Annotated in this window: 66 protein-coding genes (1 of these 66 cut by a window edge); 17 read left to right on the top strand and 49 right to left on the bottom strand. The window is 52.7% G+C overall.

What is annotated here, in order from left to right; genetic code table 11:
• The 25 genes from BM373_RS04600 to BM373_RS04485 all read right to left on the bottom strand — a co-directional run.
• Positions 1-2924 carry the 5' portion of a TipJ family phage tail tip protein gene (locus tag BM373_RS04600; RefSeq protein WP_090459924.1) on the bottom strand. It extends 610 nt beyond the left edge of the window, so only the first 2924 of its 3534 coding nucleotides appear in the window; it begins with the start codon at positions 2922-2924; the stop codon falls past the left edge of the window.
• Between the two features lie 9 nt (positions 2925-2933).
• Positions 2934-3461, bottom strand: coding sequence for a tail assembly protein (locus BM373_RS04595; protein WP_090459922.1), 528 nt, complete (start codon positions 3459-3461; stop codon positions 2934-2936).
• Positions 3404-4123: a C40 family peptidase gene (locus BM373_RS04590; RefSeq protein ID WP_090459919.1), complete on the bottom strand. Its 720-nt coding sequence runs from the start codon at positions 4121-4123 to the stop codon at positions 3404-3406. The genes BM373_RS04595 and BM373_RS04590 overlap by 58 nt, the downstream gene beginning before the upstream one ends.
• A complete protein-coding gene (locus BM373_RS04585) occupies positions 4123-4827 on the bottom strand; it encodes a phage minor tail protein L (protein WP_090459917.1) in 705 nt (234 codons plus the stop codon). The genes BM373_RS04590 and BM373_RS04585 overlap by 1 nt, the downstream gene beginning before the upstream one ends.
• A 36-nt stretch (positions 4828-4863) precedes the next feature.
• Complete coding sequence (locus tag BM373_RS04580) at positions 4864-5211, bottom strand: phage tail protein (protein WP_090459915.1); 348 nt, start codon at positions 5209-5211, stop codon at positions 4864-4866.
• Positions 5211-8414, bottom strand: a complete 3204-nt coding sequence (locus tag BM373_RS04575; RefSeq protein ID WP_090459913.1) for a tape measure protein — start codon at positions 8412-8414, stop codon at positions 5211-5213. Before BM373_RS04575 ends, BM373_RS04580 begins: the two co-directional genes overlap by 1 nt.
• A gap of 63 nt (positions 8415-8477) precedes the next feature.
• Positions 8478-9005, bottom strand: a complete 528-nt coding sequence (locus tag BM373_RS04570; protein ID WP_090459911.1) for a hypothetical protein — start codon at positions 9003-9005, stop codon at positions 8478-8480.
• Between the two features lie 111 nt (positions 9006-9116).
• The gene (locus BM373_RS04565) at positions 9117-9305 is read right to left on the bottom strand and encodes a hypothetical protein (protein WP_090459909.1); all 189 of its coding nucleotides are present in this window, start codon (positions 9303-9305) and stop codon (positions 9117-9119) included.
• A gap of 11 nt (positions 9306-9316) precedes the next feature.
• Positions 9317-9880: a hypothetical protein gene (locus BM373_RS04560; RefSeq protein WP_090459907.1), complete on the bottom strand. Its 564-nt coding sequence runs from the start codon at positions 9878-9880 to the stop codon at positions 9317-9319.
• Between the two features lie 88 nt (positions 9881-9968).
• A complete protein-coding gene (locus BM373_RS04555) occupies positions 9969-10649 on the bottom strand; it encodes a DUF6246 family protein (RefSeq protein WP_090459904.1) in 681 nt (226 codons plus the stop codon).
• A gap of 30 nt (positions 10650-10679) precedes the next feature.
• Positions 10680-11414, bottom strand: coding sequence for a phage tail tube protein (locus BM373_RS04550; RefSeq protein WP_090459902.1), 735 nt, complete (start codon positions 11412-11414; stop codon positions 10680-10682).
• Positions 11415-11427: 13 nt separating this feature from the next.
• Positions 11428-11814: a phage tail termination protein gene (locus tag BM373_RS04545; RefSeq protein WP_090459897.1), complete on the bottom strand. Its 387-nt coding sequence runs from the start codon at positions 11812-11814 to the stop codon at positions 11428-11430.
• Positions 11811-12206 carry a hypothetical protein gene (locus BM373_RS04540; RefSeq protein ID WP_090459895.1) on the bottom strand — a complete coding sequence of 132 codons (396 nt, stop codon included), beginning with the start codon at positions 12204-12206 and terminating at the stop codon, positions 11811-11813. Before BM373_RS04540 ends, BM373_RS04545 begins: the two co-directional genes overlap by 4 nt.
• 16 nt (positions 12207-12222) lie before the next feature.
• Positions 12223-12609 carry a hypothetical protein gene (locus BM373_RS04535; RefSeq protein ID WP_090459893.1) on the bottom strand — a complete coding sequence of 129 codons (387 nt, stop codon included), beginning with the start codon at positions 12607-12609 and terminating at the stop codon, positions 12223-12225.
• Positions 12606-12779 (bottom strand): hypothetical protein, encoded by a 174-nt coding sequence (locus BM373_RS21585; RefSeq protein WP_177220110.1) that lies wholly within the window; start codon positions 12777-12779, stop codon positions 12606-12608. The genes BM373_RS04535 and BM373_RS21585 overlap by 4 nt, the downstream gene beginning before the upstream one ends.
• Positions 12779-13183 carry a DUF7370 family protein gene (locus BM373_RS04530; protein ID WP_090459890.1) on the bottom strand — a complete coding sequence of 135 codons (405 nt, stop codon included), beginning with the start codon at positions 13181-13183 and terminating at the stop codon, positions 12779-12781. The genes BM373_RS21585 and BM373_RS04530 overlap by 1 nt, the downstream gene beginning before the upstream one ends.
• A 66-nt stretch (positions 13184-13249) precedes the next feature.
• Positions 13250-13552 (bottom strand): hypothetical protein, encoded by a 303-nt coding sequence (locus BM373_RS04525; protein ID WP_090459888.1) that lies wholly within the window; start codon positions 13550-13552, stop codon positions 13250-13252.
• A gap of 9 nt (positions 13553-13561) precedes the next feature.
• Positions 13562-14665 carry a major capsid protein gene (locus tag BM373_RS04520; protein ID WP_090459885.1) on the bottom strand — a complete coding sequence of 368 codons (1104 nt, stop codon included), beginning with the start codon at positions 14663-14665 and terminating at the stop codon, positions 13562-13564.
• Between the two features lie 17 nt (positions 14666-14682).
• A complete protein-coding gene (locus BM373_RS04515) occupies positions 14683-15138 on the bottom strand; it encodes a gp53 minor capsid family protein (protein WP_090459882.1) in 456 nt (151 codons plus the stop codon).
• A 42-nt stretch (positions 15139-15180) separates the two neighbouring features.
• Positions 15181-16449, bottom strand: a complete 1269-nt coding sequence (locus BM373_RS04510) for a hypothetical protein (protein ID WP_090459880.1) — start codon at positions 16447-16449, stop codon at positions 15181-15183.
• 15 nt (positions 16450-16464) lie between these two features.
• The gene (locus BM373_RS04505) at positions 16465-17424 is read right to left on the bottom strand and encodes a phage minor head protein (RefSeq protein ID WP_090459878.1); all 960 of its coding nucleotides are present in this window, start codon (positions 17422-17424) and stop codon (positions 16465-16467) included.
• On the bottom strand, positions 17378-18727 hold the full coding sequence (locus BM373_RS04500) for an anti-CBASS protein Acb1 family protein (RefSeq protein ID WP_090459875.1): 1350 nt from the start codon (positions 18725-18727) through the stop codon (positions 17378-17380). Before BM373_RS04500 ends, BM373_RS04505 begins: the two co-directional genes overlap by 47 nt.
• A 22-nt stretch (positions 18728-18749) precedes the next feature.
• Positions 18750-20234: a phage terminase large subunit family protein gene (locus tag BM373_RS04495; protein ID WP_090459872.1), complete on the bottom strand. Its 1485-nt coding sequence runs from the start codon at positions 20232-20234 to the stop codon at positions 18750-18752.
• Positions 20221-20700, bottom strand: a complete 480-nt coding sequence (locus BM373_RS04490) for a DUF2280 domain-containing protein (protein ID WP_090459870.1) — start codon at positions 20698-20700, stop codon at positions 20221-20223. Before BM373_RS04490 ends, BM373_RS04495 begins: the two co-directional genes overlap by 14 nt.
• Before the next feature lie 31 nt (positions 20701-20731).
• Positions 20732-21379 (bottom strand): putative metallopeptidase, encoded by a 648-nt coding sequence (locus BM373_RS04485; protein ID WP_371261083.1) that lies wholly within the window; start codon positions 21377-21379, stop codon positions 20732-20734.
• Between the two features lie 305 nt (positions 21380-21684).
• On the opposite strand from BM373_RS04485, the gene BM373_RS04480 reads away from it, so the two are divergent.
• Positions 21685-22056, top strand: a complete 372-nt coding sequence (locus BM373_RS04480; RefSeq protein WP_090459866.1) for a hypothetical protein — start codon at positions 21685-21687, stop codon at positions 22054-22056.
• Between the two features lie 105 nt (positions 22057-22161).
• Here the strand turns inward: BM373_RS04480 and BM373_RS21780 are convergent, their stop codons facing one another.
• The 10 genes from BM373_RS21780 to BM373_RS04430 form a co-directional block, all read right to left on the bottom strand.
• Positions 22162-22617: a lysis protein gene (locus tag BM373_RS21780; RefSeq protein WP_090459864.1), complete on the bottom strand. Its 456-nt coding sequence runs from the start codon at positions 22615-22617 to the stop codon at positions 22162-22164.
• On the bottom strand, positions 22607-23104 hold the full coding sequence (locus BM373_RS04470; protein WP_177220117.1) for a lysozyme: 498 nt from the start codon (positions 23102-23104) through the stop codon (positions 22607-22609). Before BM373_RS04470 ends, BM373_RS21780 begins: the two co-directional genes overlap by 11 nt.
• Before the next feature lie 7 nt (positions 23105-23111).
• Positions 23112-23342, bottom strand: coding sequence for a class II holin family protein (locus tag BM373_RS04465; protein WP_256214555.1), 231 nt, complete (start codon positions 23340-23342; stop codon positions 23112-23114).
• 583 nt (positions 23343-23925) lie between these two features.
• Complete coding sequence (locus BM373_RS04460; RefSeq protein WP_256214554.1) at positions 23926-25284, bottom strand: ATP-binding protein; 1359 nt, start codon at positions 25282-25284, stop codon at positions 23926-23928.
• Positions 25285-25479: 195 nt separating this feature from the next.
• The gene (locus BM373_RS04455; RefSeq protein ID WP_090459860.1) at positions 25480-26037 is read right to left on the bottom strand and encodes a DUF1133 family protein; all 558 of its coding nucleotides are present in this window, start codon (positions 26035-26037) and stop codon (positions 25480-25482) included.
• Positions 26034-26402: a RusA family crossover junction endodeoxyribonuclease gene (locus BM373_RS04450; RefSeq protein WP_090459857.1), complete on the bottom strand. Its 369-nt coding sequence runs from the start codon at positions 26400-26402 to the stop codon at positions 26034-26036. The genes BM373_RS04455 and BM373_RS04450 overlap by 4 nt, the downstream gene beginning before the upstream one ends.
• On the bottom strand, positions 26399-26680 hold the full coding sequence (locus BM373_RS04445) for a hypothetical protein (RefSeq protein WP_090459855.1): 282 nt from the start codon (positions 26678-26680) through the stop codon (positions 26399-26401). Before BM373_RS04445 ends, BM373_RS04450 begins: the two co-directional genes overlap by 4 nt.
• 2 nt (positions 26681-26682) lie before the next feature.
• The gene (locus BM373_RS04440) at positions 26683-26883 is read right to left on the bottom strand and encodes a hypothetical protein (RefSeq protein WP_090459853.1); all 201 of its coding nucleotides are present in this window, start codon (positions 26881-26883) and stop codon (positions 26683-26685) included.
• Between the two features lie 4 nt (positions 26884-26887).
• Positions 26888-27487, bottom strand: a complete 600-nt coding sequence (locus BM373_RS04435; protein WP_090459851.1) for a DUF1367 family protein — start codon at positions 27485-27487, stop codon at positions 26888-26890.
• Positions 27488-27586: 99 nt separating this feature from the next.
• A complete protein-coding gene (locus BM373_RS04430) occupies positions 27587-27844 on the bottom strand; it encodes a bacteriocin immunity protein (RefSeq protein WP_090459849.1) in 258 nt (85 codons plus the stop codon).
• Between the two features lie 359 nt (positions 27845-28203).
• Here BM373_RS04430 and BM373_RS04425 point away from each other — a divergent pair, with 359 nt between their 5' ends.
• Entirely contained in the window at positions 28204-28497 is a 294-nt protein-coding gene (locus BM373_RS04425) for a hypothetical protein (RefSeq protein ID WP_090459848.1), read from the top strand.
• A 99-nt stretch (positions 28498-28596) separates the two neighbouring features.
• On the opposite strand, the gene BM373_RS04420 is transcribed toward BM373_RS04425, so the two are convergent.
• On the bottom strand, positions 28597-29385 hold the full coding sequence (locus tag BM373_RS04420) for a PD-(D/E)XK nuclease domain-containing protein (RefSeq protein WP_090459847.1): 789 nt from the start codon (positions 29383-29385) through the stop codon (positions 28597-28599).
• A gap of 849 nt (positions 29386-30234) precedes the next feature.
• Here BM373_RS04420 and kwaA point away from each other — a divergent pair.
• Together kwaA and BM373_RS04410 are read left to right on the top strand one after the other, a co-directional pair.
• Entirely contained in the window at positions 30235-30831 is a 597-nt protein-coding gene (gene kwaA, locus BM373_RS21575; protein ID WP_177220109.1) for an anti-phage protein KwaA, read from the top strand.
• A gap of 11 nt (positions 30832-30842) precedes the next feature.
• Entirely contained in the window at positions 30843-31820 is a 978-nt protein-coding gene (locus BM373_RS04410; protein ID WP_090459845.1) for a Kiwa anti-phage protein KwaB-like domain-containing protein, read from the top strand.
• A gap of 402 nt (positions 31821-32222) precedes the next feature.
• Here the strand turns inward: BM373_RS04410 and BM373_RS04400 are convergent, their stop codons facing one another.
• The 6 genes from BM373_RS04400 to BM373_RS04375 form a co-directional block, all read right to left on the bottom strand.
• Positions 32223-32714 carry a hypothetical protein gene (locus BM373_RS04400; protein ID WP_090459843.1) on the bottom strand — a complete coding sequence of 164 codons (492 nt, stop codon included), beginning with the start codon at positions 32712-32714 and terminating at the stop codon, positions 32223-32225.
• Positions 32711-33082 (bottom strand): hypothetical protein, encoded by a 372-nt coding sequence (locus BM373_RS04395; RefSeq protein ID WP_090459841.1) that lies wholly within the window; start codon positions 33080-33082, stop codon positions 32711-32713. Before BM373_RS04395 ends, BM373_RS04400 begins: the two co-directional genes overlap by 4 nt.
• A complete protein-coding gene (locus BM373_RS04390; protein WP_371261086.1) occupies positions 33079-33711 on the bottom strand; it encodes a replication protein P in 633 nt (210 codons plus the stop codon). Before BM373_RS04390 ends, BM373_RS04395 begins: the two co-directional genes overlap by 4 nt.
• 53 nt (positions 33712-33764) lie before the next feature.
• Positions 33765-34670, bottom strand: a complete 906-nt coding sequence (locus tag BM373_RS04385; protein ID WP_090459997.1) for a replication protein — start codon at positions 34668-34670, stop codon at positions 33765-33767.
• Positions 34671-34850: 180 nt separating this feature from the next.
• Positions 34851-35393 carry a toxin YdaT family protein gene (locus tag BM373_RS04380; RefSeq protein WP_090459836.1) on the bottom strand — a complete coding sequence of 181 codons (543 nt, stop codon included), beginning with the start codon at positions 35391-35393 and terminating at the stop codon, positions 34851-34853.
• Between the two features lie 38 nt (positions 35394-35431).
• Positions 35432-35668 (bottom strand): helix-turn-helix domain-containing protein, encoded by a 237-nt coding sequence (locus BM373_RS04375; protein WP_090459834.1) that lies wholly within the window; start codon positions 35666-35668, stop codon positions 35432-35434.
• Between the two features lie 99 nt (positions 35669-35767).
• Here BM373_RS04375 and BM373_RS04370 point away from each other — a divergent pair, with 99 nt between their 5' ends.
• The 10 genes from BM373_RS04370 to ttcA all read left to right on the top strand — a co-directional run bounded on the left by BM373_RS04370 (position 35768) and on the right by ttcA (position 44503).
• Positions 35768-36400, top strand: coding sequence for a LexA family protein (locus BM373_RS04370; RefSeq protein WP_090459832.1), 633 nt, complete (start codon positions 35768-35770; stop codon positions 36398-36400).
• 229 nt (positions 36401-36629) lie between these two features.
• Complete coding sequence (locus tag BM373_RS04365; protein WP_090459830.1) at positions 36630-36833, top strand: hypothetical protein; 204 nt, start codon at positions 36630-36632, stop codon at positions 36831-36833.
• Positions 36833-37030, top strand: a complete 198-nt coding sequence (locus tag BM373_RS04360) for a DUF1482 family protein (RefSeq protein WP_090459828.1) — start codon at positions 36833-36835, stop codon at positions 37028-37030. The genes BM373_RS04365 and BM373_RS04360 overlap by 1 nt, the downstream gene beginning before the upstream one ends.
• Positions 37031-37169: 139 nt before the next feature.
• Positions 37170-40487: a RecE family exodeoxyribonuclease gene (locus tag BM373_RS04355; protein WP_090459826.1), complete on the top strand. Its 3318-nt coding sequence runs from the start codon at positions 37170-37172 to the stop codon at positions 40485-40487.
• Between the two features lie 14 nt (positions 40488-40501).
• Positions 40502-41551: a RecT family recombinase gene (locus BM373_RS04350; RefSeq protein WP_090459995.1), complete on the top strand. Its 1050-nt coding sequence runs from the start codon at positions 40502-40504 to the stop codon at positions 41549-41551.
• A gap of 35 nt (positions 41552-41586) precedes the next feature.
• Positions 41587-41763 (top strand): hypothetical protein, encoded by a 177-nt coding sequence (locus BM373_RS21570; RefSeq protein WP_177220108.1) that lies wholly within the window; start codon positions 41587-41589, stop codon positions 41761-41763.
• Positions 41760-42002: a DUF4060 family protein gene (locus BM373_RS04345; protein ID WP_090459824.1), complete on the top strand. Its 243-nt coding sequence runs from the start codon at positions 41760-41762 to the stop codon at positions 42000-42002. Before BM373_RS21570 ends, BM373_RS04345 begins: the two co-directional genes overlap by 4 nt.
• A gap of 64 nt (positions 42003-42066) precedes the next feature.
• On the top strand, positions 42067-42279 hold the full coding sequence (xisR, locus tag BM373_RS04340; protein WP_090459822.1) for an excisionase family protein: 213 nt from the start codon (positions 42067-42069) through the stop codon (positions 42277-42279).
• The gene (locus BM373_RS04335) at positions 42280-43518 is read left to right on the top strand and encodes a site-specific integrase (RefSeq protein WP_090459820.1); all 1239 of its coding nucleotides are present in this window, start codon (positions 42280-42282) and stop codon (positions 43516-43518) included.
• Between the two features lie 49 nt (positions 43519-43567).
• On the top strand, positions 43568-44503 hold the full coding sequence (gene ttcA, locus BM373_RS04330) for a tRNA 2-thiocytidine(32) synthetase TtcA (RefSeq protein ID WP_090459818.1): 936 nt from the start codon (positions 43568-43570) through the stop codon (positions 44501-44503).
• A gap of 42 nt (positions 44504-44545) precedes the next feature.
• Here the strand turns inward: ttcA and dbpA are convergent, their stop codons facing one another.
• The 3 genes from dbpA to zntB form a co-directional block, all read right to left on the bottom strand.
• Positions 44546-45919: an ATP-dependent RNA helicase DbpA gene (gene dbpA, locus BM373_RS04325; RefSeq protein WP_090459816.1), complete on the bottom strand. Its 1374-nt coding sequence runs from the start codon at positions 45917-45919 to the stop codon at positions 44546-44548.
• Positions 45920-45982: 63 nt separating this feature from the next.
• Positions 45983-46132, bottom strand: a complete 150-nt coding sequence (locus BM373_RS21565; RefSeq protein ID WP_177220107.1) for a proline-rich small protein YnaL — start codon at positions 46130-46132, stop codon at positions 45983-45985.
• A 276-nt stretch (positions 46133-46408) separates the two neighbouring features.
• The gene (zntB, locus tag BM373_RS04320; protein WP_090459814.1) at positions 46409-47392 is read right to left on the bottom strand and encodes a zinc transporter ZntB; all 984 of its coding nucleotides are present in this window, start codon (positions 47390-47392) and stop codon (positions 46409-46411) included.
• A 256-nt stretch (positions 47393-47648) separates the two neighbouring features.
• On the opposite strand from zntB, the gene BM373_RS04315 reads away from it, so the two are divergent.
• Entirely contained in the window at positions 47649-47918 is a 270-nt protein-coding gene (locus tag BM373_RS04315; RefSeq protein ID WP_090459812.1) for a YceK/YidQ family lipoprotein, read from the top strand.
• A gap of 112 nt (positions 47919-48030) precedes the next feature.
• On the opposite strand, the gene BM373_RS04310 is transcribed toward BM373_RS04315, so the two are convergent.
• A complete protein-coding gene (locus BM373_RS04310; protein WP_090459810.1) occupies positions 48031-49197 on the bottom strand; it encodes a methyl-accepting chemotaxis protein in 1167 nt (388 codons plus the stop codon).
• A gap of 398 nt (positions 49198-49595) precedes the next feature.
• On the bottom strand, positions 49596-51212 hold the full coding sequence (locus BM373_RS04305; RefSeq protein ID WP_090459808.1) for a peptide ABC transporter substrate-binding protein: 1617 nt from the start codon (positions 51210-51212) through the stop codon (positions 49596-49598).
• A 161-nt stretch (positions 51213-51373) separates the two neighbouring features.
• Here BM373_RS04305 and mpaA point away from each other — a divergent pair, with 161 nt between their 5' ends.
• Positions 51374-52087, top strand: coding sequence for a murein tripeptide amidase MpaA (gene mpaA, locus BM373_RS04300; protein ID WP_090459807.1), 714 nt, complete (start codon positions 51374-51376; stop codon positions 52085-52087).
• On the opposite strand, the gene ycjG is transcribed toward mpaA, so the two are convergent.
• The gene (gene ycjG, locus BM373_RS04295; RefSeq protein WP_090459805.1) at positions 52078-53043 is read right to left on the bottom strand and encodes an L-Ala-D/L-Glu epimerase; all 966 of its coding nucleotides are present in this window, start codon (positions 53041-53043) and stop codon (positions 52078-52080) included. The genes mpaA and ycjG overlap by 10 nt on opposite strands.
• Positions 53044-53160: 117 nt before the next feature.
• Here ycjG and tpx point away from each other — a divergent pair, with 117 nt between their 5' ends.
• Positions 53161-53667, top strand: a complete 507-nt coding sequence (gene tpx, locus BM373_RS04290; protein ID WP_090459803.1) for a thiol peroxidase — start codon at positions 53161-53163, stop codon at positions 53665-53667.
• A 65-nt stretch (positions 53668-53732) separates the two neighbouring features.
• Here the strand turns inward: tpx and tyrR are convergent, their stop codons facing one another.
• The gene (gene tyrR / locus BM373_RS04285) at positions 53733-55274 is read right to left on the bottom strand and encodes a transcriptional regulator TyrR (protein WP_090459801.1); all 1542 of its coding nucleotides are present in this window, start codon (positions 55272-55274) and stop codon (positions 53733-53735) included.
• Between the last annotated feature and the right edge of the window lie 140 nt (positions 55275-55414).

Here is a 55414-nt window from a genome sequence, read left to right as displayed (position 1 = left end):
GAGACGTTACCGCCAGCGGCAGCATCGAGTACCACCAGCGCCTGTGCAACAGACTGGCTGGCATCAGCAATGGTGGTATCCACCCGATCGATACTGGCCGAGGTATTCACGTTCTTCGCCGTCTGTGCCCGGCGGGTTGTGACCTGCGCCAGATTGCCCTGAATGATGGCAATAGCGTTATTCTTCGTGCCTGCCGTCATGGAATCTGTAGTGACGTTTAGCGTATCGATGCGCTGAGCCAGCGCCGCGTCGGCGGTTGCCACGGTCTTCTCCAGGTTTGTCAGCGAGGAACTGAATCCATCCACGTCGGTATTCAACTCATTAACGTTCTGCCGGACCTGTCCGATCTGCTGGCCCTGCTCAGTGATCTGTTGCGCCTGCGCATCCAGACCGTCGGCGTTCGCCCTGATGTCGTCAGCCATGCCAGCAATCTTCTCGCTGGTTTCGACGGCGTTCTCGATCATGTCCTTAAAGAGTTCGGTCTCCTCCATTTCCTCCAGGATGGCATCGGTGATGTCGCTGAAATCATCGGTGGGTTTGCCTGACGCTTCCACAAAAGCGGACACGCCAAACGCATTTCGCGTGCGCACGTAGACGTAATAGGTGTGGTCGAATTTGAGGCGCTGGATTGTCCACTGATAGCCACGCCCCAGAAACTGGGTCAGGTTTTCAATGTCATCACTCAGCGGTACCGGCGTTTCTCCGGCATACCAGTATTCAAACGATGTATCAGTGGTGGCAGTGACTGACATAACCGGCACCAGCGTTGCCTGCAACGGCCCCGGTATCCACTGAACCGATGCTGGTGGACGTGGTGCACCGATGATCAGGCTGACCTGCGTTTCCGCACCCTTCATCCCGTTTTCATTGCGGCCACGCACGCCAAGCGAGTAGCTCCCGGCATTCAGTCCGTAAAAATCATAACGAAACTGTTCGGTTTCATACTTCGCCACGACAGCACCGTTTTCCGCGTACACGTAGAGCTCAAAAACCAGTTTTTTTGTGGTGGTGGCCGTTTCCCACGTTGCCGTCACCTGCACGGTTTCGCTGTTGGTGTTCAGGATCCGCAGATTCTCAATATTCGGCACGCGATACCCGTTGAGGGTATCGTTGGGGATTTCAAACACCGCACCTTCATCAACAACAGCCTGTTTATTCGGATCGTGCTGTGCTGCCGTAATGCTGTAAACCGAGTTATTTTCCGTTTCCGCGATGCTGAGGATGCGGAAGAGCCGTGTAGCCACTTCGCTGGTCGAAATAACAAATACGGTGCCAGCGCGGATCCATGCAGGAACCGTTTTTAGCGTGATGACTTTCCCGGAAGCACCAGTGATGGCGTATTTAACCAGCTTACCGTCGCGCCCCATCACAGAAATGGTGTCATCGCCGGATACTAGTCCGGAGACATCAGCATCAACGGTGATCATGCGCCCGGACCAGGCAACAATGCGCCCGCCCAGGCGCGTGGCCGCATAATCGTTATCCATCAGCTCAACGACATCACCCGGCGTGAACCCGATGGCATCGCGCGCCATCTGAAACGTAACCCGCTTCGTTTCCCGCTTTGCGGTTTCCAGCAGCCACTTCCCGGCGCGCCATGCCTGCCCGCGCGAGGTACAGCCGAACGCCTCCAGCGTGGTTTCGTTGTACTCATGCCGGGCAATCAGATCATCATCAGAGACGTACTCTTTGACCTGCTCCCAGCCATTGTCCGGGTCGGTCCAGGACACAATCACAGCGTTATAGCGTTCAGAGCGTTTTGCTGAGCTGTAGGCGAACCTGCCCTCGACTACGTTCGCATTGGTAATAGCGGCGATGGGATCCTGCGGCGCGTCAATCAGCACAGTCAGGCGCATACCATCCCACAGCGCGATGCCCCGGAACATTCCTGCGATTTTGTCGAGGATATCACGGGCGCTGGCCTGTTCGGTGATGTAGGCATTGAGCGTCAGACGCGGCTCTTTACCCCCATAGCCATCATCCACCAGCTGATCGCAATACTGCGAAAGAACATATAACGCACCATCATCAACATCGATATAACCGGCACGCCGGGCGAGACCGAAGCGGGTATTTTTCGCGATTTCACGAAAGAGCCAGGCAGGGTTATTCGTCCAGGCTTTTTTAAAGCCACCCACCCACAGCCCGGAGTACGTCCGGGTGAGCGGATTGTAGTTATCAGGCACATCAACAATCAGCCCGCGCAGATGATAGGTGCGCTCCGGCGTGTCGGTGTACTGGTCCCGGTCGATTACCGCCCCGACAATGGCTGAGAACGGATACGACAAATTATCGTCGGTAATTTCGCTGTAACTGTTCCAGATGGTGCCGTTGGACAGCAAATCACTGGCGCTGTCGGGGGTGATGCGGCGAACACGGATATCAAAGGGCTTAATATCCGGCGCATCGATCACATGTGCTTCGAGATATTCGCCGGAGATCTTCCCGCTAATGGTGACAGTCTTTGCGGGGCTCAACGCTCCGCCTGCCGCCCTTGTCTCGATAACCAGCGTCACAGAGGTGTTTTTCTGGTTGCCTTTGGTGTCCTGCTGCACAAGACCGGTGACACCGACGTTAAACCGCACGCGGGTAACATCCCGATCGGTGACGGTACGAACCAGCGGTGTATCGTAGGTCACTTCGGTATTAATAACCGTTGTTGCTTCGATTGCAGAGAAACCGTTAATCGGGCTCTGGAATTCCGAGCCGGGACGCCACGCCACACTGATCCCATTAACGCTGACGTTGCCGGAAGCATCAGTGATCGGCGTTTTATTCAGCATAAAAGACGACAGGTGCGACTGATCTACCGGACCGTAGACTGGACCCTCACTGATAAGGTCCAGTACGCGGTAGAACTGTTTTGATTTGAGATTATCGTCGAGGAGTTTAGGGGTGGATGCTTTACCGCCGCCTGAAGACATAACGCCACCTTAGCTTATTGTTTCTGTCCAGTCCTGGTTGTTCGAGGTGTCGATACCGAGGGAAATAACGTTGCTGCCCACCACCATCTCGCCCAGCAGTATGGGAACTGGCCGGCCCTGGCCCACCCGGTTCTCAGCGCTGGTGAATGAGTTATTGGTGATGGTATTGGTTTCCGCAGCCTCCGCAGAGGTTTTAGTTTTCATGTTGCGCGACATGTAGACGGAATAGGCAACGGAAGCTACTGAGACGGCGACAGCAATCCATGCCGCAGCGACGGCAGTGATTGCGCCGTCAATCTCAGGGACAAAGAGCACCGTGGAACCCTCATTCAGATGCCTGTCCAGATGCCAGCGCGCGTTATCTTCTGTAACGTCCTCACCCGCCACACGTATACGGATACGGGAATTCATGAAGTCTTTTTTGAAGTCCGGACACTGGGCCAGCAGCAGACGAAGCCCCTGCGCCGGCGTGTCTACATTCATTGAGATCTGGCGGAAATGTCGGCGTAAATGCCCCGCAAATCTAAAGATAAGCACTGTTCATGCCTCCAGAGGGAATGGGTTTGCTTCAGGTAGGCCATGCGGTAATCCTCGCGCCTGCTGAGATGTCCGGCGCAGTCGTGATGAAGCACCTTACCGCCTTCAAGCATGATCATGGCGTGGCAGGGGTCCGCGCCGGGAAATGGCTGGCGAATAATCACGTCACCAGGCTGCGCCTCACAGGCATCCACCTGATGGAAGCCGTTAGCTGCCATGTTCTTTAGGTAAAGATTCTCGCCGCGCAACCACCAGCCGTCTGTGCGTTCAAAATCAGGCAGATCAATGCCGCACAGGTGATAGGCGTCCCTGAAAAGCGTGTAGCAGTCAGTGACGGCATGCTGAAACCGGCGGCCCAGCAGGTGCGGCACCGGACGGAATTTATGCAACCGTCCGCCGCAGGCAAGCCACCAGGGCAGGCCTGTTAAAACCTGTGCCTTACGGTCAGCGCCTGACAGCACCGGAACGGGTGCGGGATGTGAATGGAAAATCGCGGTTATCTCGCCCTCCTCTTCCGCCGCCATCCAGTCGCTGTCGCTGATGCGGAAATAATGCGACGGGTCTGGGTGAACATTACGGCAGCGGAACAAGCGTGCACTGTCGATAATCAGCCCGCACACCTCACCCTGCGACGAGGCCGCATAATCCAGACATTCTTGCATCAGGAAACCTTCTGAGAGCCGGGGAAACTGCTGATTGGCAGCGCTTCGGGGCGGGGAAAACGCAGGCGGCAGCCGGAACGGCGGTGAGAGCATTTATCCAGTGATGGGTTACTGGTTGGGTTGTCCCGCTCATCCGCGACAGGTGGCCCGTCGTAATTGCACCCGGTACCGCGATAAACCCACTGGCAGACATCGGCCAGAATGGTGCGCGCCGGGACGATGGCGTTATCGCAGTCAATGGGCGTCGCCAGTGAGTATGTGACCTGTTCAAACGTCTCTTCGGTCATTTCCTCCACGACATAGCGCGATACGGCTTCTTTCGTCGGATCGGCGTCCGGGTTGCCACCGGGGAAGTTCACCGCGTCGAGGTATTTAACCGGCACCTGCCGCCGGGTGATCACCACGCCGAGCATGTCGTCAAAGTCATGGTTGATGCCGGTTATCAGGCCCGATACATTCGCGACCGCCATCATGGGCCGGGCATAAGTACCTTCATTTTTGCTCTCAAAGCCCTCCACGGCGATCGGGTATGCCGGGTAAGCCATTCCGCGCCAGATGACATCGCCGAAATAACCGTTGGTGCCGGAGTGGAAGCGGAGAATATCGCCGCCGAAAGGCTGCAAATCCGCTTCAAAGAGGTTAATGAAAGCGCCGACTCCGGCATCAACGCTTTCGATAATGAGTTCGGCTGGAATATCGCGCACGGGAAAACTCCAATAAAAAAGCCGCCCAGAGGCGGCTTATTGAGGTACCTGTTCAAATGTGGCCGTCAGTTCGTACAGCGGTCCGTTCTTCACCATATTCCAGGAGCGACAGACAAACAGTGCTCGCACTCCTGTCATGGATGGTGTCCAGTAGAACGACTCAACGGCCATTCGCGCTTTCAGAAAAGCCTCGGCCTGTTTCGCCGCATTAACGCGACACTTACCGTCCACACCCCGGAAAACCAGACTGTATTTATCCATCAGCGGGTTAATCCCTTTAACCTGGCGCTGTTCGTAACCGTCGCCGAGTTTGACGACAGCTACGTTCGGTGTGCGATCAACGCTGTAACTCCTTTGCGGCGTCCAGGTGAATGTTTCTGGCATTAGCGTTTAGTCCTCGGTTGCAGCATCCCGTTCGGTCGAGTGCTTTGGTCGCTCATGTGGAATAGCGCGACCCGTTTCATCATCCCTTCAATCTGTTTCATGGTTGCCTGATCGATGCCACCAGTGGTGTTTATTTCGAAGGTGATATGCTGCACCACCCCACCACCTCCACCCGCCTTATCAGCTGGAATTACCTTCCCTGATCGGTCCGGTATGAACACCTGCTGACCACCAGCCGCCTGGAATATCTCTGACTCACCGCTTTCATTAATCCGGTAGGCATTGCCGGCGGAGACGTTTCCACCGTAACGACGGCCTCCGTTGTAAGATATCCCACTAATTGCACTTACCATCTGCCCACCAGCCGCCACGGCCTGAGCAATGGCTGGAATGTTAGCTGGCCATGGCAAAGCCATTGCGTTACCTATCGCGGTTTGCATGTTCAGTGCTGCCTGCGCCACCGCAAAACCCTTGCTGACAGCAAACATTGCCTGATATGCCGCGCTTGATTTACCAGCTGCTTGACCTATCGCGTCAGCAACTGCCCCAAGAGAATCTGATGTTGCCCCAAGTAGCTGGCTCAGGTTTTGTTGGTAGGTTTTTTGCTCATCAATGGCAATTGCCATTCTCTGGTTAGCAGCCTGTTGCTGTATGGCTGTTTTGGCATCCTCATAAAGTTGTGTGTTTTGCTTATCGATCTCCTGATATTTGGCTAGCGCTGCAAGTTTCTGTTGCTCCTGAAGATCAATCTGAGCCAGTGGATCCCCTGCAATTCCTGTTGTTGCATCAGGCATAACTTTCTTCGCTACTAATTCCTGTTCTGCATACTTTTTACCTTGCTCAGCCTGCTGACGCTGCTTAACAGCATTAGCAGCATCCCATTCAGCAGCAGCGTATTTCCTTATTTCCTCAATTTGCGCGGCCGTAGCACTCTTATTGAGAGACTGCTCAGCTCTCAGCATGGCCTGTTCACGGGATAAATCCTGCGTTGCCCCGGCAGCAGTCTCTGCGCGTTGCTTATAATCAGCAATTTTCTGAGTGTTGGATTCCATCTGAGTGGCTGAGCTTTTTCCCTGCTGTTCACTCTGCTGCTGAGCTTTGCGCCTTGCTTCTTCCGCTTCCTGTAGATCGTAATTCTCAGCCGCCAGACGTTCAGCTGACGCGATCTGATTAGTGTTGTCAGTAACCTTAGACGCCGCCATTCTGGCTTTTGCGACTGCCCGCTGACGATCATCCTGTATTTTCAGAAGTTCGTTTTGCTCTTCAAGGTTGAGAATGATTTTGTCGCCATCAGCAGTCGGCGGAGAGATTTGTAGTGATTTGGGATTAAAGTTCTGCCCGGCTTGATTGGCCCGGTTGATTTCATCGGCGGTGTTACCGAAAGCTCTTGCAACAGCTCCTTGAACTTTCTCCAGGGTGGTGCCTTTTTCAATGAGCTGATCATGTACACCCATCGAGGTAAGTATGTTGTTATTGAGCGTGGACTCCATGTCATTTCGTGCCTGCGTGGTACGGGTTATTTTGTCCTGTATTTCAGCTCGGTCACGTTCTTTTTGGTTAATCAGATCGGTTAATTTAGCAGCTCTTTGAAGCAGGCCATTCCCTTGCTCAACTGTTGTGCCAAACTGTTTTCCCTTTTCGATATAGTCATCACGTTTAGCCGTTAATTCCTTAATTTCATCGGTTAGATCAGATATTACGTCTTGTTGGCCTTCAATTGCCGAATTAGCATCTGAGATGGCTCCACGAAGCTGCTTATTGCTCATCGATTTCATGGAGGCATTGAGCTTATCCAGCCCATCCGCAAAAGCAATCGCTTCCTGCCGGGCCTGCTGAGCTGTTTGCCACCAGTAAAGTAGTGCAGATGCAGCAATCATTGCTACCCCCGCCGGACCGCCAATCAGTGAAAGAGCACCACGGGCAAGGCCAAATCCAACCGATGCAGCCCGTGCCGCATTCGCAGCCCTGGCAGAAGCTGCAGCCTGGGCAGTTTCCGCTTCAACCAGCGCCAGTGAAGCAGCCCGAGCCCGTGATTTCGCAGCGCTCAGGTTCTCCAGTGCTGTCATTTCGGCGTTACTGCCGCGCGCGACATTCAGTTCTGCCTGAGCCAGCGCTACGGCTGAAAATGCAGCCTCTTTGTCGGCCAGGGTTTTTCTTTGCGCTGCGTTAGCCGCAATAAGCAGTGACTGGGCAGACTGGTTCTCTGCCGCTGTCTGCTGACGAGTAGCAGCAATTGATTGCAGTTTCCCGCTGAGAGCATCCTTGAGCGATCCGGCGTAACGGCCAGCCATTACCAGAGCGAATGCTTTGGCGGCCAGTGTTGCGCTGTCGATGTAGCCTGTCATGGCCTCGGAGTTCTCAGAGAAGCTCAGGATCGTATCGGCGGCGGTGATAATGCTGTTTGTGAAGCTCTGAATAACACCGGTCTGCCCTTCGACTGCCACCAGCATTGCCGTTACAGCGGTCCGCATCCTCACACTGGCATCAACAAGGTTGTTGGACATACCAGCCGCGGCAGCCGTATTTGCCTCAAGTGATTGCTTTAGGCCCTCGGTAAGATCCGAAGCTGTAAGTTTACCTGATGCGCCAAGGGCGCGGACTGCCGCAGCTGATTTGCCACTGGCCGCTGCAATATCGTTAATAACTGTCGGAATGGCAGTAGTGATAGATTCCCACTGATCTGCTGAGACCGTTCCGGTATTAATCGCTTTGGTGAAGGCACTAATGGCGGAATCAGCTCGCTCGGCAGAAGCGGCGTTCTTTACGAACGCGTAAGACATAGAGTCCTGAACATCGATCGCCTGTTCAGTTGAATAGCCCATACTACGCAGGCCATCCGCACTTCGAATGTAAAGTTCCTGCGCTTCAGCCAGTGAGCGATAAGTGCCATTGGCAGTATTAAGCAGGCGTTTCTGAACTCGCTCAAATTCATCCTGGCTGGAGGTGGCCATTTGAACGCGCTCTGCCATCTCCTGATAGCTTTGCACCATGCGAGCCATTTCACGCAATGCAGATACCGCTATAAATGCTTTCAGGGCAGACGCCAGCTTGCTAAGCCCGGTATTGAGTCCGTCGGCAGCATCATCCGCTCTCTCAAAACCGCGCTCCATATTATTCGTTATGTCTTCTACCTGCTTATCAGCCTGTAGCAGCGCATGAGTATCAGCTTTGATCTCGTAATAAATGCCGCCTACATTTTCCATCCACAATTCTCCAGGCAATAAAAAACCCCGCCGAAGCGAGGTTTTACTTAAAAATGAAAAAAATCATTTGGGTATGGCTTGAATAAATCTTTGCATCGCATAATAGGCTTTACTATCTCCTTGCGCGTCAACTATCGGATCTGAAAGCATTCCAGAACCAGTCTGAACAAACACCCAAGCCTTTTTTGCGCTGGTGATTTTTCTAATCACCTCAAGCGAAATTACATAGTCTTTTTTTGATTCACTATATGCCGGCATGTTTGAAAGGGGATGCTCATACCGTGTTAGATCCCCTCCATCCTTAAGTGCATAATGATTACCGTCTATTTCGAGATAAGCATTACGAATAAAATCTGATGTATTTATTAAAGATATAGTCAGAAGAGCTTTATCTTTCTCACTTTCGGTCCAGAATGCACCTAAAGCAATGCACTGCATTGATTGACAGTCTGCGCCATGAGGCTGAATCAAAACAGTCTTACTACCACTATATCGATCAGTTCCTAAAACAGGATTTAGCCCTTGGTTATTGGCGCACCCCGCCAGCGAAATTGATAACAAAACCGTAGCGGCTATTTTTTTCATATCCATGTCCCATCAATGAAAGATGAGGCTAATCCTATCAGGTGAGCACGACAGCGCAACGCCTGCCGCTGATTTGACGTTTTCAAGTAATGAAGAAACCCGCCGAAGCGGGTCTGGTTACTTCTTGGCAGGCTTATCATCACTCTCAAACAGCTTCTTGCTGGGTGGCACATCAGAATCAGTATCAAACTGACGCATTATATCTTGCTCAGAATCTTTGACGTAATCGCGTCGGCTAATTTTTGAATCTTTTGACCTCTGACAACCTTGATCTTTGCCGGTGGATTTTTTTTTGTTATCGCTCATCTCGTTTCCTTTTAGCAGACCTTGAGTATAGTCACCGAAATTATAAATATTACAAATAACCAACCTGCATACAATATCGACTCACAGGATTTTCTAATCAATGATGCCTTTTCTTGATGAATCGACTCTATACTCTCTGTAAGGGCACCATACTCTTTTGCGTACAAACTGAGCGTATTGTAGCGTGGTTTTTGAAGGTAAAAAGCGCAAAGTGCTTTAAAATCAATAGAAGGCCTGTCGAACTCTTTGAGTTGCATAGCACTAAATACAAAGCCCCAAGCAATGATGCAGGATGCCATAAATAAGCTCAGAGTACCCCAGATAATGACTTTCAGAGGCGTAACCCCCTCTCCAAAAAGGTCTGGCCACCAGTATCTTATAATAAGCAACATCACAGCTAAAAATGTACTCATGGAACCAAATATCTTACTTGCTTTGTCTTCCAAACGACGAACGCTAGCAAGCGCCATATCGTAGCGTTCCTTGAAATGCTTGAATAGCAATTCAGCCCTTTCAATGGCCTCTTCATCCTCATCAGAGGGCAATGCAACTTCAAAAGGAAAGTTACTGCTCATTTTTTGTCCACAATGTGTGTGCTGTTCCAAAAGGCCTTTAACAATCTATAATACAAAGGTATACAGCAATTATAGAATTTTAGTAATCCTAATTGACAGACGTTTTTTTAAGCTTGGAGTTTTTTGTTTCATTCCGCTGCGCATCCATCTCAACCATCCTGTCAGCCCAGTCCATGACCTCATCATAGACCTCTTCCGTCGGGATCCTGTCCTTCTCCTTAACCGGGAACTTCGCATTCATCGCGGCGCGAAAACTGGTCATTGTCATGTTCCAGGCATCCGCCTCGCTCATGCCAAGGTGTGCCACGGCGGCGTAGACGAATGACCGGACATCAAATTTACTGGAATACTCGCTTTTCTGCCCCTTCACCTGCTCCGGGGGCTGGTCACCCATTACACCGTGACGGATCAGATGACGCGCAAGTTCAATGACGTCTGCAACCGGCAGCAGGCCGGGCCGGTATGAGAGTTTCCCTTTTGTTGTGACTGCGTAGGTGCCGGTGACCTGGCTGATATTCTCTGCACAGCACGCAGCGACCACGCGGGCAGATGCTATCGCCATCTCGGCAAAGCAACGTGCCATCACGTCGCGCAAAATGGCCGGATCGCTTATCCGATGCGTCGGGTAGTGCCCGGCGTGCACGGTGACATACAGCCTGACGATTTCGTCCGGCTCACCCATGTGCGATATAGCCAGAAATGAGGGATTGAGGAATATCCCGTGACCACCAGCACGGATCACCGCCTGGCCGATATCAGTGATAACCATAAAACCTCAAAGGGGCTGGAGCCCCTGTTATTAAACAGTGATGACCACATTCGCAAAGCCGGACGACACGCTGCTGGCCGTGGAGGATGACACCACGCAGGAATAGGTTCCGTCGTCAGCTTCGGTCACGTTTGCTTTCGTGTACGTCGCAGCGGTCGCACCGCTAATGTCCGCGCCATCTTTCTGCCACTGATAACTCAGCGGGGAATTGCCGGTCGTGGTGGCCGCCACAGTCAGTGTGAGCGTGTCACCCTCTTCCAGCGTGCGGTTCTGCGGCTGGGTTGTGATGGTGATGAGGTCACCCACATCGCGCACATCAACATTACCCGCGCTTGATGCTTCAAGCGACCAGGTCGCCACGTCATCATGCGGCGATTCATCCTGCCAGCTCGTGACAAGGAATGGGCCTTCGGTGATATCCAGCGGTGAAATAATTTTCAGCCAGACATAGGGCTGGTTGCTGGTATCGGCTGGTGGGTTGTAGACATGCCGCTTCATGGCCTTCTGACCATAAATGGCTTCTTTGCGGCTCACACCGTCACCGGAGAATGACACGTTTTTATACGTGGTGATGTTCTCCTGGGTAAACGCCGCGCTCTGGTCCCCCGTCGCGTCCGCAGTCTCCCATTCCACACCCGTGGTTTTACCGCGCATCATGCCGAGGCGCTTGTACTGATTCGCCGCAGGCTGTACTTCCGGGCAGCTGATCGCATAATAAACGGCGACAGCAAGCCCCGTGAATGCACCTGATTCACATCCGGCCATAGTTTTTACTCCGTTACTGGGAAATGATGGTTCTGAAGGTGATTTCGAAGGCCACGCGGCCCTCTTCGGTTTTGAAAGCGGGGACCCCGCCTACGGGCTGCATCAGGATGATGCATTCGGTCTGATGCTCCAGGCTCATCGCCCGGCGAATTGCATCGGCGTTGTTTTCCACGGCATCGATACCGGGATCATCCTGTCCGGTAAGCAGGATGATGCGGAAGTAGTCGCGGGAGACAGCTTCCTCGTCACCTCCACCACCGTTCTGCTGGATAATGAGATAGCGCTCGCTCTGCGAGTCCGGACGCTCCATGAAAAATCGCTTCTGCACGCGGTAGCCTGTATCGAAGCCGTGCTGCTGAAGCCAGACGCGCAGGGCGTCGTATACCTCGCTGCGGTTCATAGTTTGTATCCTCGCCGGATGGTTGCCCGGATATCGTTCATGCCGTCACGCTCGAAGCCGTTTTTCAGGAATTCAGGCTCGCCGTTCGGATCCCAGTAGTTGCCGTTGCCATTCGCGCGCGGCTGGCCCTTAAGCGTGCCCGGCGCAGCGTTGACCCGGGCGGCATAGCTGGCGGTGTAACCGACACGCCCGGTCATGCCTTTCGGTATGGGGCGCAGCTCACGGAACTGGCTGTTTACCAGCGTGGAGGTGTCCATCGGCGTAATCTGGGCGGCATAGCCGATCCCCACAATCATTACCTCGGTGATCACCCGCTCGGTCACTGGTCCGGCTATCTGGCCGAGCAGCTTTCTGGTGTTCATCTGAACGCTTTTGATGCCCTTAACCGGCATACTGACTCCTGTAAAATCAGGCCCCGAGGGAGTTGCGGTTAGACGTCAGGATTTTGTAGTCGGGCTCCTCTTCGAAGAACGACATATCCCACATCTTGACCGCCCGGATCACGTCGCCTTTCGCCTTAACAGGGTCCGGCTCGCCCGTGGTGTCGCCTACCGCAACATAATCGTTACGCAGCGGTTTACGCACGTCTGCGCCGTTGTGCTTCAGTTCGGTGAAGATGATGAGGTTGGTGGTGAATTCGGTCCCGGCATCATCGATCGCCTCCTCCTGGTTCACCTCCCACGTGCAGTCGATGAGGTACGGTGTGCCGGTCGTCCATGTGCCTGACCAGTCGTCATAGACACGCGGATAGACCGTAACAAGGCTGGTATAAACCCAGTTAGCTGTAGCGCTCATGGTTCCTCCCAGCGGAGTACTTCCGGCTTTGTGGCGGCGATCTCACGACAAAAGATGAACCACTCGCCGTTGCTTTTGACGTAGCCGGTCACCCTCCTGCCGCTGTCGGTCAGAACCCAGACTTTCGTAAACGGCTCCGGCAGACGCTGCTTGACGGATATCAGGGCCATCAGCGGCCCCCGTTGCTCATGCATCCGCCTTTACCGATCCAGATGCCAGCAAAAGCCGGGGCCGCCGTCGGGTCTGGCGGGATCAAATCTTTTGCGCATCCGTGTTTATCCAGACCGCGTAAAAGGTTGAGTGCACCTTTCCAGCGATCGGGAAACGACTGGTAGCGGAACGAGCGGGCCGCACCGTTTGGCGCTGTCTGGCTGGAGAGGTATTTATCGCCCTGCCCCAGTCCCATGAGTGCCAGCAGGTAAAGCTGGATAAGCATTGCTGTTGATGCCGCATAATGCTGGCTCAGGCATTCCTCAATACCGTTAACCTGATCCACCAGCGCCGCCAGCACGAAATCAGGCAGGGTAATCCCCTGACCGCTGAGGTACTGCTGCGCCTGTTCGGGATTTACCATGGCTGACTCCTGACACAAGGAACCCCGCCGGAGCGGGGCATAAAAAAACCGCCTGAGCGGCGGCTGTTATTCAGCGGGGAAAAGCGCTTCGAGCTCGCCATCCGGCAACAGCTCTGAGAGCTTTTCAGCCCCGAGGTTGCCTTTGAACTCAATACCCAGTTCCTTCAGACGGGCGGCGATAATCTCTTTACGGGATTTACCGTCAGTGCCATCGTTTCCCGCGCCGGGCGTCGCCGGGTTGAGCGTGCCACCCGCTTCGCCCCGCATCAGGCGGACGTTCGGTTTCAATACCGGGTGGAGACTTTCAAACTCCACCACGTCACCAACCGTCACCCCGTGCCATGGGCGGATCACTTCGTACTTAGCCATGTCTTCTCCTTAGCCCAGGTTTGCGCCGTAAAGCACACCGGAATGGCCTTCGTCGTCACGTTTCACCTGCAGACCTTCTGCAGACATGATCTGGAAGTTGTAGTTGCTCTGCGGCAGCGGGCGCGGGAGCGGAATGACACCAACGGCCATACCCACCAGCGGCGAAACCACATCCTGACGGCGTTCATAGGCGAGGAACTCGTTACCCTTCAGCGCGTAGGTCATGCGGATATCCTTCACCGGCATAAATTTGCGGATGGCATCAAGAACGGTACCGCTCACGATCGCATTTGAGCCGTTACCGACCTCAATGGTGTACGGCTTCGACAGGTTTGCCATGATTTCCGAGCTCAGCCACAACACATCATAGGCCGTGACCTGATTCGCCTGGGCGGTCAGTCCGAACGGACCCGTTGGACCGAAAAATTCCAGCGCCAGAGCGGGCGTGGCTTTGGTCAGATCGATGTTTACACCACCAGCGCCGGATCCCAGGTTAATCTTCGCCGTATTGCGGTGGTTACGCAGCCCCTGAGACTGATAGTTCTGAACCTTGATAGTTTCGTTACCGTCCAGATAAGCTTTAACGCGACGTTTATGGAACTTACGCATCTTGGCTGCCTGCGAGTCCAGCACGATATCAATACCCGCCGTGTTCAGGCCTGCGGCCAGACGCCAGTTAACGCCGTAGCCAGCGGTGAACACAGGTACCGGGTCGCCGTCACTGTCGTATTCGGTATGATCAAAAGAGTATGGCGGCTGACCGTCCAGACTGACCTGCACATCATCAGCAATATCACCAACCACGCTATATAGCTTGGCGGTTTTTCCGATGTTCAGAACCTGCATAACACTCATCAGGTCGTTGACGATCTCCATACCGACTTGCTGATCGCGCAACTGGATAACCTGACGGTCAATTTCAGCCCAGAACTCACGCCCCAGACCATCACCCGCCAGGGCATTGGCCGCCAGCGTTTCGGCATCCATTACGCCGCGGTACTGGTTAACCATAAGCTGGTGGGAGGTGTCCCAGATGTTGCGCTGGGCCCAGAGGGAGTTCCAGTGCTGATGCAGGCGGCGGTTAGTCGCCAGGGTTTCACGGGAAAAATACATGTGCGTGTGTCCTTAAATTATGCGCCAGCGGTTGCGGCGGCAGTGCCGGCACGCATACGAACGCGGATGAAATCGGTAGCGCCTGCCGCAATGGTGGCTTCGTCCTGGCTGTAGCCAATCACCGCATCGGTATCGTCAGTGGCCAGCGTAAACTGACCAGCAGCACCGAGCTTGATCGGGCTGTCTTTTTTGTACGCGCCGGGCACACACAACAGCGCCAGTTCGCGCCCCTCCTCCACGTAGTTACCTACAGCGGAATCGCCTTCCGGGACGGCGTCACGAATACCCAGGCCCTGATGGTAGGCGCAGTCGATAATGTAGAGGCGTCCGGTCAGCGCACCAGCCTGTGCGAACTGACCATCAGCGTTGATAGTCGCCGCAGTGCCCGGCAAAAGGGCTGCGGCAGTGGTACGGGTTTCAGTCTTATAAAGTGACTGCCCGTCGATATTTACACGACGATAGCGGGATGCCATGCCGGTCTCCTTTAAAAGTGGGTAACTGTTCAGCCTGCTCGGTTAGGCCGGGAAGTAAGTGGACGGGTCCGGAGCGCCAGTCTGGCCCGGCTGCGTCGCGGAGTTGGTGCCCAGCGGTGCGGCAGTACCCAGCTTGCTGAACATCTCTTTCAGTGCCGGACCTGACAGGGCATTAGCCACAAGCTCGCCATGTACCGCCTGTACTGCGTCACGCATGGTTTGCTCTTCCGCGCGGGAATTAGCAGTGAGGGTTTCGGCAAGCTGCTGGTGGTTGGCCTGAAGGGCTGAGATTTGCTCGGTTACAGGCTTCAGCGCATCGGCGAAATTAGCGGCCAGGCCCTTGCCGATCTCAGTGATCAGCTCTTGTTTTTCTTCATTGGTTAAAGGCATGTCGCCCTCCGTTTGATGGTTGGTTGCAGGCTGGTCCTGCGGGGTGAAGAGAGATTTAACTTTGTTGGCTACGACGGTTACCCATGACTCCTGGCGGGCGACCGGTGTTCCGGTGTCGTCAAAGGAGATTTTTCCGCCCTCAGAGGTGTAGCCGAACACCTGGGCATTGCCCCCGTTGCGGATGATGACCACCTGGCTGTCGGTGAAGTCGGCAACCCAGGCGTATTCATTCTCGCCGGGTGCGAACCGGGCCTTAGCCGCACGATCGAGGCGTTGTTCACGCTCCCGGTAGGATTCCCCCACCAGCGCACCGGAGTTGGCTTTTAGTGGCGTGGCAAGGTCAGCGTTGACCATCAGGCCTACGCCTTTCTCTGGTCCCGCTGCGGGTAGTTCATGAAGCAGAATGGCGTCATGGTCGATGGCGTGGATTTTCACCACCCACTTCGCGCCCTGTTCCTGCAGGTCTTTGGGTGCCGGGGTGCGCTCGCGAAATACGGCGACGCTGGACCAGATAGGATCGGTCGTTTCGCCCTTCTCGATGGCTTCAATGCGCTGCAGTAGCTCCACGCCGCCTGGGGATTCCATGGCTTTGTTCACGTCGATCCACTTTTCCGCATAAACTCGGTTCCCCTGCAGGCTGACGTTGCGGTTCCACGCGCCTATAAAGCCCACGTTCAGCCCCTCAGGGGAAAAAGCAGAGACGAACTGACCATCCACCATCGGGTGGCCCAGCGGGGCCAGCGTCCCTTCCAGGGTCCGGTAGTTCGCGCTGATCTCCGCCTCCGGATAGAACTCCTCGTTCATGATGACGTTGGCTGGCAGGGTGTAACTCGGGATCACCACGTGCTCACGGTCGTTATACGTTTCGCGGCGAATGGCTTTGTTATCGACCTTATGGTTGATATGAATCTGAGAGGGCATGCTGATTTCTCGCTGTTATGCGGCGTGATGGTGACCGCAGCCGCAATCTAAGTGGTTGGCGACAAGACCGGCTTTCTGCGCCTTCTCCAGCCGCTTCTTCGCCATGTCGATGACGTTCGGGTTTAACGGCCTGCCGTCAGCATCCACCAACACCGCGACCTGCGTGCATTTGCAGTTGATGGCGTTGCCGTCAACGCTGTACCAGTCGCGCACCTCTTCAGTCGTGTAAAGGTGAGCATGACGGAGTGCGTGTTTACGCCGCGTCGTCGGGCTGAGTGCGGACAGGTGCATCTGCCGCGTCATAATCCCGTACTGCGCTTCGGCCTCGTCTGATTCATCCCACCGGGCGCGGCGCAGCGCCGTGGTGATTTCCGTGCGGGCGATGCGCTTTGCCCGGCTGAGTTCAATCCCTGTCTGTTCGGTGAGCCGCTTCGCGATATCACGGGGGTTCTGCCCGCGACCCATACCATCGGTGAGCACCCGCGCCATGTCCGACTTGACCCGTGCGCTGAGGTTTTTCATTTCCTCAAAGACGCGGGTGCGCACCAGCAGCAGGCGGCGCTGATACGGCTCGCTCAGCAGCAGTTGCTGTAGGTTCTCCCGTCCGGCGTCATACACCGCCGACTGCTGCGAGAGATTGGCGAATTCCTGTGCCGTGCCACGCTGGTACGCCTGATTCACGTAATCGCGCCAGTACCAGAAGTTCGTTTCGTTGCCGCCATAAAGGATCTCGTCCACAAGCTCGGAAGCGTTTTCCAGCAGCATCGAAAGCAGCGAGGTGTCCAGGTCGAAGGTGTAGCGAAGGTTTACGGCGGGTGATGCAGGTATGCGGTCGAGAATGCCCTGATAAGCTTTTGCGATACGTTTTATTCGCCTCCCGAACTCGTTTATCGCGCCGCGTTCGAGGCGGTCAGCGCCTGTGGGATCGTTAAGATTTCCCGGCAGAATCGGAGGTTTCGTTTTCCTCTTCTTCATCGTCCTCCTCCAGCGGTTCAGGTGAGCCTTCGTACCCGGCGGCCACACGGATTTCCTCGCCGGTAAATGGCTGCTCGCCAGTGGCAATGGAAGCGCTATTGATGTCGGCCATCAGTTTGGCGGAAGCCAGTTTCTCAGCGCCTGAGCTTGCGTTCAGGTCATCCCAGATAACTGTTTTCTGCGGCACCGCGTCGAGAATGCCAAGCGCCACCAGCTTGTCGCACAGGTCTTCGATGTCGAACGACAGATCGCCGCGCCGGGACTGGCAGCGCGCATTAAAATAGCGCTGGTCCTCGGTGCTGGCCCGCTCACCCGTCTGCATACCGACGAGGATCTTGGTCGGGATATCCAGCGCGGCGGCGGCCGTCTGTAGGTTTACGTTATAGGTTGGCCCGGGGTCAGCGACAGCGGACACCAGCGGCGTCACCGTTGCGCCCTGGGTAGTCAGCAGCGCATCGTTGCCGCGGTTAACCTCAACGGCGGCCTCGTTAAACTTCTCCTGCAGCTCTTCGACGCTAACGCCGTACATGGATGCGAGGTTGCTGAACTCAATTTCTCTGTCGAAGTTGATATTCAGCTGGCGTGCGGCGTTCTTCAGGAACGATTCGCCGGAGCCGCCCTCCACCTTCTCCAGGCTGACGAAGGGGTTATAGGCAGGCTCCAGAAAGCCGATAGCATCGGTGGAGTAATCACCCAGAATGAACACGCGGTCAGGGTGCACATCCACGCGCCGGGTACTGCCGTTCGGTAGCCTCTCCATGTACTGCCACATCTTCGGCTGCCCGTAGGTGCGCGAGTTCAGGCCAGTATCCCATTCCACGGGCACAAGTGCTCCCGCCCATGCCACCGTAATCTTTTCCAGCCCCTTACCTCTGGTGACGGGCAGGTTCCAGTCTTTACCGTCGCGTATGTGCAGTAGGATGCCAGAGTAGCGGCCCACCAGCCGCCGCAGATCTGCCTCAGCAAATGCACGCCAGAAGCGATGGGTAAAAATGCCTTTTGCCCTGCGCTCCCAGTCAGTCACATTGCGGGTTTCGTCCGCCTTTTCACCCTCGATAATCTCCGGGTTACTGAGCCAGCATGTGCCGGTAATTTTACGCACCGCGCCGTGAGCGATACCGCCACGGCGGTACAGCCTGTAGAGGTCATCAAAGGTCAAATCCTCTTTGAATCCGTATTCGCACCATGCCGAATTGCGTTTGGCATCCAGCCCCATCGTAGGGTTAGCCGCCAGCATACGGGCGCGCGCAAACCTGGCATCAGCCAACGCATGGTTAACGGCGAGTTGAAGGTTATTGTTCATGCCGGGGGTCCGTTATTGCGTGTTAATGCCCTCTCAGGCGTTTAGGTATCATCATGCCCATCGGCTGTGCGCCGCCGAGCTCTGTAAGTGCGTACACCGCCGCGTCGAGACGGTCAGGCGACTTTTTGGCAGTGGCCGGCACGTACTCCATTAGCTGATTCTCCAGTACATAGAGATTGCCGTTGTGCGCAACGCGGCCCTGCTCATAGAGCGCAGATATCGGTTCGGCGCGGGCATATTTCCCTTTGCTGGCATGCACGCGAATGATGCGACCTTTGTACCCGGCGTTACGAAGCGTTTCCTCAGCCATATCGCCTCCCTGGTTCGTTTCGATAACGATCGCGTCGGCTTCGTGTTCTTCGTAAGCCCACATGGCCTTTTTTGCCCAGCCAGCTGGTGAATACTTGCCGCTGTAGTCTCCATCGACAGAGAACTGCTTTTTATCACCAGCACCATACGCACTGGCGGCAACGATGCCGGATTCATCACTTTCATCGCTGTTGGTTGCCTGCGGGTCGATGGCCACTACCGAGCGAACCTTATCGAAACGGATCTGCAGGTCGCGGGCGGAGCTGATCATCGCCTCATTCCACAGCGCACCCTCGGCGTTGAAACGCCGTGGCTTCTGCATGTACTGCGCCTCAGCGGTGCGCCGGTGCGAGAACAGGGAAACGCGGTGGGTCTCGTTGTGCTTAAATGGCCATAGCCAGCCATCGGGCAATCCGTGGTCAACCGGGATGGCGTGGCTGTTCTCCGGGTACTGTGCCGAGTAGGCCTGGCTGTTGTTGATCAGCACTGGCAGATTAAGGTGATGCCACTTTTCGCCGGAACCGCCGCGAAGCAGGTAGCCGCTCAGGTCTTGATAGTGGATGCGCTGCATAATCACTATCATCGGCGTCGTTTCGATCGCCAGACGTGACTTGATGGTTTCGTTAAAGCGATTGTTAACGCCGTCGCGCACTATCTCACTATAGGCATCATCGGGTTTAACCGGGTCATCGATGATCAGCGCGCCCTGCCAGCCTGGCTCCATGTGCCCGGCACGAAAGCCTGTAACCTGCCCGGCTGCAGAACTGGCGTACACCCCACCGCCGAACTCATTCCACCACATCGCCTTACTGTCAGCATCATCGCGCAGCGACATGGGCCACATTGCCTGATAGGCCTGCGATTTGATCATGCCGCGTGCGGTGGAGGAGTTGAGCAGTGCCAACTGGTGGGAGTAAGACAGGTGCATGAAGCGGGCACGCTGGTTAAGCGCCAGCCCCCGCCCCATCATGTTGATGGTGGCCAGCTCGGTTTTGGTGTAACCAGGCGGGACGTTAATAATCAGACGCTGAATTTCGCCATCTATCACCCTGTCCAGTGTCTTCTGGATCACCCGGTGATGCGGCGCGACGATCATCTTGCCGCCAGTACGCTGCTTGAAGAAGTATCGCGCGTAATACAGGCCGTCCTCCACGCATTCCACGCGGCGGGCGAAAAGCTTTTGCTCAGCAGTCGTCATCCTCCAGCATCTCCCGCCGCGCAGCTTTGTAATCGTCTTTGTTCATGGTGACTGTTTCGATGGCTCCACCGTTCGGCCCTGAATGTTCGAACTTGTGCTTGTTGGTGTAGGCGTCGCCCACTTCTTTGGCGGCCTGCTCAATAAGCTGGGAGGCCAGAGCGAAGTTCTTCATGCCCTCTGTTTTGGTAGCCATACGATCCAGCGCGCGCAGGCGGTAGGCTTTGTTGGCGATCGGGATATCAGAGATTTCGTTCTGGAAGCGCTCACGGGTAGCGTTGAACATGTCCACCCACTTTTGCGCCAGGCCTTTCCCGTTCGCTTTCGTCGGGTCGTGTGACTCCACCTGCTGGCGGGTGATCGTGAATCCGAACTCTTTCTTGACGGCCTCGACTACCTGAGAGGGAGTATCAAAGCAGGCTAACGACTGGACGATAAAGGCTTTGACCTCTCCTTTTAATGCCGCCATTGGTTACCTGCCTGTCATAATCAGTCAAAATTTAAGCCAGCTTAAGCAGGCACGTTCCGCATGCCCTGGCAATATCCAGATGGGCAACCTCCGCAGGCCTGTTCGCCGCGTCCACCAACTGCTGCACATCGCGGCTGGCACCGTAACGCCGGACAACACCGACAAACTCTTCCACGTCGTGGCCGCGCAGTTTCAGCTTCGGCTGCCCTTCCCGCGTGAACTTCGGTGCGCCGAACTCATCAGTCTCTTGGGCTATGTGGTACAGCTCATGCTCCACCAGCGCGCAGAACTCCAGATCCGAACACTGAGCACAGTAATCTGCCGCCAGGGTGATAATGAAATCAGGAATGCGCCCGAACCATTCATACATCTGTTGTTCCATCCGGGCCTTTTGCCATCCGCCGGCACGCATCATTACCTCTTCCGCCTGACCGAGTACGGCTCGCCCCTTTTTCTCGAACACATTCGACGCCCAGAGAAAGCACAGGTCAGCTTCCAGCAGGTGCGCATGGTCAGGGTTGTGCAGGTTGCCGTCTTCGCTCAAGAATTCGGCATGCAGCCATTCGTTAACGCCTTCGGCAGGCATGATGCGGATGTATGGTTTGAAGTCTGGGTTATCTATGAACATTGGCGGCGGGAGTGGCCGTTGCTGAAGCACGCCCCGGTCCGGTTTTGGCATTGGTAATCCTATTTAATGTTTTACAAGTATTCGGAAAACAACCTTTCAAGAAGGTAGCAACAGGTTCAGCTTGCAACATACTGAATTCAAGGAAGATGGTTTTGTACGCTAACGATACAGATCTGTGACAGTCACCCTATAACGGGTATACATCTGATTGATATAATCCAAATGCTTGTCGAGTTTTTTAAAAGAGCATTGTGTTATATTTCATAGGATTTCCGCAACATCACCAGCAAGAACATGAGTATTCGATAGAAAATATTCCTCAGCAGCTTTCTAACTAATGTGAACAGGAAATGATTATGGACGGCAAAAACCATGCGTTCTACATTGATGGTGTCGCAGATGCGCACATCGAAAATTGTTTAGCCCTAGGAGGCGACGTTGGGTTTGGCATAAAGAATATTGGAAGTCTTCATTTGAGCAATGCCACCTATGTTTCCCATGAGTCCATGGGTACCATCAGCTCTATTCTATGTGGGATCGAAGCATCAAAAGCTACGCCTGAGGTCAAGCAAGAGCTTACTGATAAATTTAATGAAGTAATACGCACTTCTGATAAGAAAAGCGCAGCTCAAAAATATGATAGTTTTATAGCTTCCGCTGCAGAACATGTCACTATCCTTGGTGGGATTTGGAGCACGATAGTCGAATTTAGAAAGTTATTTTTATAACTCTTTGCCATGCCAAGGATACAGGCACCATGACTAAACGTTGAAGTTCACTTTGATGAAAAAAACTCGCGATCAACTTTGATCTACCCTCATTTCTGAGAATTTTTATCCCGGACATTGTTCTCGAACATATTGTTGTAATCCGGTCAATTGTTTGGTGAGGGTGGAGATCCCGTCTCTGAGACGCCAATAATTGAGTTCAGCATCTGCTGTAAGTTGGGGGCCTGCGCCATCATCCATGCTGGAGGATTCGCGCGCTCCCCTCTCTGGGCAGGTGGCTTTGAGCTGCAACCGACGTTTACCAGCAACAACATCAGCACGAAGCTTTTCATTTTCAGCCTTCTCATGTGCAATTTCTCCGGTATATTTGGCATCAAGCGCAGCCACATCACGCTGGCGCGCCTGCATGTCGTTGATGGTGTCGTTCGCAAGATTGAGGTTGTGCTCGGCGGTATCGGCGCGATGCTGTTCATCAGCAGCTTTCCCGTGGTACCAGAATGCCAGTGCACCGGGGGTGGCCATCACGACCAGCAGCAGAACCAGCTTCCAGTCAAATTTCATTCTTACTCTCCGCCAGGCACAAGCTACGCTCCATCTCTCGCCGGTTCTGCAGGCCCTTCCACTTCATGCCTCCCGCGTAAACCCAGCGGCGCATTTCTTCGCAGGCTCCGTCATGATCGCCTTTGTTCAGCTTGCGCAGCAGTGTGGATTTCGAGAAAGCGTCAGACCCGACGTTAAACACGAAGCTGTAGAGCGCCGCACGCTGGTATTCCCCCAGCGGCACTTTAACCAGGCTGTCAACCGTGCGCTTGGCTGGCTGGAGGTCTTTCCACAGCAACTGATCGCACTCGCGATCGGTATAGGTCTTACTCTTCACAATATCCCGGCCTGTATGACCATCGCAGACGGTCCACACTCCGGCCACATCTTTGTAGGCTTCGTACTTTCGCCCCTCGACGCCATCCTGACCGCCGAGAAACAGCGAGGCGATCAGCATTGCACCACCACCAGCGGCGGCGATGAGTTTTTTACGCAGGCTGATGGTCATCGGCATATCATTCATCTCCCACTTTTACCGACGGGCCGTATTTCTCCAGCGCCTTTACCTGCGCGTTGGCGACCTTGCGTTTGAAGTACCAGTTAATGAGCCCGGTAATAATGATGCCCGCGATACCAGCCAGCACGCCGACGGCACTCCACTCATCGGGACTTAGTTTTGTCAGAACACCGTTCAGGATTGTGCCGCCGGAAGTGCCGAGCGCGACACCGGTTACGAGTTTGCTCATATGGGACATATCTCTCACCTCCGATTAGTCGGGGTGCTGTGTGTTGTGAGTCTGAGAAATAACAAAATAAAAAAGCCGCCATTAAATAGCGGCTTTGCTCCTGACAGGTCGGGCTTTACTGGCGGGTAAAGGTAAGATTCTCAAACGAGAATAATTGCTGCCCACCAGCCTTAGTCGTATACGAACGGCTGCCGCTCAGCGTGATTTGCGATGGGGTGTCACCAGATGTGCCTACCAAGTAATCACGCATAACATAGGTATAGCCCTGCTGGTCATTACGATAGGAACAAGCGATACCGTAGTTGATGGTGGCCCGTTCAGCGGTATACAGCCAGGACCCGGTGAATGAACTCTCCGGGTAGGTAAATGCTCCCAGCGGGGTTTCAGTGGCAGTAAAGGTTCCGGTAAGGTACCTTCCTGGAAGTTTACAGAAGTGATGACTAAGGTGTGCTTGCCATCTTCACTTACAAAGGTTCCAGCTTCTAACATATTAAGCTCCTGATTAAGGCAATAATGCGCCCTCATATCCGAGGGCAATAAAAAGGCCGCCATTTGGCAGCCTGATTCAGCTATTAATATTACGTTACTTTCGTAATTCTTTTTTTAGATCATCGAGCCAATCATCATCGCCTCTCAACTTAGCGACACGACCTTCAATGTTAGTTAATGGTTTATAAGCTGCATATTTACCAATCGCCCGAGCTGAATGCTCTCCTGCAACTCGATAATTTTGGAAATCTAATTCAAGTCCGTGCTGCTCTGCTCTCATACGGATGTAACCACGGAGCATGTTCTCGCGAAAACGAAACCAAGCAGGACGGTTACCTAATGCTGGGATTATGATACAACCAAAAGCGGGTTTTTTTAGCGCACTAAACTTCCGTTCGAATGTGGATTTGTCTAGCGGAACCACATCGAGCGACTTGCAGATTTTAACGTAGGATTCGGAGATGTGAGTTTTATGGCGAGTAAGATCTGCCATGTCTGACATTGCCCAAATTATGTGTTTATAAGACTCATCCCGCCCTTCTGTGGCATCGGTATAGCTTTGCCTTAACGTTTCAGACACAGAGTCAATCGCATCATTTAACCCCTTGATAAATAGAGAGTAATCAATTGAATTAAATTCTTTAGTTGAGCTTTGGCAGGTTAAAAGAATTTTCTCACAAATCAGGTGAATATAGTTTGGAAACCCATCACTAAGACCAGCTATTTTATAACGAACGGACTCCTCAACGATTAAACCAAATTCGTTAAAAGCATTGTCAATAATTTGGAAGCGGCCATTCAAAGGTAAGCTATCAAGATGAACCTGATGAATCTGGCGCTCACTAGATTTATGACCACCGATCAAAGTTACCAGTGAATCACCAATCCCAGTGAAGATCAATTTGACCTCACAGGCCTGATCACCTAATTGTTTGATGAGTGAGCCGAATTTTTGACGTTCTAAATCTGACTCAATTTGGTCAAACTCATCGATTACTATGTAAGGAACTTTCGAGTGCGCTGTTGTTAAAAACTGTAAAGCACGAACAGCTGCTGAAACAGATTCAATATTTATTTCAGTATTATTAATTTTTTGATTTTTGCCTGCGCTGATACCACCTATACCGGCAACATTTAGACCAACAGACCAACCTTGCGTATCTATTTTCTTATCTTGCGGGATGCCACGCAAAATAATGTCATTCATCACACTAGAGAATGTAGATTCTTTTTCACAACCTACCAATATCGGGTCATTCTCTTCCTGAAGTTTGAATGCAACCGTTTGAGCTAACGATGTTTTGCCAACGCCTCGGTCACCATAAATAAATGCATGTCTACCGGTTGCATATAGAGCTAGCTCTAGATCAGTTACATGCTTTTCACGACCAAATAACAGCTCCATTGAAACCACAGGACCTGTTGGCCGCAAAACTTTATGCAGTTTATGCATAAAGTCTCGCAATGAGAGACCGCCACAGAGCATTTTAATTCTCCAGAATTTGTTTTGAAAACTATACCATTAATCTATCTTTATAGCCTTCCTGAAAGTAAAAAACCCGCTCGATGGCGGGTTTCTTTTTGTGTTACTGCTCAGTTCGTTTTAACGTCCCGAGCCTACCACTATTTAAGCACTTTTTTGCTCACTCTACAACATGAATCTGTCGCCATTTGTGCCGAACGCATCGCAAACTGGAGCGTACAGAATCGATTCTGTCAGACTTAACCATGTGTCAATGCGGCGGCGGCAAGTGATCAGTGTCCAGTCAGGGTGTTTGGCATGTAGCTCATTTGCCATCTGGAGCTTGCTCTTGCGCAGTCTATAGCGGTCAACAATTACACCGTAGAGGCCCCGGTGTTCATCATTCATAAGTACTGATGCAATAGTCCTGTCCACTATCAGGCCCTCTTCATCGGTGCAGAACGCTAGGCCACTTTTATTTTTGCTGTTGAGGATTTCACGTAGATACGCTTCAAGCTCAGTTTTACTGATACCGGATTTCTTCATGCGACGCAGCGCATCATTGATGGCTGTCTTGGTGATTTTTGAGGATGCAAGCAGTTGATTGAACATGTTGCCGCCAGAACCGCCACCGATATAAGACCAACGCCCCCACATGCGTAGTTTGCCCTGAATCCAGACGCTCTCCAGAGTGCGCAGGCGTACGTGCTCCCCTGCCTTACCAACTTCTGATGGGTGAATCATGCCAATGCCCCTTTATCTGTTTTGATAATAATTTGCCCTTTCTCACCCCAAACCTTCGTAACCCGGCCATCCCAGATTCGGCTGTCGTCATCGAAGATTGCATCCAGCAGCGCCTTCTCCAGGTTGTCCTTGTCCGGCTTTTGTTGGTGAGGTTGCCCGACATGCTCAGCTCGCTTCTTCCTGCTCCAGCTGGCAGGCATCGGAATTACGAACGTAATGTGATAGCCTGACTCGGGCAGCCCGATGCCCAGCAGCCGCACCTGCGCTTTGAAGGCCCAATAAGCGGCGGTCGCAGGACGTTTATGCCAGCGATCGCGCTGTGTCATACGGGGTTTGCCAATCGGCGTAATGTCATAGATTTTCATGCAGGCACCACCAGCCCGCGGCGGGCAATTTGTATAAGAGTTAATACAATGGCGCGGTCCATGAGTTGCCGGCGCTCATCGCGGCTCAGGCTCTTCCCGTTATCAACCTCTGAATGGCAGGTGACGCAGATAGCAGCGGTAGCGCAATCGTCTGTTTTCATCCCGATCCCTTTCCCTTCATTGCGATGAGCAACCTGTACGCCCCAAGCGCCACACAGGACGCACTGCTCTATCTGGCCAACAGCGGCGAGCCACTTCTTATTTCGATAGATAGCCATGCTCACCCCCACGCCTTGCTTTGCCAGACCCGGCTCGGGCGCGGCGGCTTAATGCCTTCCGGCAATCGGGCGCTCACAGTCCAGATGATGTAATCGGGATTAAGGCTGCGCTCAGCTATGACGCCGCGGCGTCGGTAATCCACCAGCAGCTGTTCAGCCTGTTGTGTGGTGCAGTCGGTGTGATTGAACCAGGTCTCTTTCATCGACTCAGCTCCCGAAGCTAATCAGCTGCGCAGCGGCATTCTCAGCCTCCGCCTGGCTGCGGAATGCGCGGCAGAGGATCCAGCGCCACAGCACATCGAGCGCTGCGCGATAGAGCTGCTGGAACTCGGTTTCGTCCATGCTGGCGAACGCGATGCTGCGGGGGTGCTTGCGGAGTGTGTCGTCAGGCAACTGGATGGCGTCGTAGTGGCCCGCCTCTACAATCACCCAGGAGCGGTAGGCGTCGAACGATTTGCAAATGCTAATGTTACCGGCGCGGCGGTCAGCGATGCGTGCAAGATACTGCTCAGCGGCATCCATTAACGCGGGTTCGCTGCCGCTGAAGGTGGCGAGGTACTTGGCATAGCCTGTTACCAGCCTGCGCTCATTGGAGGAGATGGCCCCGCCGGTAGGTTCCCAGTATTCGAAACCAAGATTTAGCAGCGCGAAGAATTTACGATGGAATGCCGGGTTACGCAGCTGGCGAAACTCAGCTTCGAGTACCGCGCCGAGCTTGCATTTTGAATGCAGAAAATCGCTGGTCTCCACAGTTGCGGGGATCAGGATTCCTGATGACTGCTTGATTAGTTGTAGTTGTTGCGCCATATGTCCCCATACAGCGCGAGTATCCGGTTGTCAGTTGTTCAGGCTGACACTGGCATTATGAACAGGTGATATTGGAAAATCAACGAAGCAGTGTGTTTATCAAACCGATTTAAATCCGGATTTTCCATTGGCGGCACGCCATTCTTTTACGGCATTGACAATACCTCTGACTGAACTGTCAGCATTCGGTTGTGGGAAATAAATCAAGTCATGCCCATCAGGATGTTCTGTCAGCTGATTAAACTGATATACCGCCTCACTGTGTTCTCGATCCGTTGCGAAGTCCGCTGATATAATTTTGCTAACCACTGCGGCAAATTCCTCTTCTGTATAATCGGCTAATTTACGCTTGGACATTTTGATCCCTCATATCGAACTACCTAAAGTGAATCCCTATCATTTCAATGTAGCGCGAGTTACTTTCATGTGGCAAGTACGGGCTGGACTATCGGTTACATCTTGGTCGCTCCGCAAAGTAATCCAGTTGTTACTGCGGTTAATCATTCATTACCATCTCGGCAATTACAGATCTACTGAGAGTATGTTTTGGCCTTACGTCCGTTTTGTGCCAAAAATGTACCTATTTTTTGCGTCATCACTGTTCATTTCATGATATTTATGAAACATTGCAAACTCAGGTGCTTATGAGAGCTGGTCGCAATATAACAGGAAAAATTTTGCTAAATAACTGAAATTTTCACTAAAGAGGATAGAAAATGACATTACCTAAGTTCAGAGACGACCTGCAAGTTGAAGCTAATTACTCTATCAATCAAGCTACAGAAATGGTGGGGAAGACGGTGAAATCTGTCCAGATTGGTTTTCAAAAAACGGGTGCAAAAGTCCATCAAACTGAAATGTTAATCATCACTTTTACAGATGACACTCAACTTGCAATATCAACAGGCTCTAACGTTGGAAATATAATGTCTCAAATCCAGCGCAGCGACAGCGACAAGCTTAAGCCTGCTGATTTCCATGTAGATCTGGACTTGACTTGGAAAAGATAACAATCTGTGGTGACAACTCAGGCCGCCTGAGCGGCCTTTTCATGCTCGACCGGCTGGCATAAGCACAAACCTTATTCTGTATGCTGATACTTAAGCGTGTCAGAACTGCGCAATAACTACCTTCACCTTTCCTTCCGCATCTTTAGATTCCAGATCGGTTTTCACACCTAAAGGGTTATTTATGTAGCAATCCGGGTCATATACAAACAAGATCAGCGTATCGCAGTCCTGGTGAGCGCGGTAGCGCACCATATCAATAAGCAACTCCCCGCCAACTTTACCGGCTCCCAGTGTTTCACGAGTTTTTTTCACCTCGATCACAATTTTCTCTTTTTTCAAAAGAAAGTCCTGCCTTGAGGCTGCCCCTGCAAAGCTAGGGGTATATTCTTCCGCCCTGATATCATTAAAGTGCAGGGTCAGCAGCGCATAAACCATATCCTGAACGTCATACTCGTCATTAACTTCAAGCGGCGCACGGCCATGGTGCCGTCTCTTTAACTGACGAACAAAGGCCGGAAATCTGTTCAGAATATTCAGCACGAGATTCAGCGGTGAACTTTCTATATGCGTATCCATACTGATAGCAGAGTGCGCAAGGTCATCTCTCGCAGCATCAAACAACGGCTTATAACTCCTTGTCAAGGTGTTGTAATTAGAAGACCAGCCGCTATTTACAGTATTAAAATCTTTGTAATAGTCAGACTCTTTTCCGTAGCTGTCCTCAATTAACTTTTTCACTCTGGCAATCCAGTTTTTATATTTACCGGAATCGACATAAGTTTCATTACGATGAGTAAGCAAGTTTTGAGCGGTATGCTGTGTAGCAATTACTGCTTTGTAGTCCTGCTCAAGTACCTTAAATCTTCCTTCCAATGTTTGCGTTGTCATTATGCCTTCCGGAATGCATAGTCGTGTACAAAGATCTGTGTATGCAGGGATTCTAACATATTTAATCTTCATCCTTTCACGCTGAATGTCACAGTCTGTCCAGTTATGCCCATCTACCCTCGGTTTCTGTGAATAACCAATATCTGATATCACTTTCAGCTGGTCTCGCCACTATTTGTATTGTAGTTTTTCTCAGCCCCCCGTAAGGGCGTGGCATTACGCTGTTCGAACAACAGGACGACGCAGGGCTAAACCGCCCGTACGTGTAAAACTGACCAGTAACCGGTCCAGCCCGATCCGATTTATTTACTTCATAGCTTTAGTAAGGAAGCAATAAACTTTTTTATTTCTGAAGTAATGAATATCGGAAGATTCTAAGTCTGCTCTTCGCGCAAAGCCACTCTTAACTTGTGGCGGCTTAAAAAGTGATTACGCCGCAATCTCTGTAACCGAGCACATCTCCGGCAGATTGGCCCGCACCAATGCCTCGGCGATCAGTGGTAGTACTGCATTGCAGTATCCGGCAGGTTTGATGAAAATCCATATTGCAGCCAGAGCAAGATACTGTATATTAAAACAGTGGTAATCCAATGAATGGTTAGAGGCATTGTTCTAGATTTTTACGCCGAAAAGAATGTAAAATCATTATGCCAGTCTCATGATTTTACATTTCCTCAGACTCACTATTGTGCGTTTGTGGCGGTAGCGTGTCAGAAACGACTTTGCAATAACCTCTGTCCATCTCTATTCGTAGCAACTGATTACCGATAATCAGCTCGTGGTGTCTAACCATGTACAAACGAAAAATATTAACGATATCAAATCAAGTTAATCCGAGAGATGTTAACCATGAGAAAAAGAACAAGCTTAAAATATGCATTATATATATTGTCTCTATGGCTGCTATTCATATCCCTCTTTATAATGTCATATGATAAAAATCTTTTTGTTTCATTCTCAAGATATCTCTACAACAAAGATACAATATTGTTCCTATCAAAAATAACGCCAAAGAATATAGTCTTCATTTCTAGCTTCGTAATGATTATAGCTGGCTTTTTAATATTCTTTTACTTGCTCTTCTCTTTTAATTCTGGCTGGTCCGTTGCATGTACTGTTTCTGAAGTTAAAAATGAGAGTCATGAGCATCTTGAGTTCTTAACGACTTATGTCATGCCACTTGTTTTTACCGATGTAAACAGTAAAAGGACAATGTTGAACCTGTTGATAATGATAGTAGCTATAGGAATGATATATGTAAAAACCAACCGCTTTTATTCAAACCCTTCATTAGCATTACTCGGATTTAGAATTTATAGGGCCAAAATTAACGACAGGGGAATTAAAGAATTCGTAATAATATGTCATGGCGATATCGATAACGGCAGCACAATAAAATATATAAAACTTGATAACAATACATGCCTTGCAAAAATCACCCAATAATCGAGGATGGTATGTTTACAGCAATCAACAGTATATTAAACTCTGCTAATATTTCAGGCGAGGCGTATTTTGTTGCAGAAGTACAAGGACAAACCAAGATATTCAGAGTAGCGCTCGAACCTGGAGCGGAGCAAAAATTAACCCTGTCATTTAGTCAGTCACTCAGACGTGATGTAATTAATCCAAATGCTGGGCAAAACTCCATGCCACTGGTATCTTCACTGCTAACAAGAGATAAGCAAGTTCATGAGTACGATCATCAAGTAATTAATCACCTTCCCCCTGCCCTCGCGAAAATGGCTGATGTCTTTAATTTTGGAGTGAATAATTCACCTCCTGATTTTGACTTCGCTCAGCAAAATTTATCTTCTGTTAAGGGAATTATATATTATCTTTGTGATGGGCAAGGCGCGGGCGTAGTTGTTTACCAACACAAGTATCCCATCGCGTTGCATAAAAAAACAAAACTATCATATTTTTCAGCAAATGGTAGAACCCTTGATGAAGTTAACCATGATAGCATTGATATTAATGGGAGCGTTGACTTCTTCTACTTTAATAATACTTATTACGCTTTGAATATTAGCCTACTTGAAAGAGTTTATGGACTCGAGCAAGTCATTAATAATTTAGCGGCAAATGCAACGCCACATATAATCGCATTGAACATAGTAGACGTAACAAAGTTTCAAAGCCCTTTAGATATCTTTAACGATATGCATAAAAACAGAAATTTTATGCGCAGACTTGCTACTACTGCAAATAGTCCTTTAATACAAAATGGCACTATAAACATAGCTAATATTCAAACGCTAATTCAAAAGTTTCCGATCTTAGGCCGAAATATCATCTTTAACCAAACCGGATTGATTGAATTATCATCTCAAAAGCAAAAACTATATTTTATCCGTTTATTAAACAATGAAGCATCTTTTACAGCACTAAACCAAGAGCCTTTTCTTGCTGTCGGGAAAGACTCAGCAGCATAATTTTTTATTAATATACTTAAAAATTAAGTATTGCTGCTAAATTTTTCTCAACCACATTCGCCTGTTCTGGAACTTCAGGCAACACTGGTGGTGCGCCGGCAGATCCCCGGCGCTTTCAACCTGTGCGTAAACCAGTCAAACCTCAGCGGGTCAGACCGTGTCTGGCACCTCCACCAGCAGCAGGCTTTCCAGCTCGGTAATCCGGCGGCAGGAATAGTGCAGTAACGGATCCACTACTTCACCTCCTGCTTCGGCGCTTCTGGCAATGGAGTCAATGATTTTTTAGGTACTCCGGCATACCCGCCACGCTCCATTTTGACGACTACCGAATCTCCATCATATGCGACAACTCGACATTTACGTTTTTCCCATTTCGAAGTGTGTATGCAATGGGTTCCCGGCTCAAACATTGTTTACCTCCCCGGCGCGTAGTTGTACAGCAGCACCAAAGCACAATTCGATAGCATCGTGATATGCCATCCGATCATTTTCCGGCAGATGCTGAATGTTCTTTTTAATATGCACCGTTGCGCACTCTACGCGCTGCGCTTTCAGCTCGCTGACCGCGGCTGCAGTGGCCGGATGGCGCAGAACTCCCAGCGCATCATGTAGCAGCGCCGACGCCGGGTTCAGGGAGTTCTTAACCGGCCTGATGCCGCTGGTGCTGTACTGCCAGACCAGTCGGCCGATGATGTCGGCGCGGGCCACGTTGTCTGCTGCAAGCGTGTCGCACTGCTTTGCCTTTTCACGCAGCGCTAATGTGGTGCAGTCCAGGCGTTCGGCCAGCTGCGTGACCATCTTCGCCATATCGATGATCGGTGTGTCGCTCGACATCAGGCGCGCGAACTCATGCCCCGCCGCAACCAGTTCTTTGTTGTTTTTTGCTTCACTCATGACCGTGCACTCCCGAAAATTTTATGTATCTGATAGCCCTGCCAGTTCTGGCGGCACACTGTTGCTACTGACGGCGGTTCCTGCTGCGTTTTCACAATGCAAACCCTCACTACTGGCTTCGCATCAGGGGAAGCTTTCGGGGGCTTAGGCAGCTTCACTTTTTCCTGCCAGCGCTGCAAAAGCCGGTACTCCGGGTGGCGGGCCTTGCCGACATTTTTGATAATTCTGATCCGCATAAGGCGGCCCAGGATGGCGTGAGTGTGCTTGTTGCTCCAGCCGAGGTTTCGCTCCAGCTGAAGCGATGTTGCGGTTTTGTTCGCATCAAGAAATGCGATTACCGCCAGTTGGTCTTTACTGCGCATGGTCATGATCTCCCCTGTTCCTGGCGGCGTTTGAACTCGGCCATCAGGATTTGTGCTGGCGTCGGCCCCTGCTCTGCTTTCGGCGCTGCCAGTGCACGGCGAACGGGCGGGACAGGCTTACCTTCAGCAACGCGCTTTTCCCAGTGCGCCAGCAGATTTCCGGCTTCGCTGAGCAGTTCCTTCTCGTTCATCTGGCGATCGACACCACGGCGGCGTAGCTCGAGACAAATGTGATACAGAACCGGCTGCGGCCACGGATATTGCTCGCTGGTGGGATAACGGAATACCAGCTTTCGCCACTTCCAGAATTCGCTCATGACGTCCGCCGGGCTCACTCCCAGCGCCCCTTTGCCTTCCCGACACCATGCAACGAACTGTCCCGGTGACGGCCAGAACGGCGACACGCTGGCGCGCGCTTTCTGCATACCGGCGGAGAGCTGCTCACGGCTGCGGATACCATTTTCGGCAAATGTGGCGATCCACTGCTGCTTGGCGACCGTCTCTTCGGTTTCACTGCGAAGATTGGTCTGCGTTGACGCGGGGAAAACCTGCTTAAGCTGGCGGAACAGCGCATCGACCAGACGCTCAGCATCGCTGCTGATCACTTTGGCCTGTTCACGTCCATCACCCGCCATACGCGCCAGGACTTCTCCGTCACGGCTGGAAACTGCACGAAAAATTTCTGAGTTCACAGGAATTCCTCCCAGGCTTCAGGGCTGTTCCAGTGGGTATCACTGGCTGGAATCTCGTTTACGGGCTTACGGCTGCGGTCTTCACGGTGCAGGGAAAGGGTGTCCCACTGCTTTCGCAGCTTGGCGGGCGACAGGATGTTTTTATGCCAGAAGGAATCCTGCGCCGCCCACTTGAATAACTGGCAGATCTCACGATGAGTGCGGCCATCGAGCTGGCGCAACATCCGGATATCGTTAGCCCAGGTGGTCAGATTTGGTTTTTTCAGGGAGGGTTTGGTGACATTGCGCAGCGCGAGCATCCACTCAGCGCATTGCAGATCCTCCGCTGTTCCCCACTTGCCACCAGCCGGGGTCTGAATAGCAGCTTCAGGATGCAATTTTGCTTTTTTCGAACGATCATTAAATACGTTAGTATTTAATATATATTGTTCATGATGTGCGGTTGTTTGTGCGCCTTCATGTGCGGCACCTTCCCTGCAAGCCGCGACATTACTGGCTTCATCATGTGTGGTTGTATGTGCGGGTCTTTGTGCGGGTAAATTGGGCAATTTTTCAGCATATTGCTCGTAATTTATAATAGTGATCACGCGCCCTTTTTGCTTTTCTCCATCGATGGATATCATTCCCTCCCTGACAAAAAACGCGAGCATGCGCTCTACGGCGTCACGACTTGTCGGGCGTCCGTGACGGTCGCAAAGCGCCTGGCCGAGATCGGCGGCAGTTACTACCAGCTGGCCGGGCTTAAGATGCCATGTATGACCTTTAAATCTGGCTGTGTACGGCTGACTGGCAGCATCCAGGAGCAGGTTCTCCCACAGCGTGCGCAGATACACATCCCTGGCCCAGGACGTCTTTTTGATGCTCCGGAACATCTGGATGCAACCAAATTTCTGGTTTTCCATCCGGTTGCTCCTGGCAGCCTTATGGGCTGCAAAGTTGATTACGGCGGCGTCAGACATTGATCACCTCCGCTTGCGATTGATGCGACGTGTTTGGCATACTGACCTCGCGATTGCTGCTCGTAATTGCATCCGAAGACCGGCTGTGTTGGCGCACAACGGTCTTCACCCTTTCTGAACTCTTCACATTGCCCCCAGCATTGACGTGACCATGGCCATCAGCGGCCCGGCCAGATCCGGTTCAAGCCGGAACATCGACACGATCCCTTCGCTCACTTCTTTCAGCTTCTGGTGCTTCGGCGCATCCAGTAGTACTGCGCGCTTCGCTTCAGCAACTTCCTTTTCGGCATGTGCCAGTCGCGTCAGTTTGCAGTCACTGCCCACCAGTACACCGCGGTGCTCCAGCGGGAGAACAGCCAAGATCGCGGGCGTCAGCTGACGCACCCGATCCCGGTATTCTTCAGTGTCGAAGCGGTTATCAAGACAGCGAAACAGCTTCTGCCTTGCGCGGCTCACGTCAGCGGAAAATTCGATGCCCTGCCCGCCGCTGCTGCGCCACTGGTCCACGATGTGTGCAGCAACCACGTCCTGCCCGGCTGTTGCTGCCCAGGCGCGCACGGCGTCTCTGATATCATCGGTGTTCGGCAAGGTTTCACTTAGTTGAAAGCGATTTATCACCGAAGCGGTAAACGCCCTGGTATCATCATGCAAACTGAGTGTGTGCATTTTGTTGGCTCCGAAAATAGAAATATGAAATGCTGCATTTATGAATGTGTCGGCTTGAAATTGGCCGACTCGATGGGTTCATTGCCGTATATCAGCCAGTGCGCATCGCACTGAAGAGCGGCGGCTAATTCAAACAAGTAACGCGGGCGCTTTGTTTTGCCAGCCTCAATGGCCTGAAGAGATTGCTGTTTGATTCCTGCTTTCTCGGCTAACTGCGCTTGAGATAACTTCATCTCCACACGTCTTTGTTTGAGGCGTTGCGAAATGTTATCCATGACACCTCCTACAGTTTTATCTGTATACTGTGACAGTTATTTCTGTTTGTCAATGACAGTTTAAACTGTGAATATCGAGGCATATTGGAAGAGGAATCTATGAGCCTTGCTGAGAGAGTCAAAGAAAAACGCCTAGCCTTAGGCCTTACTCAGGCCGAAGCCGCAGAGAAAGCTGGTATAAGACAGCAATCCTGGGCGAGTATTGAAGACGGTAAAACCCTTAAGCCCCGTAATATTGTTGGCATTGCCAGCGCACTCAAATGCGATCCGGCATGGCTAATAAATGGCGGTGCGTTTATGCCTTTGGCTGAAGTAAACACAAGGAAAATACCGTTGATTAGCTATGTTCAAGCTGGTGCCTTAGCCACTAAACCCCCTATTGAGGCTTTTGATGGCAGCTATGAATATGTAATGACTGATATGGCTCTTTCTGAGTTCTGTTTCGCTTTGAAGATTAAGGGCGATTCAATGGAACCTGATTTTAAAGATGGCGATGTAATTATTGTTGATCCAGAAATTGAGCCAACGCCGGGCGAATTTGTGGTCGCCAAAAATGGCGAGGACGAGGCAACTTTTAAGAAATACCGCCCAACATTTACGGATCCAAACGGCTGCCAACAGTTTGAGCTTGTTCCATTGAACAATGACTACCCTGTTATCAACAGTGCTCACCAGCCAGTAAAGATCGTTGGAACGATGATTGAGCACCGGATTTATCGACGTAAGCGTTAACATCCCCCCTTTACAATCGAACCGGCTTAGGCCGGTTTTTTTGTGTCTAAAAAATTTATTCCCAGCATTAACAGTTATATATGTGTGAGCGAATATCTTATACAGTTTTGTCTGTTGACGTTCATACAGTTTTATCTGTATCTTTAACTCATCCAAACAACGACACAAGCACAGCGCGGGTGTCCGGTAGCAACGTTCCGCCAGCCGGGCGATAACGGCAGAGGATGAGATGGCACCTATAAACCAAGCAGTACCCAAAAGCGGTAAAGCCATTGCAATGCGCAATTGCCGTACCGGTGCAGCATGGCTTGTGTCGTTCAGTTACACCGATGGCATGTACTGGCATGAACCGCAGGGCAACCTGCGCCACATCCGCCGCCCGTATGCCTCGCGCAACATTGAACCAAACCTGGTACCGGCGGGGACACACTGATGAATACGTTATTCGCGTTAGTGCTGACCGTGGGTATGACCAACGGTGATTTTCAGGATGTGGTGCTGGGCGTCTACGACAGCCAGCAGCAGTGTGAAGCGGCAGCTGTTGAGCAGAAGGTTGCGGGGGAATGTTTCGAAGTTGAACGCATTGTCCGCGCTGGCGAACAGCCAGCCGGTTACAACACGGCTTTCTAAACGCAAAAACCCGCCGAAGCGGGCCTTACGTCCGGTGCCACCGACCAAAGTACACCGGAATTTATACCAAAACCAAAAACACACCCAATGGGCGCTATCTCTGGCCCGGGGATCTTACATCCAAAAATGAGGATCTGACATGGAATTTTTCCATCTGCTTAAAGCCAGTCAGAAGTCTGGCAAGAAAGATGCGGTGATTTGGTTCACTGCGAAAAGTGCAGCGCGCGCAAACCTGCAGCTGGATGTCGCGCTGGAAGACGCCGAAATCGAAACCGGTCGTGGTAAAGATTACGCCAAGCCGATCCGCACCGATTTTCCGGTATACAACAACCTGCCAGAAGAAGGTGTGGTTGATTTCGCATGGTGCGATCGCTACGAACTGGCCGATGACCAGCGCACATGGAACATCATCCTGAAGGCGGAAGAAGCGCCGCAGAATGAAATGAATCCTGCTGACAGCGTTCCGGCTCAGCCAGATGCGACTGTTGATTCATCTGAGTCCACCCCCGCCGTCCCGGTTGAAAACCGTAATCCGGCTGTCCGATTCGCCATTCACCTGCTGGGCGATAAATACCAGTCGCATGTAACTAAAGAGCAGCATATGGCTGCCAGCGAGATGGCACTTGACGAAGGCAACACCTATCTCCAGAGCCTGCTGCGAGCCAGGAATGATATTCCTGAAGCTGTCGAACTCAGCCTGAATGCTGAGTGGAAGCTGATTCAGGCAATTAAAGACATTTTCTCGCCGGACGAAGAGCATGAACCTGCTGCAATCGCTGTTTTCATGTCAGCCTGGGTTAATGCCGATGCTGGCGACCGTAACCAGCTGGTAAAAGACTGGTTCAGCGGCCATCAGCCAGCAGCTCAGAACCCTGAAACCGATGCGTCAGGTGACGAAAAGTTCTCTGTTGAGAAGTGCCGCGAAACGCCGCTTACGGAGCTTCATACCGTAGCTGCGCTGCCTTTCCGCCAGCGCCTGCTTGCGCAATTTCTGGCTGAAAAAGAGTTCTCATACCATATAGACAACGATCAGCTGTCAGCCGTGCGGGCGCTTGAATCTGACACGGATAACTCGTTCGTGCAGAACCTGCTGCTGGCCGCTGAGAACGTTGAAGGGCTTAAAGATGTTCGCGAATACGACCTCTGGAAGCTTACCGATGCAGTGAAAGAAGTGTTTCCTGCTGACAAAAAGGCACCAGATTTAGGCCTGGTTCTCCAGTTCATGAAAGCGTGGAGTGCAACCAGCTATGTGGATCGCGGCCTGCTTGTCAAAGAATGGGTGAAAGGTTGCCGTGTGGCGCTGATTCAGCGCACCGACGTCAAAATCTGCGCCGGGGGCGGCAATAAGACCGATCGCAATCCGACTCTGACCCACACGCTGGACACTCTGGACATTGAAATTGCGCTGGCCACCCTGCCTATGGACTTCAACATCCATGATATCCCTGGAGGTGTTTTCCGCCATGCAAAAGAGATCGTCAGTAAGAAAGAGAGCCCGTTCAAAGAGTGGTCGGCCGCCCTGCGCAAACGCGCTGGCATCCTGGATTATTCCCGCGCTGCTATTTTCGCACTTATTCGCGGTGCAGAACAAAACGTTCACAGCTTCCCGGAACTGCTGAGCCGTTACATCAACAAGAACCTGACTGAAAGCGATCATGAGCACCCAACTGAAGAAACCCTGGCGGCCGCCGGTCACGTGCCAGAAAAGAGCTGGGAAAACGAGGTAATGGTGCAGGTCGCAGCAGAGCAGAAGGCAGCAGCCGAACAGCCCAAAATAGCCAGCATGGGTAACGGCGTGTTCTCCATTGATGGCCTGATGGATACCCCCTCAAATGAAGTCGCAAAACCAGAAAATGCGGAGAGCATCACCAATGTGCAGATGGAAACGGATCACGGAAATGAAACCGAAAATGGCGATGCGGTTCCGGAAGGCGAAGCGGCAGTACTGCCAGATGAAAGCGCTCATGCAGCTGTTGCAGAAACAGTTCCCCTGACCACGGCTGAAATTCTTGCCGCTGCAGCGCCGACCCTGGCGCGCCAGGAAGATAATGATGTAAACCAAAACGCGAAAAATGCGCATCAAGATGACGATTCTGCGCTTCAAAACACACCAAAAGTGAATCAGATCGAGACAGAAGCGCATCAGGCCGAACCAGTAGCCGAATACCCGGCATACTTCGAACCGGGCCGCTATGAGGGTCTACCGAATAACGTATATCACGCTGCGAATGGCATCAGTTCCACCATGGTGAAGGATGCCCGCGTCAGCCTGATGTATTTCAACGCGCGCCACGTCGCTAAGACCATCCCGCGCGAAGGTTCCAAAGTGCTGGATATGGGTAACCTCGTACATGCGCTGGCGCTGCAACCGGAAAACCTTGATGAAGAGTTCAGCGTAGAGCCAGTGATTCCGGAGGGGGCATTCACCACCGCGGCGACCCTGCGCGCCTTTATTGATGAGCATAACGCCAGCCTGCCCGCGCAGTTGAGTGCTGATGATATCAAAGCTCTGCTGGAAGAATACAACGCCACCCTGCCCGCGCCGGTGCCGATGAGCGGTGATAAAGATGCCATTGGCCTGGCATATCTTGAGTTGCCTTCTGAATTTAAGCGGATCGTTGGTGACGATAAAAACTTCACCGTATCTGCGATGAAGGCCTGCATCAAAGAGTACAACGCCACCCTGCCCGCGCCCGTGAAAACCAGCGGTAGCCGTGATGCGCTCTACGAGCAGCTGGCGATCATCAACCCTGACCTGGTGGAACAGGAAGCGCAGAAACCGGCACCGCTGAAAGTGTCCGGCACCAAAGCGGAAATGATCCAGGCGGTGAAATCCGTTAAGACGAATGCGGTATTCGCTGACGAACTGCTGGATGCATGGCGTGAGAACCCGGGCGACAAGATTCTGGTTACCCAGCAGCAGATGCAAACGGCGTTGGCCATTCAGAAAGCACTGCACGAGCATCCGACAGCCGGCAAGCTGCTGCTGCACCCTGATCGCGCTGTTGAGACGAGCTATTTCGGTATTGATGAAGAAACCGGGCTGGAAATTCGCGTGCGCCCGGATCTGGAAATCGACATCGACGCCGTTCGCATCGGGGCCGACCTGAAAACAATCAGCATGTGGAACGTGAAGCAGTCCGGCCTGCGCTCTCGCCTGCACCGGGAAATCATTGACCGCGATTATCACCTCAGTGCGGCCATGTACATGAATACCGCTGCGCTGGACCAGTTCTTCTGGATTTTCGTCAACAAAGACGAGGGTTATCACTGGATCGCCATCGTCGAGGCCAGCGAAAAGCTGATTGAACTGGGCATGCTCGAGTATCGCCAGACCATGAACCGCATCGCTAACGCTTTCGACACTGGCGAGTGGCCAGCGCCGATCCCTGAAGACTACACAGACGAACTGAACGACTTCGACCTGCGCCGCCTTGAAGCGCTGCGTCTGGCTTAATGGAGAGAATGACCATGCAAAACACCAATATTATCGCCGCAGAGCAGGCTCCAAACACCATCTCTGCCAGCAACGCTGTATTCAACGTGCAGGCGCTCGGCCAGCTGACCGCTTTTGCCGAACTGATGGCGAAGTCCGCCGTGACCGTACCAAAGCACCTGGCGGGGAAACCTTCCGACTGTATGGCGATCGTCATGCAGGCCATGCAGTGGGGTATGAACCCTTACGCGGTGGCGCAGAAAACTCACCTGGTTAATGGGGTGTTGGGTTACGAAGCGCAACTGGTGAACGCAGTTATCTCCAGTTCAAGCGCCATAGTGGGTCGCTTCCATTACAAATATGGCGGTGACTGGGAAAAAATCGCCGGTGAGAAAGATACTCGCGATGAGGCAGGTCTGTTTATCCGGGTAGGCGCGGTGCTGCGTGGTGAAACAGATATCACCTGGGGCGAAAATATCTACCTGGCTGACATCACCACCCGGAACTCCCCACTGTGGAAAACGGCACCTAAGCAGCAGATCGCTTACCTCGCGGTGAAGTACTGGGCGCGCCTGTACTGCCCGGAGGTCATACTTGGCGTCTACAGCCCGGATGAGGTTGAGCCACGCACCGAGAAGGAAATTAATCCGGCACCCGCACAGCGCGTAAGCCTGGCTGACATCAAAGGTGACAGCGTAACAACCACGCACAGCGTGCAGGAGTCCGCTGCCAACATCGACGCTATGGCCGATGAGTTCCGGGATCGTATTGAGGCTGCTCAGGACTTAGATAACGCCAAAGCAGTTCGGGCTGATATCGAAAGCGCCAAGAACACGCTGGGTTCGGCCCTGTTCACTGAGCTCAAGAACAAGGCTGTGAAGCGTTATTACCTGGTAGATGCGCGCAACAAGGTTGAAGCGGCAATTAATTCCCTCCCCCAGCCTGACGAACCGGATGCAGTGGACCTGTTCGCCAAAGCAGAGCAGACACTGGCGGCAGCAAAACGCCATCTCGGTGACGAGCTGCACGGGCAGTTCGCCATCACCCTGGCGGATATGAAGCCTGAATACGTGAGCATGGCCTAAGGGAGGCGGGAGGGCCCGCCCTCCCGATTAATGCGATGACCGGGAAACAAAAAAGCTGGGGAACGCAGGAACTGGCGCTGCTGTTAAAGCATACGAATAAGCAGGTCGTGAAACTGACCGGGCGCACGCTTTTGGAGGTTGAAGAACGCCGACTGCAGGCAAACGCGGAGCGTAACTGTTGGGACGTATTTGATCCGGAGCGTGTGGAATGAGGCTGATTAACCGAAGCAGAAATGACTCCACACTGGCAAGCAAGGCGTGTGATGCCGCTCTGGCTGAGCATGTTGCCAGGTTTGGTGAGTACGCCAGCCGGGCAACCGCCAGTGAATACATGGTGCTGGTGGAAGGCGCAAAGATCAAAGTTGAGGTGGTGAATCGCCGCAACAGCTACGTGGCTACGGCTATCACAGGGGCACGGAGACTACGTGCTCTGGCCGGTCGGATGTCTTGATATTGAAATATCACAAACACTTTTCCGGCATCTTTATACTGATGCCGGTTACCTGAGGTGAAAGATGGCACAGGTGATTTTTACTGAAGAGTGGGTTGTAGCAGAGAGGTTGACGGCAAAGACCGGTCTGGATAATCGCCAGATTGAACAGTACCGCCAGGGGTGCTGGATTGAGGGGATTCATTTTAAACGGCATTCCCCTACCGGCATTAAGACATCTCGCGGGATAACCTGGTACAACTACCCAAAGATTAACCAGCTAATACAGGATGCATAAATGACAGACTTACCACCAGGCGTGGAGCTTCGCGGTCAAAGCATCCGCATCTGGTTCATGTATAAAGGTAAGCGCTGCCGGGAATTGCTCAGGGGGTGGATCCCCACCCCTTCTAATATAAAGAAAGCAGGCCAGTTAAGGACGATCATAGTCAGTGAGATTTCGCTGGGAGAGTTTGATTACCGCACCCGTTTTCCCGGGTCAAAGCAGGCAGAATCTACCCCCGGCACCGTTCAAATCCGCTTATTCGGTGAACTCGTCGATACCTGGTTAACTAACCGTAAAATCGAGCTCTGCGCCAATACCCTGCGCAAAACGGCATCGCAGCTGAAAACCATCGTGGCCGTAGTCGGCGCTGGCACTCTCATTCGCGAGATAAAGCACAATGACGTACTGCGCTATCGAACGGAGTTGCTTGAGGGACAGACAATGTATGCCGTCCATGTTCGCTCCAATAAGATCGGTCGCAGTGTAAGAACCGTCGATAATTATATCTCCCTGCTCTGCTCACTTTTGAGATTCGCTCACCGGTCAGGATTCACCACAGAAAAGGCATATTCGGGAATAAAGAAACTACAGAAGAGCAGACCCAAACCTGACCCTCTGACCCGGGCCGAGTTCGATCAACTGATGACAGCCAACCATGGGCAAAAAGGAAATATGTGGCAGTTCGCCATCTACTCCGGTCTGAGGCATGGTGAGCTTGCCGCGCTTGCCTGGGAAGATGTCGATCTGGCGAACGGTACCGTGCATGTCCGACGAAACCTGAATGCACTGGGAATGTTCGTCCCGCCCAAAACAGATGCAGGGATCCGGACAGTGACTTTGCTTACTCCTGCAATCGAAGCTCTTAAAGCGCAGAGTGCTCTGACTGCGCTGTTCCCCAAAACGGAGATTACCTATCACCACCGCGAATATGGGTTAACCGAACAGCAGAAGGTGCATTTTGTTTTCATGCCCAGAGTGAGGAAAGGTGCCCAGAAACCGTACTACTCTCTGAGCAGTATTGGCGCTCGCTGGGACTCTGCTGTAAAACGTGCTGGTATTCGTCGCCGCAATCCGTACCATACACGGCACACTTTCGCGTGCTGGTTATTATCAGCAGGCGCTAACCCGTCTTTTATTGCCAGTCAGATGGGGCACGAAAATGCGCAGATGGTGTATGAAATCTATGCTAAATGGATTGAAGAGATGAACAGCGATCAGGTGGCGATGCTTAACTCGAAGCTGGCGCTTTAAAAGCATTTTGCCCCACTGGTGCCCCATTTGATATTTGAGTAAAGAATAAATGCAAGAAAATCAAGAAGTTAATAAGAAAGAACAGTACAACCTGAACAAGCTCCAGAAACGCCTGCGCCGCAATGTGGGTGAAGCCATTGCGGATTTCAACATGATCGAAGAGGGCGACAGGATCATGGTTTGCCTGTCAGGCGGCAAAGACAGCTATACCATGCTTGAGATCCTGCGCAATCTGCAACAGAGCGCGCCGGTGAATTTCTCGCTGGTGGCGGTAAACCTCGATCAGAAACAGCCTGGCTTCCCGGAGCATATTCTCCCTGAATATCTCGAACAGCTCGGCGTGGAATACAAAATCGTCGAGGAAAATACCTACGGCATCGTTAAAGAGAAGATCCCGGAAGGCAAAACCACCTGCTCTCTTTGCTCGCGTCTGCGCCGTGGCATTCTCTACCGCACCGCGACGGAGCTGGGCGCGACCAAAATCGCCCTCGGTCATCACCGCGACGACATTCTGCAAACGCTGTTTTTGAACATGTTCTACGGCGGCAAAATGAAAGGTATGCCACCAAAACTGATGAGCGATGACGGCAAGCATATCGTGATCCGCCCGCTGGCCTACTGCCGTGAAAAAGATATTGAGCGCTTTGCCCAGGCGAAAGGCTACCCGATTATTCCGTGTAACCTGTGCGGCTCACAGCCAAACCTGCAGCGTCAGGTGATTGCCGACATGCTGCGCGACTGGGACAAGCGTTATCCGGGGCGTATTGAGACGATGTTCAGCGCGATGCAGAACGTGGTGCCGTCGCATCTCAATGATATTAATCTGTTTGATTTTAAAGGCATTACCCACGGTAGCGAAGTGGTGGACGGCGGCGATCTGGCCTTTGACCGCGAATCCATTCCGCTGCAACCGGTCGGCTGGCAGCCGGACGAAGAAGACACCCCGCTTGATGAGCTGCGTCTTAACGTAATTGAAGTGAAATGATGACATGCCTCTCTGACTGCACGGTCAGAGAGGCGTTATGACTTACTTCAGCAGACGAACCCGGCAGGCCTTGCCTTTGATTTTCCCGCTTTGCAGTTGCTTCCACGCCTGACGCGCCACGCCCTGACGCACAGCCACATAAACGTGCGCCGGATGAACCGTGATTTTACCGATGTCGGCACCATTCAGCCCCATATCCCCGGTCAGCGCACCCAGCACGTCGCCCGCGCGCATTTTGGCTTTCTTGCCGCCATCGATGCACAGCGTCGCCATCTCCGCTTCCAGCGGCACTACTTTTACATTCGCCGGCGGAGTAAGCCAGTTCAGCTTAAGTTGCAGCATTTCAGTCAGGATATTCGCACGCTGCGCTTCTTCCGGCGCGCATAGGCTGATGGCCAGCCCGCTGTTACCCGCCCGAGCCGTGCGGCCAATGCGGTGCACATGCACTTCCGGGTCCCAGGCCAGTTCGTAGTTCACGACAAGCTCAAGGGATTTGATATCCAGCCCGCGCGCGGCGACATCGGTAGCAACCAGCACGCGGGCGCTGCCGTTGGCAAAACGCACCAGCGTCTGATCGCGGTCGCGCTGCTCTAAATCGCCGTGCAGCGCAAGTGCATCCTGCCCGGCTTCGTTCAGCGCATCACACACTTCCTGGCAATCTTTTTTGGTGTTGCAGAACACCACGCAGGAGGCCGGGCGGTGCTCGCTGAGCAGTTTTTGCAGCAGGCTGATTTTGCCGTGGCGCGAGACTTCAAAAAATTGTTGTTCCACCGCCGGGAGCGCATCGACGGTATCGATTTCGATAGTTTCCGGGTTGCGCTGCACGCGACCGCTGATAGCCGCAATCGCTTCGGGCCAGGTGGCGGAAAACAGCAGCGTCTGACGGGTCGAAGGCGCGAAGCGGATCACCTCGTCAATCGCGTCGCTAAAGCCCATGTCCAGCATCCGGTCAGCTTCATCCATGACCAGCGTTTGCAGGTTTTCGAGCGTAACGGTGTTTTTTTGCAGGTGATCGAGCAGACGCCCCGGCGTGGCAACAATGATATGCGGCGCGTGCTGCAGGGAATCGCGCTGCGCGCCGAAAGGCTGCCCGCCGCAAAGCGTCAGCACTTTGATATTTGGCATAAAGCGCGCCAGACGGCGTAGTTCACTGGCGACCTGATCGGCCAGTTCGCGCGTCGGGCATAAAATTAAAGACTGCGTCTGAAAACGGCTGGCATCAATGTGTTGCAGCAGCCCCAGGCCAAACGCCGCCGTTTTACCGCTACCGGTTTTCGCCTGCACGCGCACATCTTTACCGGCAAGGATCGCAGGAAGCGCTGCGGCCTGAACGGGGGTCATGGTGAGGTAGCCCAGTTCGTTAAGGTTCTCGATCTGGGCTTCGGGCAGAGCATTCAAAGTTGAAAAGGCGGTCACTGTATATTCTCGCGATAAAAAGGCTTACGTTCAGCAGGCGCGTATCCTCTCAGATCTGCCTTCTTAACGCGACAATTTAATCGGGACTTCATCCGGCGGCGGATCGGGCTGCGGTTGTGGGCGAGGGATTGGCTCCGGTACCGGTACAGGATCGATGGGCACCGGATCGGATGCATACGAATCGACAGGATCAAGCAGTGTAGAACCAGACATGTTTACCTCCACAGTGGATGTGCAACACCTTAAGGGTAGAAGCTGGTGGCGCAGAGGCAAAAAAAAAGCCGACTATTCTAAGTCGGCGTCGTACGAATCAATTGTGCTATGCAGTAATTCAAAAAAGGAAGTAAGACAATATGGAGCGCAACGCCCATCGCTTGACGTTGCATTCACCTGCGAGAAAGATAATGCCCTGAAAAGCGCGGCTTTTTATTGATTTTGCTCAATTTAGATGGCGGTTTTATGTTCATTTTTTGTTAAAAAAGCGAAAATTTACAACCATTTACTGCGATGTAACCACCAGGTAACACCGCCGATCAAGACCACCAACATGATGCAAAACAGCGAGAAGCCAAAATGCCAGCCACCGCCGGGAATGCCACCCAGGTTGACGCCAAACAATCCGGTGAGGAACGTGCTGGGCAAAAAAACCATCGCCATCAACGACATCGTATAAGTTCTGCGCGACAACGACTCCTGCATCACCTGGGTGATCTCATCGGTGAGAACGGCGGTGCGTGAAATGCAGGCATCGATTTCATCCAGCCCGCGCCCCAGTCGGTCAGCGATATCCTGCATTCGCCTGCGCTGATCGTCATTCATCCACGGGAAACGCTCGCTGGCGAGGCGCGCAAACACATCCCGCTGTGGCGTCATATAGCGCCGCATGACAATCAATTGCTTACGCAATAGCGCCAGCGCACCGCGCGGCGGAATTTGCTGATCGAGCAGGTTATCTTCCAGATCGATAATCTTGTCATGCAACACTTCAATAAATTCACTCGCATGATCGGTTAGCGCATCGCAGATATCCACCAGCCAGCCGCCACCGTCCGTCGGCCCGGTCCCTTCCTGCAAATCTTTCACCACGTCGTCCAGCGCCAGCACTTTACGTTGCCGCGTGGAGACAATCAGCCGCTCATCCATATATAAACGCATCGCCACCAGTTGGTCGGGGCGTTCGTCGGTGCTGCCATTAATGCAGCGCAGGGTAATAAGCGTACCTTCACCAAAACGGGTAACGCGAGGGCGCAGACTCTCCCCTGCCAGCGCGTCACGGATGTTATTCGGCAGCAGCGGCGTTGAGGCCAGCCAGTCGGCGCTCTCCGGCTGGGTATAATTAAGGTGTAGCCAGCAGGGATGTTGCGCATCGATAACATCGTCATTACTCAACGGCTTTACGCCGCCCTTGCCATCCAGCAGCCATGCAAATACCGCATCCGGTACGTTAACGTCAGATCCTTTAATTGCCTCCACAGCACCTCCAGATTCAGCAGCGTGATCCCACAAGTCTAGCCATCTGCCCTGGCGAAGCAATGAGAAAAACGACCGTCCCGTTTTTTAAGTTGCTGTTTATATTTTCTCTGAAAGTAATTACATTGCATTTAGGCACACAAAAAATAAGGTTAATATTCAGCAAAGAACCGGACTGGCAGCAGAAGTAATTTTGTTGAAGCGGGGTGCGTGTGCCGGATAGTAAAAATTATAAGGAATAAATTTAAAGGGAACATTCATGAAACGATATAAATGGGCAGGGATTTTTCTTCTGACACTCTCTGCAACCGGATGTAGTAGTGTCATTACGCGGGCAGGAGAATATGATAAATATTATGTATATCCCGGCGTCCGATCGTCAGCAGATCAATTAAGCAATCACGGCAGCACATCTTCATCTTCTTCAGTAAATCCCCTTCTTATTATTGATTTACCCTTCTCTTTTGTTCTGGATACCGTTTTATTACCGGCTGATGCCATTATTTACAGCATTAATGCGCCGGAATAACAGGTAGAAGAAATAACCCGCCATGCCGTCCGATTAAACGGAGCGGCATGGCGATTTAACGGACAGCAGGTGCATGGAACCAGTAGTAGTGGATGTCGTTACAGCGCCTGCCTTAAAAAGAGTGGCGGTATCCTTTTGTCGGCAGTAGCGGGTTAACCGCCAGCGGTACAGGAACCGGCGCAGATGACGCTATTTGCGGCGCATCTTCCAGGCGGAAGTTACGCGTTCTGTCCTGTAATTCAAGCACCTGGCGTTTAAGCACATCGGAGGAACCCGACAATTCTTCCACCATGGTCACGTTGCTCTGGGTGACCTTTTCCAGCTCCGACAGCGCCAGGGTTATCTGGGCAATGCCCTTCTCCTGTTGCAGCGTGGAGACGGAAATTTCATCCATCAGACTGCTCACCTGCCCCGCACCGGCGACGATTTCCTGCATATTCTTCCCGGCCTGATCGACCACGTTCGCGCCCTGGTCGACGTTCTGCGCCGTCACTTCGATCAGTGATTTGATGCTTTTCGCGGCTTCCGCACTGCGATGCGCCAGGCTTCTGACTTCCCCTGCCACCACCGAGAAACCTTTGCCGTGATCCCCGGCCCGCGCGGCCTCAACCGCCGCATTCAGCGCCAGAATATTGGTCTGGAAAGCGATACCGTCGATCATACCGATAATTTCATTCATCTGATGGGCGCAATCGGTAATCGACTGCATATTTGTCGCCACCTGCTCCATCAGTTTCCCGCCTTTACGCGCGCTGTCGCTCGCTTCATTGGCTCTGAGCGTGGCAAGTTGCGTATTCTCAGCGTTATTTTTGGTGCTGGCGGCCATCTCTTCCATGCTGGAGGCCGTCTGGATGAGCGCGGCAGACTGCTCCTCTGTTTTCACCGACAGCTCGGCGCTACGCGCATGAAGCTGCCCGGAAAGATCCATCGCCGTCTGCGAAGACGAGCGGATCTCGCGCACCAGGGTGGCAATATTCGAGGAAAGGCTGTTGATGCCAGGGATGAGACGTCCCGCGCAGTTATTACCAAACTCCGGAATAGTAATGGATAAATTACCGTTGGTGACCTCATCAATACTTTTTTTAACGATATTAATGGGTGACACCAAATAAGCCGTCATATAAAGCCATAATAAACACAATGTAACTGCCCAGATCGTGTTCAGCGTGATGATTAATGTGGCGTCTTTTGAGAGCGCGATCACGATTATATCGGTTAACACGAATGAACCCAGCAGAAATAACATTATGAAGGTGCGAACACTAATGTGTCTAAGCATAGATCAACCTGCTAATTACTTAAGAGGGGTTAATAGTTTTATAGCATTCCAGATACACTTTTACACGCCTCTTTTTAATACCTGAAATGTTCACATTTAACGTGGGGGAATTTAGCTTAGGGGGAATAATAAAACCGGGAAGCGCGCTTTTAGCAGTGTAAAAGAGAAGAGTTTCAGTCTAAAAAGGCAAAAACGCACTAAAATATATCATATAAAAAAGCGCTATTTTATGCACATTGGCGCTGGCCTAAAATAGAGTTTAGCATGACTTAACTGGTTTCATTTATTTAAGATTTAAAGTTAACCACTGCTTAAAAATATACCAGTTGATTTGCGTAAAACGAAAGCAACTGGCGCATAATGCTGCGCCAGTCAGGAACAAAGCGGCTAGCCGCTAATTAATGCTGCAAAATATACATTGTGCGGCTGTACGCCACATCTTCAGGGTTATTAATGGGATACCCTTTCAGCCACGGCTTAATTAAACGCCCGTTGCTGTACTGGTAAATAGGTGCAATCGGCGCTTTTTCAGCGATCATTTTTTCGGCGGTATTGTAATCAGCATTGCGGGCTTCCGCGGTGGTTTCAAGGGAGGCCTGGCTGATGACTTTATCGTAAGCCGGATCGTTAAAGCGTGAAATGTTGCCGCTGTGGGTGGAGGTCAGCAACGACAGGAAGGTTGACGGTTCGTTGTAATCCCCGACCCACGAGGCGCGGATCACATCGAAGTTGCCGCTGTTGCGGCTGTCGATATAGGTTTTCCACTCCTGGTTTTGCAGTTTCACGTCCACGCCGAGATTTTTCTTCCACATTGACGCCACAGCGATAGCAATCTTTTGGTGCGTTTCCGAGGTGTTATACAGCAACGTCAGCTTAAGCGGACGCTGCGGACCGTATCCGGCGGCCTGCAAAAACATTCTCGCCTGCTCGTTGAGTTCCGCCTGGCTCATCTGCTCTTGTTGCAACGGTTGCGCTTTAAAACCTGCGGTCACATCAGGCGTAAAACGCCATGCCGGTTTCTCGCCCGTACCGAGCACTTTCTCGGCCATCAAGCGCCTGTCGATAGAGAGGCTTAACGCCAGGCGCACGCGCGCATCTGCCGTCGGTCCCTTTTGCGTGTTGAACGCATAGTAATAGGTGCCCAGTTGAGGCGGCGTGTAAACCTGGCCCGGAATATCTTTCATTAATTTCTGGTAGAGGTTTTTCGGGAAGGATTCGGTAATGTCGATGTCGTCAGCCAGATAGCGTTTGGTGGCGGCGCTTTCCTGATTGATCGGCACAAAAGTGACTTTTTGCACCACTGTTTTCGCGTTGTCCCAGTAATGGGGATTCGGCGTGACCACCAGTTTTTCATTCACCACGCGCTCTTTAAGTACATACGCGCCATTGCCGATCAAATTGCCCGGCTTCGTCCAGTCCGACCCGGTTTCGGCATTGCCTTTTTGCACCGGATAAAAGGCAAAACTGGCCGCCAGATTCGCAAACCACGGCAATGGATTATCCAGTTGCACACGCAGCGTATGCGCGTCGATGGCACTCACGCCAAGTTTATCGGGTGTGGCTTTGCCATCAATAATATTCTGTGCATTGCCGATCCCGGCAAGCGCGGCAAACCACGCGAACGGTGAGGTGGTTTTCGGATCGACCAGCCGCTGCCAGCTATAGACAAAATCCTGTGCGGTGACCGGGGTGCCATCTGACCATTTGGCGTCATTGCGCAAGGTAAACGTCCAGATGCGGTTGTCGTTGCTCTGCCATTTGGTCGCCACGCCGGGCACCAGTTCGCCCTTCTCATTCTGGTTGACCAGCCCTTCAAACAGATCGCGGATCACCTGAATTTCCGGCAGCCCCACTGCTTTGGCCGGATCCAGCGATGCAGGCTCATCTTTAATATGACGAACCAGCTCCTGTTTTTTCGCAAGCTGAGTACCGGCAGGCACGTCGGCGGCAAAAGAAACAGCAGAAAGGCCGCTAAGCCCGAGCGCAAAGCAGATTAACGAAACGGAATGCTTCATGAGATCCCCTCAAAACAATGAATGCCAGCAGGCAAAAGATGAGGTAATTATTTGTTTTAACTAATGGGAAAGCAAACGAATCACCGAATAAAATAACAATTTGAAAAGCCGTGGGTTTTGCTCAACACTTTCATTCATCATCCGCCACATTAAGAATAACTATGTCTCAATTACGCCCGCGCGCTGAACGGGGCGCATTTCCACCCGGTACGGAACATTATGGCCGCTCCGTGCTTGGCGCGCCGCTGCTCTGGTTCCCGGCACCCCAGGCGCTGGACGATAGCGGTCTGATCATTGCCGGTACGCACGGTGATGAAAACGCCGCAATGGTGACGCTTTCCTGCGCATTACGCACGCTCAGCCCGGATTTGCGCCATCACCACGTGGTGCTGGCCGTTAACCCGGATGGCTGCCAGTTAGGGTTACGCGCCAATGCCAACGGTGTCGATCTCAACCGTAATTTTCCGGCTGCCAACTGGCAGGCGGGCGAGACGGTTTACCGCTGGAACAGCGCCGCCGAAGATCGCGATGTGGTGTTGTTAACCGGCGAGACGCCCGGCTCAGAGCCCGAAACCCAGGCGCTGTGCCAGTTGATTCACCGCATCCATCCGGCGTGGGTAGTGTCATTTCACGATCCGTTAGCCTGTATAGAAGATCCCCGGCAAAGCGAGCTGGGTGCGTGGCTGGCACAGGGTTTTGCGCTGCCGCATGTCACCAGCGTCGGCTATGAGACGCCCGGTTCGTTTGGTAGCTGGTGTGCGGATATTGGTTTGCCGTGCATCACCGCAGAATTCCCGCCCGTGTCCAACGACGAAGCGAGCGAGAAATATCTGCATGCGATGATGGGACTACTTCGCTGGACGTCTCACAGATGAAGCTCGCCGGTGGTAAAGCGCAGTGCAGGCTCAACGTCTACCGCCAGCCAGGTGGGACCATCCAGATCGGAAAAGCGGACGTAATCCACCAGCGGTAACGCGGCGCTGATGGCGCGTGAGGTGCACAACATGCAGCCCAGCATCAGGCCCAGTCCCTGCGATTGCGCGGCTTTTGCCAGCGCCAGCGCTTCGGTCAGGCCACCTGCTTTATCGAGCTTGATGTTGATCATCTCATAGCGCCCCTGTAAGGCCTCAAGCGATGTGCGTGTATGGCAGCTTTCGTCGGCGCAAATCGGCAGCGGGTGGATAAAGTTGGCCAGTGCCGCATCTTCTGCAGCGGCAAGCGGCTGCTCCAGCATCGCCACGCCGAGATCTGCCAGCAACTGACAGCGTGCCGCCAGCCCTTCGCTATGCCAGGATTCATTGGCATCGACAATCAATGTGGCGTCAGGCACGGCGGTTCGCACGGCCACCAGCCGTTCAGTGATCAGATGATCGTCGAGTTTCACTTTCAGCAGACGCGCGCCATTCGCCCACAGCGCCGAGGCGCTGGCCGCCATCTGGTCCGGGGTGCCAATCACAACCGTTTGCGCGGTGGTCACGCTTTTTGGCAGCACGGTACTGAGATAATCGGTCAGCGACGATCCGGCGACGCGGGATTCCAGATCCCACAGCGCACTGTCCACCGCATTTCGCGCCGCGCCTGCCGGTAACAGTGTCTGCAATTCCTGACGGCTTAATCCGCTCTCCAGTTGCGGTGCGATGGTCATGATTTGGGCAATTACCGAGGCCGCGCTTTCGCCATATCGAGGATAAGGCGTGCATTCACCCACCGCTTTAACGCCATTTTCTTCCAGTTCCACTACCACCACCCGCGCCTCGTTACGGCTGCCGCGTGAAATCACAAACGGCGTATGTAACGGCCAGGTTTCTTCATAGACCTTAACGGCTCTCATCCCGTGCTCCTTTGATGGAATTCACCTGATTATAGCGATGAAAATAGATTTGCCGTCTCTGAGAATGATCCCGTAAACTAGCCGCGACGTTAACTATTTGTAAACAGGAAGATATTCATGTCACAACTCGTTCATTTCCAGGGTAATCCGGTTGCAGTTGCAGGTACCATTCCACAGGCTGGCAGCAACGCGCCTGCCTTCACGCTGGTGGCTAAAGATTTAACCGACGTCACGCTGAGCCAGTTTGCGGGCAAGCGTAAAGTGCTGAACGTATTCCCGAGCATTGATACCGGCGTTTGCGCGGCATCCGTGCGTAAATTCAACCAGCTGGCGACTGAGATGAAAGACACGGTTGTTCTGTGCATCTCCGCTGACCTGCCGTTCGCGCACTCCCGTTTCTGCGGCGCAGAAGGTCTGAGCAACGTGATCACGCTGTCAACGCTGCGTAACGCTGAGTTTCTGGAAAACTACGGGATCGGCATCAATGAAGGCGCACTGAAAGGCCTGGCGGCCCGTGCGGTGATCGTGATTGATGAAAATGACAAAGTGGTATTCAGCCAGCTGGTGAATGAAATCACCAACGAGCCGGATTATGACGCCGCGCTGTCTGCACTGAAAGCGTAAGAACCGTTTGATTGCCCGGCGGCTCAGGCTTGCCGGGCCTGCAACACGCCACCCGGCACAACCGTTTACTCGTCGCCCTTCTTCTGGCTCAAACCATATTCACGCAATTTATTCGCAATCGCCGTGTGCGATACGCCGAGTCGTTTCGCCAGTTTACGCGTGCTGGGATAGCTGCGGTAAAGCTGTGTTAACACCGAGCGTTCAAACCGGCTGGTGATATCGTCCAGCGACCCTTCCATCGCTTCTTCGCCCACCGCCACGGTGCTGACATCGTAGTCCGGCAGCAGAATATCCTGCGGACGTAACTCATAGCCTTCAAGCTGCGTGAGCGCGCGATACACCGCGTTTTTCAACTGGCGCACGTTACCCGGCCAGGTGTAGCGCGTCAGCACGGTGTTAAGATCGGCGGCCAGTTTCGGCCGCGGTACGCCCTGCTCATCGGCGAAGCGGGCAACAAACAGTTCCGTTAACGGCATGATGTCCTGCGTGCGATCGCGTAGCGGCGGCAGATTCAGCGTCAGCACGTTCAGGCGATAATAGAGATCTTCCCGGAACTCGCCCTTTTGCACCAGCTCAACCAGGTTTTTCTGCGTGGCGCAAATCACCCGCACATCGACATGCACCTCGTGATCTTCCCCCACCCGGCGGAAGGTGCCGTCGTTCAGAAAACGCAGCAGTTTGACCTGCATACGCGGCGACATTTCACCGATTTCATCCAGCAGCACCGAACCGCCGTTGGCCTGCTCGAAAAAGCCTTTCTTGCCTTCCGGCGCATGACCGAAAAGCTCGCTTTCCACGGCATCTTCAGGAATAGAGGCGCAGTTCAGCGCCAGGTACGGCTTCGCGGCGCGCGGGCTGGCGAGATGACAGGCGTGGGCCAGCAAATCTTTACCGGTGCCGGTATCGCCGACGATCAACAGCGGCGCGGTCAGCATCGCCAGCTTGCACGCCTGCTCCACCACATGACGCATTTTCGGGCTGACGGCCACAATCTGACTGAACGCGCTCACGTCCTGGCTGGAAAGATTTTGTAGCTGGCGACCCATGCGTGCGGTTGAGCGCAGCATCACCACTGCGCCCGTGAGTACCGGATGACCACCCTCGCCTTCCAGATGCACCGGGGTGATCTCCATCAGGAAATCCTGCCCGTTAATCACCACGTGTTCGTTATGCGACGCCTGCGGATTGCCATCCAGCCAGCGCTGGAAATTGAAGCCGGGGATCAACTGAAGCACGGTGACATTGCGCAATTTGTTCTGGCTAAGGCCAAAAAGCTGGCAACTGGCCGGGTTCGCCAGATCGGGTTTGCATTTCATATCCAGCGACAGTACCGGTTCCGGCAGCGCTTCCAGAATGGCGCTCAGCGCGAGATGTTCACGCTCTGACGGCATCCATAACACGGTACGCACGTCCGTCACATTGGGGATGCGGCGGATTTCCGCCATCAGGCTGCTGAAATGCTGGAACTCCAGCTCGGCAAAGTTCAGGTAAATCCGGCCAATCGGGTCAATTTCAATGCCGCGTAAATCAATGCCGCGCAGCACCAGTAAATCGAGTAACTCGCGGGTCAGACCAAGACGGTCTTCACAAAAAACTTCAAGACGCATGGGAATCTTCACCCTGTCAGTCAACGTATCGCGGAATGATATGCCACTTATTCAGCGGCAGGAAGAGAGCTGTCAATAAATATTGACAGTATGGCGGAAATTACGCCGCCCTGCTGTAAAGTTATACGTTCAGTGCCCGA

This window comes from Enterobacter sp. kpr-6, from assembly GCF_900116015.1.
Taxonomy (GTDB): domain Bacteria; phylum Pseudomonadota; class Gammaproteobacteria; order Enterobacterales; family Enterobacteriaceae; genus Enterobacter_D.
The sequence above is the reverse complement of the archived record's forward strand: the minus strand, read 5'-3'. Positions and strand labels throughout refer to the sequence as shown.

What these genes read in the sequence shown, in the direction of transcription:
- BM373_RS04590 (WP_090459919.1), bottom strand. Translation starts at nt 4,123, where the DNA reads ATGCAAGAATGTCTGGATTATGCGGCCTCGTCGCAGGGTGAGGTGTGC.
- BM373_RS04580 (WP_090459915.1), bottom strand. Translation starts at nt 5,211, where the DNA reads ATGCCAGAAACATTCACCTGGACGCCGCAAAGGAGTTACAGCGTTGAT.
- BM373_RS04575 (WP_090459913.1), bottom strand. Translation starts at nt 8,414, where the DNA reads ATGGAAAATGTAGGCGGCATTTATTACGAGATCAAAGCTGATACTCAT.
- BM373_RS04570 (WP_090459911.1), bottom strand. Translation starts at nt 9,005, where the DNA reads ATGGATATGAAAAAAATAGCCGCTACGGTTTTGTTATCAATTTCGCTG.
- BM373_RS04565 (WP_090459909.1), bottom strand. Translation starts at nt 9,305, where the DNA reads ATGAGCGATAACAAAAAAAAATCCACCGGCAAAGATCAAGGTTGTCAG.
- BM373_RS04560 (WP_090459907.1), bottom strand. Translation starts at nt 9,880, where the DNA reads ATGAGCAGTAACTTTCCTTTTGAAGTTGCATTGCCCTCTGATGAGGAT.
- BM373_RS04555 (WP_090459904.1), bottom strand. Translation starts at nt 10,649, where the DNA reads ATGGTTATCACTGATATCGGCCAGGCGGTGATCCGTGCTGGTGGTCAC.
- BM373_RS04550 (WP_090459902.1), bottom strand. Translation starts at nt 11,414, where the DNA reads ATGGCCGGATGTGAATCAGGTGCATTCACGGGGCTTGCTGTCGCCGTT.
- BM373_RS04545 (WP_090459897.1), bottom strand. Translation starts at nt 11,814, where the DNA reads ATGAACCGCAGCGAGGTATACGACGCCCTGCGCGTCTGGCTTCAGCAG.
- BM373_RS04540 (WP_090459895.1), bottom strand. Translation starts at nt 12,206, where the DNA reads ATGCCGGTTAAGGGCATCAAAAGCGTTCAGATGAACACCAGAAAGCTG.
- BM373_RS04535 (WP_090459893.1), bottom strand. Translation starts at nt 12,609, where the DNA reads ATGAGCGCTACAGCTAACTGGGTTTATACCAGCCTTGTTACGGTCTAT.
- BM373_RS21585 (WP_177220110.1), bottom strand. Translation starts at nt 12,779, where the DNA reads ATGGCCCTGATATCCGTCAAGCAGCGTCTGCCGGAGCCGTTTACGAAA.
- BM373_RS04530 (WP_090459890.1), bottom strand. Translation starts at nt 13,183, where the DNA reads ATGGTAAATCCCGAACAGGCGCAGCAGTACCTCAGCGGTCAGGGGATT.
- BM373_RS04525 (WP_090459888.1), bottom strand. Translation starts at nt 13,552, where the DNA reads ATGGCTAAGTACGAAGTGATCCGCCCATGGCACGGGGTGACGGTTGGT.
- BM373_RS04520 (WP_090459885.1), bottom strand. Translation starts at nt 14,665, where the DNA reads ATGTATTTTTCCCGTGAAACCCTGGCGACTAACCGCCGCCTGCATCAG.
- BM373_RS04515 (WP_090459882.1), bottom strand. Translation starts at nt 15,138, where the DNA reads ATGGCATCCCGCTATCGTCGTGTAAATATCGACGGGCAGTCACTTTAT.
- BM373_RS04510 (WP_090459880.1), bottom strand. Translation starts at nt 16,449, where the DNA reads ATGCCCTCTCAGATTCATATCAACCATAAGGTCGATAACAAAGCCATT.
- BM373_RS04505 (WP_090459878.1), bottom strand. Translation starts at nt 17,424, where the DNA reads ATGAAGAAGAGGAAAACGAAACCTCCGATTCTGCCGGGAAATCTTAAC.
- BM373_RS04500 (WP_090459875.1), bottom strand. Translation starts at nt 18,727, where the DNA reads ATGAACAATAACCTTCAACTCGCCGTTAACCATGCGTTGGCTGATGCC.
- BM373_RS04495 (WP_090459872.1), bottom strand. Translation starts at nt 20,234, where the DNA reads ATGACGACTGCTGAGCAAAAGCTTTTCGCCCGCCGCGTGGAATGCGTG.
- BM373_RS04490 (WP_090459870.1), bottom strand. Translation starts at nt 20,700, where the DNA reads ATGGCGGCATTAAAAGGAGAGGTCAAAGCCTTTATCGTCCAGTCGTTA.
- BM373_RS04485 (WP_371261083.1), bottom strand. Translation starts at nt 21,379, where the DNA reads ATGCCAAAACCGGACCGGGGCGTGCTTCAGCAACGGCCACTCCCGCCG.
- BM373_RS04480 (WP_090459866.1), top strand. Translation starts at nt 21,685, where the DNA reads ATGGACGGCAAAAACCATGCGTTCTACATTGATGGTGTCGCAGATGCG.
- BM373_RS21780 (WP_090459864.1), bottom strand. Translation starts at nt 22,617, where the DNA reads ATGAAATTTGACTGGAAGCTGGTTCTGCTGCTGGTCGTGATGGCCACC.
- BM373_RS04470 (WP_177220117.1), bottom strand. Translation starts at nt 23,104, where the DNA reads ATGACCATCAGCCTGCGTAAAAAACTCATCGCCGCCGCTGGTGGTGGT.
- BM373_RS04465 (WP_256214555.1), bottom strand. Translation starts at nt 23,342, where the DNA reads ATGAGCAAACTCGTAACCGGTGTCGCGCTCGGCACTTCCGGCGGCACA.
- BM373_RS04460 (WP_256214554.1), bottom strand. Translation starts at nt 25,284, where the DNA reads ATGCATAAACTGCATAAAGTTTTGCGGCCAACAGGTCCTGTGGTTTCA.
- BM373_RS04455 (WP_090459860.1), bottom strand. Translation starts at nt 26,037, where the DNA reads ATGATTCACCCATCAGAAGTTGGTAAGGCAGGGGAGCACGTACGCCTG.
- BM373_RS04450 (WP_090459857.1), bottom strand. Translation starts at nt 26,402, where the DNA reads ATGAAAATCTATGACATTACGCCGATTGGCAAACCCCGTATGACACAG.
- BM373_RS04445 (WP_090459855.1), bottom strand. Translation starts at nt 26,680, where the DNA reads ATGGCTATCTATCGAAATAAGAAGTGGCTCGCCGCTGTTGGCCAGATA.
- BM373_RS04440 (WP_090459853.1), bottom strand. Translation starts at nt 26,883, where the DNA reads ATGAAAGAGACCTGGTTCAATCACACCGACTGCACCACACAACAGGCT.
- BM373_RS04435 (WP_090459851.1), bottom strand. Translation starts at nt 27,487, where the DNA reads ATGGCGCAACAACTACAACTAATCAAGCAGTCATCAGGAATCCTGATC.
- BM373_RS04430 (WP_090459849.1), bottom strand. Translation starts at nt 27,844, where the DNA reads ATGTCCAAGCGTAAATTAGCCGATTATACAGAAGAGGAATTTGCCGCA.
- BM373_RS04425 (WP_090459848.1), top strand. Translation starts at nt 28,204, where the DNA reads ATGACATTACCTAAGTTCAGAGACGACCTGCAAGTTGAAGCTAATTAC.
- BM373_RS04420 (WP_090459847.1), bottom strand. Translation starts at nt 29,385, where the DNA reads ATGACAACGCAAACATTGGAAGGAAGATTTAAGGTACTTGAGCAGGAC.
- kwaA (WP_177220109.1), top strand. Translation starts at nt 30,235, where the DNA reads ATGAGAAAAAGAACAAGCTTAAAATATGCATTATATATATTGTCTCTA.
- BM373_RS04410 (WP_090459845.1), top strand. Translation starts at nt 30,843, where the DNA reads ATGTTTACAGCAATCAACAGTATATTAAACTCTGCTAATATTTCAGGC.
- BM373_RS04400 (WP_090459843.1), bottom strand. Translation starts at nt 32,714, where the DNA reads ATGAGTGAAGCAAAAAACAACAAAGAACTGGTTGCGGCGGGGCATGAG.
- BM373_RS04395 (WP_090459841.1), bottom strand. Translation starts at nt 33,082, where the DNA reads ATGACCATGCGCAGTAAAGACCAACTGGCGGTAATCGCATTTCTTGAT.
- BM373_RS04390 (WP_371261086.1), bottom strand. Translation starts at nt 33,711, where the DNA reads ATGGCGGGTGATGGACGTGAACAGGCCAAAGTGATCAGCAGCGATGCT.
- BM373_RS04385 (WP_090459997.1), bottom strand. Translation starts at nt 34,670, where the DNA reads ATGGAAAACCAGAAATTTGGTTGCATCCAGATGTTCCGGAGCATCAAA.
- BM373_RS04380 (WP_090459836.1), bottom strand. Translation starts at nt 35,393, where the DNA reads ATGCACACACTCAGTTTGCATGATGATACCAGGGCGTTTACCGCTTCG.
- BM373_RS04375 (WP_090459834.1), bottom strand. Translation starts at nt 35,668, where the DNA reads ATGGATAACATTTCGCAACGCCTCAAACAAAGACGTGTGGAGATGAAG.
- BM373_RS04370 (WP_090459832.1), top strand. Translation starts at nt 35,768, where the DNA reads ATGAGCCTTGCTGAGAGAGTCAAAGAAAAACGCCTAGCCTTAGGCCTT.
- BM373_RS04365 (WP_090459830.1), top strand. Translation starts at nt 36,630, where the DNA reads ATGGCACCTATAAACCAAGCAGTACCCAAAAGCGGTAAAGCCATTGCA.
- BM373_RS04360 (WP_090459828.1), top strand. Translation starts at nt 36,833, where the DNA reads ATGAATACGTTATTCGCGTTAGTGCTGACCGTGGGTATGACCAACGGT.
- BM373_RS04355 (WP_090459826.1), top strand. Translation starts at nt 37,170, where the DNA reads ATGGAATTTTTCCATCTGCTTAAAGCCAGTCAGAAGTCTGGCAAGAAA.
- BM373_RS04350 (WP_090459995.1), top strand. Translation starts at nt 40,502, where the DNA reads ATGCAAAACACCAATATTATCGCCGCAGAGCAGGCTCCAAACACCATC.
- BM373_RS21570 (WP_177220108.1), top strand. Translation starts at nt 41,587, where the DNA reads ATGACCGGGAAACAAAAAAGCTGGGGAACGCAGGAACTGGCGCTGCTG.
- BM373_RS04345 (WP_090459824.1), top strand. Translation starts at nt 41,760, where the DNA reads ATGAGGCTGATTAACCGAAGCAGAAATGACTCCACACTGGCAAGCAAG.
- xisR (WP_090459822.1), top strand. Translation starts at nt 42,067, where the DNA reads ATGGCACAGGTGATTTTTACTGAAGAGTGGGTTGTAGCAGAGAGGTTG.
- BM373_RS04335 (WP_090459820.1), top strand. Translation starts at nt 42,280, where the DNA reads ATGACAGACTTACCACCAGGCGTGGAGCTTCGCGGTCAAAGCATCCGC.
- ttcA (WP_090459818.1), top strand. Translation starts at nt 43,568, where the DNA reads ATGCAAGAAAATCAAGAAGTTAATAAGAAAGAACAGTACAACCTGAAC.
- BM373_RS21565 (WP_177220107.1), bottom strand. Translation starts at nt 46,132, where the DNA reads ATGTCTGGTTCTACACTGCTTGATCCTGTCGATTCGTATGCATCCGAT.
- BM373_RS04315 (WP_090459812.1), top strand. Translation starts at nt 47,649, where the DNA reads ATGAAACGATATAAATGGGCAGGGATTTTTCTTCTGACACTCTCTGCA.
- BM373_RS04310 (WP_090459810.1), bottom strand. Translation starts at nt 49,197, where the DNA reads ATGCTTAGACACATTAGTGTTCGCACCTTCATAATGTTATTTCTGCTG.
- BM373_RS04305 (WP_090459808.1), bottom strand. Translation starts at nt 51,212, where the DNA reads ATGAAGCATTCCGTTTCGTTAATCTGCTTTGCGCTCGGGCTTAGCGGC.
- mpaA (WP_090459807.1), top strand. Translation starts at nt 51,374, where the DNA reads ATGTCTCAATTACGCCCGCGCGCTGAACGGGGCGCATTTCCACCCGGT.
- ycjG (WP_090459805.1), bottom strand. Translation starts at nt 53,043, where the DNA reads ATGAGAGCCGTTAAGGTCTATGAAGAAACCTGGCCGTTACATACGCCG.
- tpx (WP_090459803.1), top strand. Translation starts at nt 53,161, where the DNA reads ATGTCACAACTCGTTCATTTCCAGGGTAATCCGGTTGCAGTTGCAGGT.
- tyrR (WP_090459801.1), bottom strand. Translation starts at nt 55,274, where the DNA reads ATGCGTCTTGAAGTTTTTTGTGAAGACCGTCTTGGTCTGACCCGCGAG.